Source organism: Rhizobium sp. A22-96 (assembly GCF_053521805.1).
In genome coordinates this window covers 224,567-280,595 of record NZ_JBNWDQ010000006.1, presented here as the reverse complement: position 1 = coordinate 280,595, position 56,029 = coordinate 224,567, and the positions used below count along the sequence as shown (strand labels likewise).

Sequence of the window (56,029 nt, the reverse complement as noted above, 5' to 3'; positions counted from 1 at the left end):
GATGATTTTCTGAAGCGCGCGGAGGAGACCTCGCAGATGCAGGGCCTCCAGCTACAGGAGGCACGGGTGATAAGCTCTGCGTCGCCGCCCGTACAGCCGACGTGGCCGAAACCATTGCTGCTACTGCCGGTGAGCGCCCTGCTGGGCCTGATCCTGGGATGCGGCCTTGCCATGTTGCGCGGCCCCGTCGGTCAACGGGAAAATGACCCGACAACACCCATACGCAACAGTCTGGAGGGGGTGGAGCCCCACAAGGATAGTGTGCTTGATGTGGTGCGGTCGGAGCCCGTCCCCGTCAATCTTGGAGAATATCGTTTGCCGGGCGTTGCAGGCTCGGGGGCATATTCGAGCATCCGGGCGATGCGGAGACGCTTTTTTCAAGCCGGGAACGAAGCCTTTTCGCGTGATGTTCTGCAACTCATGCGGCGCATCATTCTTCACCTGAAAGAGCACCCGAAACCCTATGTGCTGCTGGTATCCTCGCTGCACACGCCTCTTGCCGCAAGACTTGCCGGCGCCATGGTCGGCATTGGCCTTCAACAGGCCGAGCAGAGCGTGCTTGTGGTTGAATTTGGCAGCCAGCCGGGACTGGAAGCACCGAGGCGAAGCGCTAATAGTGTCTTCGTCAGCGGCGCGAGCGGCCTTCGAACAATCGTTTACAACAAGGCTGCCCAGAGAGAGCAGATGGCGGAAACTCGCCTTACCATCGATGACATATTGGCTGACGCGGGTTCCTTCGATTTCGTCCTTCTGATGGCTCCGTCACTCGTCGATAGCGACTGGCAGCCAACGCTTTTTGCCGAGGCAGACCTCATGCTTTTCGCGCTCAGCCCATCGGAGGAGATGTCCGAGGCTGCCAATATGCTTCGGCAGCGCCTCGATACCGATCAGATCGGCCGCAGTGCGACGCTGGTGATCGCGCCAACGCCGGTGGACGCCGCCGAAGGATCGGTGGTGCATCCCATTCGGCCAACCGACGACGGAAATCGGAGCGGCAGGATTGCTGCGAGACGATGAGCGTATCGACCAGGCTATCGTCGATGATGATGTCACGCCGGGGCGCTCTCACGTTGGCAGGCGGCTCCATCGTGGCGGTTCTTTCCGGTCCCGTGCGAGCTGCGAACAAACGTCCGGTGCCGTCACGCGGGTTCAATCTGCCGGGCTGGCTCGATAGCAGCGATGGTATCGCTCCGAGTGATGCGGTGCTTGAAGAGCTTCGCCGTCTCGGCTTCGAGACGATCCGCCTGCCCATCAACGGCGATCTCATCTCGACGGGCGATGCGGCAGCACTTCGCCGTATCCGCGATGGCGTGACGGCACTCGTGCGGCACGGTTTCGCTGTCATTGTCGATATGCACCCTTCGGAAAGTCTTCACACCGCCTTGCGTCTCGATTTCGATACGGGAGCAGCGAGGGTGGCGCAGGCATGGACGGCTCTCCGCACCGTCGTCGCCGACCTGCCGCCTGCTTCGGTCTACCCGGAACTGTTGAACGAGCCGCCCATGGAAAGCGAGGCGTGGCTTGGATTGCGCGACCGGCTGGCCGAAATTGTCCGATCCGGCTGTCCGCTTCACACGCTGATGTGGGGACCGTCGCCTTCGCAGGGCATTTGGGAGATCGGCGAGACGCCGCCGCTTGCCGACGACAACCAGATTGCCGCAGTTCACTTTTACGCGCCGACGGCTTTCACACATCAGTGCGAAACTTGGGATTCATCGCCGCTTGCGCGGATTTCGAATCTGCCCTTTCCGGCAACGAAGGAAACGCCGAGCGTAGTCGAGCGTATCAATGCGTTGCGCGCAGCCGGGGACGAACAGGCAGCGGCCTTGATCGAGGAGCAATTGTCGACGCCGTGGACGGATGCGGCAATCGCAGCTGAATTCGCACGGCTCAAGCATTGGTCGGAAACCTATGACTGCCCGGTGATCATGAACGAATTTGGCGTGCTGAATTTCTGCGTCGATGCTGAAAGCCGGATATCCTGGGTCCGTTCTGTGCGCCGGGCGGCGGAAGCAAACCAGGTCGGTTGGGTCTATTGGGAGCTCGATCAGGGTTTTGGCTTCATCAAGAGCCGGAGCAGCACGCAGGGTTTCGATTCCTTGATGCTCGCCGCAATGTTCGGAGGCGATGGCGGTGGCTGAGATGCGAAAGGGATCCGACCTTGCCGGACCGCAGCCGGCGTGGATTGATGGAGGCCTGCGATGAGCATCACGGGCGGCCATGCCGGCTTCAATCCGGCAGCGCAGAACTCACTGCGCTCCGATGCCGTGTTTCATCTGTTTATCGCAATTCTTTCGGTCATCGCGTCCGTTTCCGCCTTTGCAGTCTGGACACCGTTCGGGGTTGCGGCGACGTTTCTTCTGACATTGGTTCTGTCAATCGCGCTTCCGGGCTGTATTCCCACCGTTATCGCCTGCTCGTTCCTATATCAGAACCTTGTGGTCGCGTGGTTCACGCCTTTCGTTCCAGATCACAATACGTTCGATGCCCTGCGTGGGGCCAACTTCGTCATTCTGATGGCTGCCTTCGGCATGTTCTTCATCGCTTCATTCCAGTATCGCGTGCGTGCCTTGACCGAATTGCGTCCATGGCTGCTGTTCAGTTTCGCGCTGTGCGGAACGGTTTGCTTCTACTTCGCGCTTGGAGCGATTCACGGAGGCCCCAAAGACGCGGTCATCTATTTCCGCAATACGATCACGCCGATTGCCTGCTTTCACATCGCAATCCTGGCCGCGAGCCTTTATCCTGTCGACTTGCGCAAGGCGATCTTCTGGCTCTGCGTCGGCGCGATCGCCTATGGCTATCTGGAACAGATTTTCAGGATGGATTTCCTCAGCCTGTTCCATGGCGATCTCTATATCCAGCGTGGCCTCAAAGCGCAGATCGAAGCGGGTGTTTGGGAGAAGCGGCTCCGGGAAACGGGCTTCGTGCTCCGCGGCCTCGAAGATACGATGATGACGACCTTCTTCAACATCAAGCTCCTGAGCGATCTGTTTCCACCGATCTTCCGCAACGGCGGTCCGAACTTTCACCCGATCAGCTATGCCTATGGTTTGAGTATCATGGCCACCTGGCTCCTGTTCAGGGGACGTTGGCTGTTGCCGATCGCTGCGATCCCGCTGCTTCTGGTGATCGGTTCCAAGGGCGCCACATTCATGTTGATCGTCGCGCTTGGCGCGCGGGTGATGTTTCGCCCATCCAGGGCAGAGCTGACGCTCCTGGCGGTGGTCGTATTGTCCGGGGTGTGGACGGTCGCGGCTATCGCCTTTGGTGCGACGCATGGCGACTACCATGTTCTCGGCCTGATCGCCGGCGTTCGCGAATTTCTCCACAATCCCCTTGGGCAGGGATTGGGCATTGGCGGCAATCTGTCCAGCACCAGTCTCAATCTTGATTGGGACCGGGCGCAGGGGGAGGGCGTGGCTTCGGTTCCGGTCGAAAGCGCCGTCGGCGTGATGCTCTACCAGATGGGAGTGGGCAGTTTCGTTTTCTTCGGCTTTCTGATCGCGCTTGCCGCGGCGGCGCGCAAGCAGCTCATCGCGACAGGCGATCCCGATTTTCTCTTTGCCTTCGTCACCATCGTCACGATCACCTCCAATGCCGTATTGCAGGAGGAGGCATTCTTCTCGCCTCTTGCCCTCGGCTTCTGCCTTCTGCTGGTCGGTGTCTCGTTCGGTACGCGATGGCGCGCAGTCGCAATGGCGAGAGGCCTGTTCCTGCAACGAAAGGCTGCCGACATATAGTCGCGTACACGTAAACGACGGTAAGTTTAGAAGGTTCTTTTGTAAGTATTCGCAACAAATATTTGTTAATGATGATGTAGTAATGTCTTTGGAAGAATGAAACATTGACCACCATATCGGTAATATTCCGGAGTTAATCGTGGCTGTTTTAGGTGCATACCCCCCCGGACTTACTTGCCGGCCGATTGAAGACAGCGATTGGGACGGCATCATCGATTGCCTTGGCAGGAATTTTCCGACGCGCTCCCGAAGCTATTGGGAGCGGGCCATCGTCCGCATGGAGAAAAGACCTATCGTGCCGGATCTCCCGAAATACGGCTTCGTGCTGGATATGTCGGGGCGGATTGTCGGCGTCCTGCTGGCGCTTTATTTCCGCCATGAGGGACAGGAGGGCGAGGAAGAAATTCGCTGCAATCTCTCAAGCTGGTCCGTCGATCCGGAATACCGCGCCTTCGCCGGCAAAATGGTGATCGCGGTACTGAGAAAAAAGAACGTCATTTATTTCAATGTTTCGCCGGCACCCGGAACAGAGAAGGTCAACGAGGCGCTCGGTTTCCGGCGGTACTCGGAAGGCCAGCTTGCCTTCCTGCCCATTCTGAGTTCGGTACGGCATCCCTATCGCGTGCTGGGGGCCCGTTCCGATCTTCCGGAAATGTCGATGCTTTCCGAAGGCGATAGAGACATTCTTCTGAAGCATGCGGCCCTCGACTGCCGTTCACTGATCTGTGTCGGCGAGGGCAAGGCCTTCCCCTTCGTGTTCAAGACGCGTCGGATCTTCCATAGCATTGTTCCGTGCTCCCAGGTCATCTACTGCCGTTCGCTGGACGAGTTGAGCCAGTGCGCCGGTGTGCTGGGCCGCTACCTGCTACGCAAGGGCATGTTGCTCGCAATCGTAGACGCCAACGCACCGGTGCCCGGTCTGACAGGCCGATATTTCGCGGGCAGCGGCGCGAAATACTTCAGGGGCCCGAAACCGCCGCCGCTCGGAGACCTGACATTTACAGAGCTCGTCATATTCGGCTCCTGACGGTACAGCGAAACTAATCCAGGCAATCTTGCCTCTACAGCGCCGGCGATCGCGTGGTGAGTTTGGGGTGGCTACCCGCAAGGTGGTGCAGCCTTGCCGCAAGGGCGGGGCTCAGGCTTTCGATTGCATGGACCAGGCGGCGTCGAGCGAAATGGAATTGCCGGCGCATTTGCCAGCTAAAATCGGTGTTGGTCGCAAGGTTGCGGCGATGATCGGCCAGTTCCAGCGCAAGAGTATCGATGTCGAGCTTTTCAGGATCATCGTAGTAGGCCGTGATCTTTGCGCGATCGATAGAGGCTTCGCTCATCCATTGTGGAATGTAGGCCGTGCACAGACGTTCCACATCCGTCAGTAGCCGACTGACGCCAGCGCCGCTCGCCGGGCAGGAGGTCTGATAGGCGTCTCCAATCAGGACGACGCCATCCTGCCGGCAGTTCTCCGCGATGGTCATGTCGGTAAGCCAACTGTCGATGCGGCCGACAATCTCGAAATCACCGAAGACTTCGACAAGAGACGGGAAGGCGGCGGCAAGAGCGTCCTTCGGATGTTCGTGCAACGACTTCACCCAGGGATCTCGCGGACTGCGGAAGGCGAAGAGGTTAGCCCTGGTCGTGCCTGGAACGGGAAAGAGATTGAGATGATCGATGCCATCCGAAGCGGCGTGATAGGTAAGGGCGGCATGACGAAAGCTTTTTGCGCCGACAGGGCGAAGATTGAAGCCGAGTGCCAGCGACCGCTTTTCACTGATAGACCGGTGCGAGATACCAAGGTCTCGGTGCAGAATGTCACCCATCCCGGTGGCAAGAACGAGAAGCCGCGCCGTAATCTCGTCCTGGCCGAGGATCACGATGCGTTGGCTGCTTGCGCTGGTCTGTACGCGACTGACCTGGCCGACGACGAAGTTCACCGTTTCCGGCAACGTGGCCCGCATCGCCGAGACGAGCTTGTTGTAGAAAAATCCATAATGCCAGCCATAGGTCCGATCCAGCATCCGCCCCTTGTGCATGTTGATCACTTCGTCGAAGGCCGTGGCTGAAGCCGAGAGGGGGCCGAGGAGGCGAAGCCGGTGGAGTTGTTCGATCTGGTCCCCGCTTATCCTCTCCACGCGGAATTCCTGCGGGACGATGCGATGGCGATCGATCAGCGTAACGCGATAGCCGGCCCGGCCCAGTATACAGGCGGCGATGGTTCCGGACAGTCCTCCACCGACGATGGCTATGTCTGTGTCCGTTTCGACAGGGGATCGTTTGGTCGTCATTTCGAATACCTCAGGATCGCGTAGATGGCGTAGGGATTGGTTGTGAGGTACCGCCAGAAAAGCCTGCGCGGCTCCATCATTGTGCGCCAGAGCCATTCGAAGCCGGCCTTCTGAACCCAAAGCGGCGCTCGCTTGGTCTTCTTGGCCAGATGGTCGAAAAGCCCGCCCGATGTCTTTATGATGCCGACATTTCCGAGCCGTGCGGCAAAGTCGTGCACGAAGATCTGTTCGCGCGGAACGCCGAGGCCGAGCCAAAGGATGTCGGGCGCAAGCGCATTGATTTCATCAAGCTTCTTTTCCAATGCTTCTCCTGAAAGATAGCCATGGCAGTGGCCGACGATACGCAGGTTCGGGTGATTCGCCTGCGTAACAGCCACGGCCTTGTGGTTTTCCGTCTCGGTCGAGCCCAGGAGGTAAAAAGAAATGCCTTCTTTCTCGGCAAGCCCGGCCACGTCTTCATAGAGATCCGTTGTCGCCACACGCTCGGGGAGCCTCACCCTGCATAGCCACCGCGAAGCCATGACAAGCGGCTGGCCGTCGGCCAGAATCTGATCGGCTTCGTGAAAAAGCTTGGCAATCTTCGCGTCGGCATGAACGCGCGCGACAACCTCGCCATTGGCCGAGGTGAAGTAGTAGGGACGGCTATCGCGACGACGCTTTCGCGCAACCTCGATCATGAGAGATGCCGCACTGCGCCGATCGACCACGGTGATGGGCAGGCCACCTATCAGCACGCTTGGAAGGGGAGCAGCTTCCAGCGGACTGGCTGAACCATGTTCCAGTGCATCAATGAATTGCATTTGGCTTTCCGCATGGGAGGCGCCCCCGGCGGGCATAGAACTGTTTGCGGATGCTTCGCGACCGGCAAGGTAGGGCACCCCACCGCCATCGGTGATTGCGGAGGCAGTCATTGGATTATTTTGAAAGCCTGTATCAATATCGCGCACAATCATTACCCCTTGCTTGAGTAATGGTTAGCTAATATGAGCGTATAAGTTAAGTCGTTTATTAGTATTTAGTTAATGTATAAAGTTCTAACAAAATGATATACCGATATGGTGGCTTTGGCTCGCGTCGCATTAGAACGAGCCCGCAAGATAAGTGTAAATAAAAACATATGCTTGAACGCTATGGAGCTTTGAGTTTCAGACCAATAAAAATGCCGAGCCGGCTCATTGTCGGTTGGCTGCAGAATCTGCGTCGATCAAACCGACTATCAAGGCTACCGCGCAGACCGTACTAAATTTAAACAGTATGAGATATGACCGTGCCCTTGAGTGGCGGCAGGATGAGAAATCATTATCCGCCATTCCGCCTGCCGCTCGTCTGATACAACCAGAATGGCCGCCGTGCGATGGTCGACGGCTCGAGGCGGTCAATGCCTCGTCCTGGTTGATTAAGCAATTCGTTTATTTTCTGCGATGCCGCTGCGGCGGATTTGCGCCTTGACGCAGGCGGTTCAACGGCCGCATTTGTCGTTGCGCCTAGCTTTCGGCATTGTCGTGCCGCGGCGGAACGGTCCCGGCAGAAGATATGAAGACACCGAAAAGAATCGGAATTATCGAGGTCGCACGGCTGGCTGGGGTATCCGCCACAACGGTTTCGCGTGTCCTCAACGGCCAGGTCGATAGTCGCATCAGCGTGGAAACACAGGAGCGCGTCAGAGCAACGGCGAACAGCGTCGGCTATGTCGTCAACCGGCTGGCGACTTCGCTCAGAACGCACCGGACGGGCGTGTTCGGGGCGATCGTCAACAGTCTTTCGGGTCATTATCAACCGCATCTGACCAGCCGGCTACAGGCGGCGGCCCAGCGCCGAGGTGTGGAACTGCTGGTCGCGCAGGCAAAGGCCGAGGCAGGCGAGGTCGCGGGCCAGCTGCGGCTGTTCCAGGAAGACTTTTTCGACGGCGTGATCATGGTCAGTGATCTCCCCGGTCAACAGGCCCTCTGCGATCATCTCGATCGTATGGGTAAGGCGCATGTGACGCTTGGCGCGGGGTTGACGGGGCCGCTGCCGGCAGTGCTCACCGATGATCGATATGGGATGAACTTGCTGTTCGACCACCTGACTGGACTTGGGCATCGCCGCATCTCTTTCGTCTATCGCATCAGCCGCAATGCGCTGCGCGATCGCCTGGCGATCTTTGAAGAGACGATTGCCGCCAGTCAGGGTTCTATTGCTGGCGATGTCATATCCTTCGAGAGAGGTGAGAGCGATCGCAAGACATTCCTCGGCATCCTGGCCTCGCAGGAGCGACCGACGGCTCTCATCTGTGGCAGCGATGGGCTTGCCATCGAGGTCGTTGCATTCCTGCGTGACAGCGGAATTCGGATTCCTGACGATATCTCTGTTGTCGGTTACGACAATGTGCCCGACACCGCTTATTGGGCACCACCCTTGACGACAGTGGCTCAACCGACGGATCAGCTCTGCGAGGCGTCGCTTGATCTTCTGGTTGAGTTGTCGAATTTGCCATTGGAAGCGCGCGTTGCAAAGCGTCCGATACGCTTCGTGCCGCCTGAACTTGTCATACGTGCGTCATCCAGCTCCCCTAGTTTGCGGCCATTCTCCCTTGCGTAGTTGAAACGGCAGTTTTGAGCGCAAGTGGCTGTTTTTCATTTGCGCAAACGTTTGTGCAACTCATTTATTTGGAGACTGTGCCGATGTCCGATCCCTTGCTCAGCGGCCTGAATATGGCTGTTACCCGCCGCACCACGCTGCTCTTGGGAGCGGCGGCCGGCCTCTCCACTTTCGTGCCGGCGCTCTCTGCCTGGGCCGATAATGGTGAGGACAACAGGCCTGAGCTTCGCATTGCCGTTCAGCAGAATCCGATATCGCAAGAGCCGGTCGATGCAGCCAGCAACGTCGCTTTCCGCAACAATTATTCGATCCACGAGACGGTTCTCGCGCTTGACATGCGTGGCGATTTTTCGGTGAAGCCCAATCTCGGCACGTCCTGGACCTGGGTCTCGCCGACGGTTCTGGAAATGAAGCTGCGTCCGGGCGTGATCTTCCATGATGGTCGCGAAATGACAGCCGAGGATGTCGCCTTCTCGTTCGGCCCTGAGCGGCTTCTGAACAAGGATGCGCCGGGCTACCCCACCTATCGCACCAATTTCACCAGCCTCGATCATGTCGAAGTTGTGGATCCGCTGACCGTTCGCTTCGTCACCAAATTCCAGGATCCGATCTTCCTGCAGCGCCTCGCATCCTATGCCGCTGTCGTCATCAGCAAGGACGCCTGGCAGAAGAACGGCGGCAACTGGACGACCTGGCGCCAGAAGCCTGTCGGCGCCGGCCCCTATAAAGTCGAGAGCTATGCGACCAATGAAAATGTGGTTCTGGCTGCTCACGATCAGGCGTATCGCGGCAAGCCGGCTGCCAAGCGCGTGACGTTGCGCATCGTGCCGGAAGTGTCCTCGCGCATCGCCGGGCTGCTGGCGGGTGACTACGACATCGCCACAGACCTGCCGCCGGATCAGCTTGCGGTCGTCACCGCAAGCACTGGCCATGAGATTGTCGGTGGTCCGGTCCCCAACCATCGCATCCTGTTTTTCGACAAGAACAATCCAGCTCTCAAAGACCCGCGCGTTCGCCAGGCGCTCATCCTTGCCATCGACCGTCAGGCGATCGTCGATACCATCTGGAACGGCCGCACCAGGGTGCCGAACGGCCTGCAGTTCGAACTCTATGGTCCCGTCTATCTCAAGGATTATCCGGCCTACAAATATGATCCGGATCAGGCGATGCAGCTCCTGAAGGATGCAGGTTACAACGGTGAAGAAATCGAAATCCGCTCGCAGAACAATTATTACACGGCGGAAAACCCCGTCACGCAGGCGGTCGTCGCCATGTGGCAGGCCGTTGGCGTCAATGCCAAGATGAAGTTCGTCGAAAGCGGTAAGCTGTTCGAAAATTCCTCGACCCGCGCCACCGGCAATTGGTCAAGCACCGGCCAGATCCCGGACCCCTACATTTCCTTCTTCACCCAGTTCAGCTCAGCCGGGAACCTGAATTCCTTTAAGATCTGGCAGAACGCGGATTTCGATGCTCTCGGCGCGAAGATGGAGCAGGCCGTCGATCCGGCCGATCGCGCCAAGATCTTCCGCGACATGCTCAATCTGATCGAATGGCAGGATCCGGGCGTGACGGTGCTGCATCAGAACGCCGTCTTCTTCGGTATCCGCAAGGGCATCAAGTGGCAGCCGCTGCCGGCATTCCAGATGGATCTTGGCGCGGGTAGCCTTGCCTTCGAAGAGCAGAAGAGCTGAGCTTTCCTGAGATGCTTCCTCCCGTCCTTTCCGTTGACGATCTGAGTGTCACGTTTCAAACGAAGTCGGGTCGATTCCATCCGGTCAACAATGTCTCCTTCGACCTTGCCGCAGGCGAAATCCTTGGCATCGTCGGGGAGAGCGGATCGGGCAAGAGCGTCACCTGTCTTGCCCTTGCCGGCCTGCTTGGTCCGACGGCTCGGGCGACGGGATATATTTCCTTTCAGGACTCCATGTACGACGCGGGCGAGCTTGGCTCGATGGCGCGTGCAAAGCTGCCGCCCATCGGCCTGATCTTTCAGGAGCCGGTCTCCTGTCTCGATCCGGTGCGGACCATAGGCTCTCAGATCACCGAGGCGGCCGTGAGTGCCGGCCTGTCACCGGCCGAAGCTAAGGCCGAGGCGCTGCGGCTTCTGGCCGAGGTGGCCATTCCACAGCCGGAAACGCGTTACAATGCCTATCCCGCGCAATTTTCCGGCGGCATGTGCCAGCGTGTGATGATCGCCATGGCGCTTGCCATGCAGCCTCGGCTGATCATTGCCGATGAGCCGACCACCGCGCTTGACGTCACCGTTCAGGCGCAGGTCGTGGCGCTGCTAGTCAAGGCGGTACGCGAGCGCGGCATCCCGATGATCTTCATCAGCCATGATCTCGATTTCGTCTCCGAGGTCTGCGACCGTATTGCCGTGATGTATGCGGGCTCGCTGGTCGAGATCAACCGGACGGATGATCTCTACGACAATCCGCGCCATCCCTATACACGGCTGCTGCTGGAGGCGATGCCCGGGCGCGGCAGGCCGCTCGAAAAGCTCGCCGATATTCCCGGCGAACTGAAGCTGCACGGCACAGTGCCGCAGGCCTGCGCCTTCGCACCGCGCTGCCCGCGGGTCGAGACCAATTGTGCGACGACGGTGCCGCCGCTGATTGCCGGCAGGGCCTCGCTTGCCTGTTTCAATCCCTGGAGTTCCCATGACGCTTGAAAAGACCGCGCCATCGAGTGGGGAAGGGGTAGATATCGCGCTCGTCGCCCGCAATCTGCACTTTTCCTATTCGCCGGGCTTCTCCCTATGGCCCGGACGAGTTCAGGGATTTCACGCGATCAAGGATATAAGCCTGGAATTGAAACCCGGTGAAACGCTTGGACTGGTCGGGGAATCCGGTTGCGGCAAGTCCACGCTTGCCTCGCTCCTATGCGGCGATCGTGAGCCGACCTCAGGCGAGATCGCGCTATTTGGCACGTCTTTCAAGAGCCTGATGAAACCCAACCGGCGTGGGCTGGCGAAGCATTTGCAGGTGATCTCGCAGGATACGCTGGGCGCGCTTGATCCGCGCCGCAGCGTCGGCCACCAGATGCTGGAGACACTGGCGATCCACGGTATCGGTCATCCGTCGAGCCGGCTTGACCGCGCCGCCGAGACCTTCAAGGCCGTTAGCCTGCCGGTCTCCGCCCTGGAGAAATTTCCGCATCAGCTTTCCGGCGGGCAGCGGCAACGTGTGGCCATTGCCCGCGCTCTGGTCGTCGAGCCGAAGATCCTGCTCTGCGATGAGCCGGTCTCGGCACTCGACGTCTCGGTGCAGGCGCAGGTTCTCAATCTGCTGCTCGATCTTCAGCGTGCCCGCGGCCTGTCGCTGCTCTTCATCAGCCACGATGTGCGCGTCGTCCGCCACGTCTCGCATCGCGTCGCGATCATGGAGGCGGGACAGATTGTCGAAACCGGCCAGACCGAAGACGTCTTTGCAAATCCCGCTCATTCCTACACGGCAAAGCTTCTCTCCGCCGTGCCGCGCGGACGGCGCAGCAAGATGCGACAGGCAACAGCCGTGCTCGAAGCGCTCTGAAGGAACAGGCCATGCTTCAGTCCATCGCGCGCGCTCTGCTCAGGGCCCTCGTCACGCTCTTCCTGGCGATCACCTTCACCTTCATCATTCTGCGCGTCAGCGGCGATCCATTGCATTCGCTGCTGCCCGTCGAGACGCCGCCGGAAGTGGTGGCGCTGATGCGGCAACAATGGGGCCTCGATCAGCCGCTTTATATCCAGTATTTTTCCTATCTCGGCCATCTATTGCGTGGCGATTTCGGTACCTCGCTGCTGAACGGACAGGACGCCCTGACGCTGGTGCTATCCAAGGTGCCGGCGACGCTGGAATTGATGGGTGCAGCTCTTGTTCTGGCTTTCGGCGCCGGCGTGCCTCTCGGCATTCTGGCCGCGCGCAACCGGGGCGGTCTGATCGACCGTTTCGTGATGATGCTGGCGGTGCTGATGCATTCGCTACCGAATTTCCTCATCGCTATCCTCCTCATCCAGCTGTTCGCGGTGTCGTTGCGGCTGCTGCCGAGCGGTGGCGGGTCGACGGTGGCGCATCTGGTCATGCCGGTTCTGGTGATCGGTCTTTACAATGCCGGCATCATTGCTCGTTTCGTCCGTTCGAGCGTGCTTGAGGTGCTGGGGCAGCGCTATATCCTTGCCGCCCGTGCCAAGCGGATCGGCGAACGCGCCGTTCTATGGCAGCATGTCATGCCGAATGCGGCATTGCCGCTTCTGACCATGCTGGGCTTCCTCGTCGGCGGCATGATCGGCGGCGCGGCTGTGGTCGAGACCGTTTATGCATGGCCGGGCGTCGGCCGCTTCCTCGTGTCATCGGTGGCGCAACGCGACCTCAATATTGTGCAGACGATCGTGCTGCTGATCACCGCAACGATGGTCGGCGCCAACCTTCTCATCGATTGCCTCTACATTCTCGCCGATCCGCGCCTGCGGCATCGGGCTTCGGCCTGATCGGCCAATGGAAAGATCATAGCCATGACGAACATAGCGACCGACGCCGACGTGCTCTCGAAGGTCAAGCCTGAGAAAACCCCGCGCCGTCTGCGTCTCGATGTCACGACGGCGCTCTGCGCCATCGTGCTTGTCAGCTTCATTCTTGTGGCGATCTTTGCCAATGTTTTTGCACCCTACCGCTTTGCGCAGATCGATCTTCACGCTCGCAAGGTTCCGCCACTCCTATTCGGCGGCACGTTCAAGCATATCCTGGGCACCGACGAACTCGGCCGTGATATTCTGAGCCGCATCTTCTACGGGTTGCGCACCAGCCTGCTCATCGCGCTCGGCGCTTCGGCGATCAGCCTGGCGCTCGGCACGACGCTCGGGCTGCTTGCCGCCTTTCGCCGCGGCTTTGCCGACATGTTGATCCGGGTGGCGGTAGATTTCCAGGCCTCGATGCCATTCCTGATCATCGCGCTCGCCGTGCTCGCCTTCTTCGGCGACAATCTCTGGCTCTTCATGGGGCTGCTCGGCCTCTACGGCTGGGAGCGCTATGCCCGGCTGGTGCGCACCATGGCCGGCCTGGAGCTGGAGCGCGGCTACGTCGCAGCCTTGAAGCGCAATGGCGCCGGCATGCCGCGAATCGCCTTCCTGCATGTCCTGCCGAATATCCTCTCGGTCGTTCTCGTCAATCTGACCGTGATCCTGCCGGAGATCCTGCTGCAGGAATCGGCGCTGAGCTTCCTCGGGCTTGGTATCCAGCCGCCATTGGTCAGTCTCGGCAGCATGGTGGGCGCGGGGCGCGACTACATCATGACCGAATGGTGGATCTCGATGCTGCCAGGGATCGTAATCTTTCTGCTGTCGCTGTCGATCAGCCTCATCGGTGACTACCTGCGCGACGCCTTCGATCCAACGCTTCACTAGCCCCAAATATCGTTTCGACCCTCAAGGAGAATTCCAGTGCCTTTGCCTCTCAACGCGGCTCGTCATGGCCTGCTGCGCATCGCCGCCCATCGCGGTTTCAGCCGCCGCTTTCCGGAAAACACCATCCTCGCATTCGAGCATGGCGTCGCGGCCGGTGCGAACGAAAGTGAGATCGATCTGATGCTGACACGCGACGACCAGATCGTCGTCATCCATGACCGCACGCTGGAGCGGACCACCAATGGCTTCGGCTTTGTCGCCGATCATGATCTCGAGCATATTCTGACGCTCGATGCCGGCGCGAAATTCGATGGGCGTTTTGCCGGTACGCCTGTGCCGACGCTCGCCGATGTCGTCCTTTGGGCCAAGCAAAGCGATACGCGCCTGGCAATCGAGATGAAGGAGCCGGAACGGGGCGACCGCCTGATCGACATCATGGTCGGCACGTTGCGGGATCTCGATGCCTTCCAGCATGTCGCCATATCCTCCTTCGACCACATCGATCTTCGGCGCGTGAAGGAAAAAGAGCCCCGCCTGCAGACGGAAGCCATCCTGCATCACCGCCCGGTCGATATCGTGGCTTCGATGCGCTCAGGCGGGATCGACGGTGTCTCTCTGGAACTGAACCGCTTTCATCGAGCCGACGCCGAAGCGCTCCGGGAAGCGGGTATTGCCGTGCGTCTCAGCCTGCCATTGCCTGAGAAGCTGGCTCTGTTCTGGCAGAGCGGACGTGACTACCTTCCGATGATCCGGCAGTGCATTGCCGATGGGCTGATCGACGCCATCATCGGTGACGATGTCGATTTTCTCTTCATGCTATCCAAAGACAACTCCGCACGGGAGAAAGCATGATTGACCGCTGCCGCTTCTTCCTGCGAGCGGCAGCGTGAAGTTCATCTGATGTCGAGCGAGCAGCTCTGCCGCAACCCTCTCCATTGTTCTCCATGGACTCAGCTTTGCAGCCATGCCAGCAGTAGTGTTTTCTGAGTGAGGCAATGCTCGATGTCGAATGCGCCAGTAACATGCGAGGTTCGCTATCGCCTCGATCCGGACAGGATCGAGGACTTCAAAGCCTATGCGAAAATTTGGATCAAACTTATCGAGCGCCACGGTGGGACGCATCACGGCTACTTCATTCCCCGTAAGAGACCAACCGGCATTGGCATAAGCTTTCCAGGCGTGGGAGAGGACGGGGCTGACGATATTGCCATAGCCCTGTTCACCTTTCCAGATGATGAGGCGTATCTCACTTACCGCGAAAAGATCGCCAACGATCCTGACGGTATCGAAGCCAACGCACGGTTTGGAAAGCAGCCGCCGTTCCTTAGCTACGAGCGCGCGTTTCTGCAGCCGATTCCGCCAAGGGATTAGGCGTGGAAGCAAGAAAGAGATTGATGATCAGTCGGTTGAGATAGCCGCCCTGCTGGAAACTATCCAGCAATCAGCTCGCCTTCCTTGAGCTGCTGCCAGCATGACCGAGTGCGTCCATCGCAGCCGCCACGATAAAGCCGCGCCACTCCCGCTTGAGATCCGCGCGCACGGCAACCGATGCCGTGATCCCGAGACCGGTGAATGCGCTCGTGACGCGGACGATCCGTTCCTGCTCGACGGACTGCATATCAATGCCAAGTGCCGCATACATGATCATCCCGAGCTCTATCATTTCGGGATCGGCGTTCTGCCCATTCTCCGCCAAACGGTATTGAAATGCTGAAATTCCCGGCCAATCATATGCGAAGGTGACGGAAGCTTCCACGACGGCTCGATCGCGCTCGATGCCGGGAGCAAGAGCTTCCACACTGGCGCGCAATGTCTCCATGTGATCGCGGCTCGTTTCCATCGCCGCATCGTAGAGCGCCTGCTTGCTGGGATAGTGGTGCAGCAACCCGGCTTTCGAATAGTTGACGGCATCCGCGATCTGTTGGAGCGAGGTGTTGGCGAAACCGTGCTTCGCGAACAATCCTGCGGCGTGATCGAGGATCTCAGCGTCAATTTCGGCTCTGGTCGGTCTGGGCATGTTCGAGGCCTAGCATGGGCCAACCGAGGCAGTCAATTTTCAATTGAACTGGTCGGCCGCTGCATGGGCGGGATGATGGCGGAGTCAGGTTGATGACAGCTATGGCTCCATATTTCAGCGCGGGCCAGGGTTTAACAAAGCCTGCAATCCGGCAAGCTGATAGCGCCAGAAGACGGCGACTGCCTGTTGGATGGCCTGCGGATCTTGGTGCGCTTCGAGAATGTCTGCGATCATGTCGACAGTGCGGGCAAAGACCTTGTGCAATACGAATCTTGCAGACGGCGACAGTGCATCGTCGCCCTCCTTTTTCTCCGCGTATGCAGAGGCGAGGCGCTCCATCTCGTTGATCATCATAGTCCTCACCCGTTCGAAGCGCGTGCCGCGGCCGCCGCGCAGGAGGATGAGTACGGCAAGACGATGGTCGATCCAGAATGACAGAAGTGCGCGCGCAGCATCCGAGCCGCTTGCGGTGGCGCCTTCCCAATGATCCAGCCTTTCGAATTCTCTCAGACGAGCGCGCAAAAGCCGTAGCAGTTGCGCTGCAATGGGCGCGGTGACAATGGCATTGAACAGCGCCTCCTTGTCTTCGAAATATTTGTAGATGTTGCCGGTACTGATGCCGGCCCGCTCCGCAACATCGGCAAGCCTGGCTGCCGTAAAGCCCTGCTCGGCAAAGACGGTGCCTGCCGCCTCGACGATGCGATCACGCACCTCATCCTTCAGCTTTTGCGGCATGCGGTCACCTCGGGTAAAGTGGCCAGATCGCTCATCCACGGCGCGGCTTCCTCGAGCTGGAGCGCCAGTGAGAACAAGAGGTCATCCCGCTCTCTGGCGGCAGCGAAATGGCAGCCGATCGGCAGGCCGCTCGCGATACGATGAAGGGGAACCGACATTGCCGCCCAGCCGGCAAGCGATGCGACGACCGTATACCCCGCAAGCCTCGCTATGAATGCATCCGCTTCGGCAGGCGCCTGCTCTGGTCCATGCGTGCCGAGCGGAAAGGCCGGCATCGGGACAGTGGGCGAAAGGAGAATGTCTATGTCCGCGAGCGACGTATCGGCATCCCGTTCTGCGAGATGGAGCGCTGTCACCAGCCTTGCCAGGGTTTCGGGCGGCGTGCCCTCTGCCCTGCGGGCAAGATCAAGCGTATATGGCTCGAACAGATCCGGATTGAAGCTGCTCCCCAGCATCTGCCGCACCTGGTTCAGCAGCTGGCCGATACTGTAACCCGTCAGCGTGAAGAATGCCTCACCTGTGGCGCGAGTATCGATCGTTGGGCCTTGAACGTCGATGACGTCATGGCCCAGCAGACGGCAAAGCCGAATACCCGTTTCGAGCGCGGTTTGCGCATCCGAAGATGGCTGCGAGCCGAAGCAATCCAGGCGATAGGCGCCGATGCGCAATTGCTGTCGCGGCGATTTCCTCAAAGCCTCGAGTGATGGAAGCATGGTCACCCGGTCCGCTCGCTCGGTGAAGGATAGCCAATGGTAGCTGTCGCGGACCGACCGGCTGACGCAATGGTCTGCGATCAGCCGCGCCGTCGGCATTTCGGCTGGCATGCCATTGGACACGGTGCGCCCCCGGCTGGGCTTGAAGCCGAAGAGGCCTGTGAATGAAGATGGTCCGCGAATTGAGCCGCCGCCGTCAGACGCGTGGGCCACCGGCACCATGCCAGAGGCAACCGCGGCGACAGCGCCGCCCGATGAACCACCGGGCGATCGGGAGACATCCCAGGGATTGCGCGTTGCGCCATTGCTAAGTGTTTCGGTCGTGCCGAGCAGCCCGAATTCGGAGGTCGCGCTTTTGCCGAGAACGATCAGCCCGGCGGCATCCAGGGCGTCGGTATAGGGGGAGCCCGCAGGAGTCTTCTGGCCGGCAAACAGGCGTGTTCCGAATGCCGCTGCGTGACCGGGATAGGGCATGAGGTCCTTGATCAGCGTCGGCACGCCGGCGAAGGGACCGTTCGTCTCTATCTCGGCAGCGCGCTTGCGGGCGAGATCGAAATCCACCGAAGCCAAAGCGTTGATGTCGGGGTTGATGCGCTCTATTCGGGCGATGGCCGCGTCGACAAGTTCGAGCGGCGTGACCTCTCCGCGCCGAACAAGATCGGCTTGGGCAGTCGCATCCAACATGGCAAATTCATCCGATACTTGGCCCGGCGTGATGGCAGCAGCGTCGTTCACGATTGCAACTCCTAAAAACGAATAGAGAATTTATTATTTACTATTCGAAGTCAAGGCTGGTTTAGCGCTCGATCACCCGAAAGACGGATGTCTTGACATATATGCGACTGAGTAGCACTTTACGCCAAAAGGAGCCCAACCAATGAGTATCAAATCATCGATCTCCCTGACGGATCAGCAGGACGCATTCGCGCGTTCGCTTGTTGACGCTGGGCGCTATTCAAGTTTGAGCTCGGTCTTGCAGCAGGGCTTGGAGCTTCTTCGTCAAAAGACGGAGGCTGAAGCCGCCGAGACGGAAGCACTGCGCACCGTGATCCAGCGGCGGCTGGAAGGCTCGAAGATCTCGGCCACCGATATGGAAGATCGCATCGAGGATATGATCGAGCGTAAGCGGCGAGCTCTCAGTGTGGAATCTTGAATATTCGCGGGATGCTGTCCTCGATTTCGAGCTGATCTTCGATCATCTGTTCGAGGCCTACGGTGATCTGGGAGACACTTCCGACGAAGCCTGGGCGCGTGCGGCCGACCGGATTCGCCAGCTTCGCACGGATATCGATCGTTTGGTGGAGACGCCTTACATCGGAACGTTGCGGCCGGATATTCATCCGGGTATTCGCTTTCTGCGGCGCGACAAGGCCGTTGTCTGGTTTCGATCGGACGAAGAACGGCTGATGATTACCGTCGTTGCGATCTTCTTCGGCGGCCAGGATCATATCAGGCACATGCTGGCACGCATGCTGGAAAAATAGAGGGCACGACGCTTCAAGCCTGCCTTTGGGGAATGGCTTAGTTCATCACACTCGCGACGACGGTCGGCTTCTGGATGATATCAACCCAGCGCCCGGTGTCGTTGATCGCCTGCCGCTTCAGATAGTGATAGGGCGTGTGCGTCCAGTCTTTGACCTGATCGGTCAGATTGTCGAGAATGAAATCGCCGCGGTCGGTGCGCACGGTGACGACGGCGTGACCTTCTCCATCCGGAAGACGCACGACCGTGATCAGCAGATCGGCAAGCGAAATGCCTTTCTTCATCAGTTCGCGGCGCTTCTCCAGGGCATAATGCTCGCAATTGCCCATGCCGTCGTCAGGATAGTTCCAGTATTGCACGACGCCGTAGTGATCGAGATCGCTGATCGGCTTGACCCATGTGTTCACCGAGGTATTGACCTCGACAATTTCGTCCCAGACCTTTTGCGTGATCTGAAGGGGACGCAAGTCAGTCGGATGGATCGAGCATTCTTCAGGGCGTCGCTGGCAGAATTCGTAATGCCCGATCGGCTGCGATGTTATCGAGCCTGTGGGCATGATCGGGTCCGACGCTGCCGAGGCGCCTGTATTGCAGGCAAGCAGTGCGACCGCAAAAGTGAAGGCAGAGACAATAGTTTTGCCAGCAGAGAACAGGCTGGCTGGCCGGACGACGCAAAACATACAAACGCCTTTGCCCAAAGGAACAGTGTTAACGAATTGTTAAGTTTTGCGGCCCGCGAAGTCAATTTGGGTCATCGCCGAGCGGCCGCAAATCTTAATAGATGGTTAACGTAGATCTTTGGAGCAGGACGTCACGCGACAGGCCTGGGCGCCGTCACCTTTCGGATCAGCGCATGGTGTAGCCGCCGTCGCAGAAGAGCGTGCTGCCGGTCATGTTGGTGTTGTCGAGCAGGAAGAGGGCAGCGTGGGCTTGCTCTTCGACTGTGGCCGGCCTTTGGACGAGGCAGATCTTGCGCCAGTACTCGTAGGCCGGCTCCCGCACATGGTCCGGTCGGTTGCGCCACAATTCGCTATCCGTCGTGCCGGGCGAGAGGCAATTCACCCGGATCGGATTGAGTTCCAGTGCAAGGCCGCGCGCCAACCCCTCAAGTGCAGCATTGCAGGCGGCATAGGCCGGGGCGCCGACTGGCCGGGCCGAGGCGGCACCGGACATCAACACGACAGATGAATCGGCACGAAGATGCGGCAGCGCGGCATGGACGGCGCGATATTGTCCCCAGAACTTCGCCTCGAACAAGGCTTCACTGGTTTCGATGCCGCCGTCGCGGAAGGTGCCGGTCTGATAGGAGGCGGCAGGTGTGAAAAGGCCCGATAGCATCGGCGCCTCGGCAAAGAAGCCATCGAGCGAGGTGCGGTCCGTTATCTCCACGGTTCGGCCGGATGCCGCAGGGCCGAGCGCGGCCAGGGCTTTGGCGAGATTGTCCGGAGACCGGCCGCCGATCAGCAGCCGGTCTCCCCGTTTTGCAAGTGTATGAGCAAGCGCCAGACCGATGCCTGACGTGCCTCCGATGATGGCGTAGGTGCGAATATTGGTCATGAAACGAAGCTATCCGCGCCTGAAATGCTGTTAAAGCGACAAAAAATCGTTATATTACCGAACTAAATTCTTGAATAGTGACCCCATGCAGCATCAGCCGGGCGACGATATCGGAGTGTTTCTGGCGGTCTGCGAAGCGGGAAGTTTCGTTGCGGCATCGACCCGGTTAAGGCTCTCCGCCTCGGCGGTTGCCAAGGCGATCGGGCGCATCGAGAAGCGCCTGAACATCAGGCTGTTCAAGCGCACGACCCGCAGCCTATCGTTGACGGTGGAAGGCATCGCCTACCGCGATGTCTGCGAGACCGCCTGGCGGGATATTCATCGGGTCGAGACGATAATCTCCGGCCTTTCCGACGAGCCCGCGGGTACTCTCAATGTCAGCCTGCCGCCGCTTTTCGGCTCGCAAATCGTCGCGCCGGCGCTTTACGCCCTTTCGCGTAAATGGCCCCGGCTCAGTCTCGATATCAGCACCTCAATCGAGCATATCAATCTAGCCGACAGTGGCATCGATCTGGCCGTTCGCATCGGTGAATTGCCAGACACTGGCGGGCTGATCGCCCGGCGGTTAGGTGTGCAGCGCCTCGTTCTCTGCGGCTCTCGAGGTTATTTCGACAACCGCAGGCGGCCGGAGACGATCGAGGATCTCGCCGATCACGATCTGATCGGCGCCCCGAAGAACGGCCGTCCGGCGCCGTGGCAATTTCGGTTACCGAGCGGCGAGCTATCGATATGGCATCCGAGGACGCGACTGCTGCTGGAGGGCAGCCTTCTCACGCTCTCGGCGATCAGATCGGGGCAAGGGCTTGGTCTGGTGCCTCAATGGCTGGTGCGAGACGAGATTTCCGGCGGTCAGTTGATCTCTGTTCTTGAAGATCGCATTTCTGGTCATCTACCTGTTCACGCCGTCTGGCCGGCCGCAACCATTATGTTGCCGCGCCTGCGCGTGGCGATAGATGCAATCGTCGAAGCTACCGCGCTCGAACTGACCAGTGGGGCGATCGAACATCTCGCCGCAGTTTAGACGCGGCACCTATCCGATAAAGGTCTCTGCCTCGCAATTTCAAACTTCTTCCGTCGTGACAGTTCTCTGACAGGAATCGATGCCAGCTTGTCCCGATCTGTAGAGGACAGAGACGATCGGTTCCAAACCGATCGGCCATTGGGAGGAAATCCATGAACATCATGCTCGGCCGCGTCTAGCGGCAATCGTTCGTCGCCTTACGGCCATCCGCCAAATCACTCAGTCGCTGGCGGCCTTCTGTTGAAGGCCTGTCCATCCCGCTCGTCTTCAGGATGGCGTGGGCGGAAGCGACAGCGGTTTGCGATGGCAACAAATCACATCCAGCAGTCAATTGGGAGGATATTAGATGTCACTGCTTTTCAGAAAACTCAGTCTCGCGGCCGCCATAACGGTCGGCATCAATGGTGCAGCGCTTGCCGCAAGCGACGATCTGATCGCCGCTGCCAAGAAGGAAGGCGTGATCTCGATCTACGCCGCAACCGACCTGACACAGGCACAAGCCCTACTCGATGCGTTCACCAAAAAATATCCGGGTATTCGGGTTGATTACAACGATATCGGCACCAACGGCGTCTACAATCGCGTGATCTCCGAAGCGGCGGCCGGCCAGGTCGGCGGCGACCTCGTCTGGACGTCGGCGATGGACCAGACCGTCAAGCTCGCCGTCGACGGCTATCTCGTCTCCTATTCCTCGTCTGAAATCGGCGCCCTTCCAAGCTGGGCCGTCTATGACAAGACCGTCTATGCCACCACGCTCGAGCCGATCGGCATGATCTATAACAAGCTCGCTCTGCCGGAGGCCGAAGTGCCGCGTACGCGCGCAGCCCTGATCGAGTATCTCGGCAAGAAGGATGTCGCGGGTAAAGTCGCAACTTTCGATCCGGAAAAATCCGGCGTCGGCTTCATGATCCAGACCAATGATTCCAAGCAGCGCAGCGACTATTGGGATCTGGTCGGAGCATTCGGCACCGCGAAGGGCAAGACCTATTCCTCGACCGGCTCAATGCGCGAAACCGTGGTCTCCGGTGAGAACGTCATCGCCTTCAACCTGATCGGTTCCTACGCGCTCGATTGGGTCAAGAGCGCCTCCAACCTCGGCGTCGCCTTCGGTCAGGACTACACGCCGGCCTTTTCGCGCGTCGCCGCCATCATGAAGAACGCTCCGCATCCTAACTCAGCCCAGCTGTTCTTGGATTTCATGTTGTCGCAGGAAGGCCAGAACGCCATCGCCTCGAAGGGCATGCCGTCGCTGCGCACCGATGTCGACCAGGGATACAACCTCAACACCATCAATGAACTGGTCGGCGGCAACCTGAAGCCCATCGCGCTCGATGACTCGCGTCTGGAGTTCATGGATCCGATGAAGCGGCTCGAATTCCTCAAGAAGTGGCGCGGCTCGGTCAAGAGCTGACACGCGCCCAAGCCAGCCAAGAACCACAACCATCGATAAGGAGGCGAGCCGATGTCGGCACCGTCGACGCCAGTATCAACTCTGTCTCACGCCGGACGGCCTGCCGCCCATGCGAGCCAGAATTTTGCGCCAATCCCGCAGCCTGGCAACGCCCTGGGCTTCCGGCGTATCGTCATCGGCCTGCTCGCCGTCATCGTTCTCGCTCCGATCGCACTGATCATCTACCAGAGCCTGCTCGATGGACCGTTCTTTGCGCGCAGCAGCAAGCTCTCGATCGAGGCCTATCGCTATATCCTGACCGACGAAATGTTCTACGATGCGCTCTGGAACACGGTCATCATGGCGGTGGGCATGGTGGCGATCGCGGTGCCGCTCGGCGCCGCGCTCTCCTTCCTTCTGACAAGGACTGACGTCAAGTTCCGCAAGGCGCTCGAAGTCGTCATCCTCGTGCCGATGTTCATCTCGGCCATCGTGCTTGCCTTCGGCTACACCGTAGCCGTCGGCCCTTCCGGGTTCCTCACCATGCTGTCCCGCGACATCTTCGGTGCCGCGCCCTGGAATCTTTATTCATTGACCGGCATCGTCATCGTCACGGGGCTTGCGCATGTGCCGCATGTCTACCTCTATGTCGCGGCTGCCATGCGCAACCTGCCGTCCGATCTGGAGGAGGCCGCAAGGTCGATGGGTTCGCCGATCTGGCGTGTCTGCCTGGACGTGACGCTTCCCATGGTCTTGCCGGCGCTCGTCTTTGCCACCGCGCTGAACCTCCTGATCGGCTTCGAGATGTTCGGTGTTCCCTATGTGCTGGGCGATCCGAGCGGCATCGTCGTGCTCACCACCTATGTCTACAAGCTCACCACGTTGTTTGGCGTGCCGACCTACCAGCTGATGGCTGTCGTCGTCGTGCTGCTCGTGCTGCTGACGCTGCCGCTCGTCTGGTATCAGCGTCGCCTGTTGCGCCATAGCCGTCGCTATGCGGCACTTGGCGGCAAGGGCGCGCGCACGACGGTGATGCGGCTTGGAGCCACCGGCCAGATCATTGCGCTTTCCTTCATCGGCTTCTGGCTTTTCGTATCGGTGCTGTTGCCGATCGGCGGCATCGTGCTGCGCGCCTTCGTCGATGCCTGGGGGCAGGGGGTCAATCCGCTCGCGCATCTGACCGTCGCGCATTTTGCCACGCTTGTCGAAGTGCCAAGCCTGTTTCGCGGTATCGTCAACACGGTCATCCTTGCCGTCGTCGGTGGAGCGGCCGCGGTTGCTATCTATCTCGTGATCGGGCTTGCCGGGCATCGCCACAAGGGCCTGTCCAATACCGTGCTCGATTATATGGTACTCCTGCCGCGCGCCATGCCGAGCCTCATCATCGGCCTTGCCTTCTTCTGGCTGTTCCTGTTCATCCCCTTCCTCATTCCGCTCAGGACCACGCTGATCAGCTTGTTTGCAGCCTATGTCATCGTCGGGCTTTCCTATGGCCTGCGCCTGCTACAGGGCACGCTGATCCAGGTGAGCCCCGAGCTCGAGGAAGCCGCGCGCACGACGGGCGCCACCATCGGCCGAAGCTGGCGCGATATTGTCATCCCCATCATCAGGCCAGGCCTGGTGGGAGCCTGGGCGCTGATCATGATCGTGTTCCTGCGCGATTACGCCACGGGCATCTATCTCATGAGTGCCGGCACGGAGGTCATCGGATCACTGATGATGGCGCAACTCCAGTCCGGAGCGATGGACACCATCGCAGCACTCGCCTTTGTCAGCATCCTTCTTACCGGCGGCGGCCTTGCCCTCGCCCTTCGTCTGGGAGCCAAGATCCATGACTGATCTCATCGTTCAAAACGTGCATAAATATCTGGGCGGCCTGCACATCCTCCAGGGCGCCTCCTTTACCGCCAATCGCGGCTCCATCGTCTCATTGCTCGGTGCTTCCGGTAGCGGCAAGACGACGTTGCTGCGCTGCATCGCCGGGCTCGAGCAGCCCGAGATCGGCCAGGTCAAGATCGCCGGCGCGGTGGTCTTCGATGGCGAGAAACGCGTCACCGTCGCGCCCGAAAACCGCAATATCGGACTGGTGTTCCAGTCCTACGCATTGTGGCCGCACCGCACCGTGGCAGAGAATGTCGCCTATGGCCTGAAACTGCGGGGAGTGAACAAGGCTGACGCTGAAAAGCGCGTTTTGGAGACGCTCGGCAAGATCGGCCTCGGCCACCTCGCTGAGCGCTATCCGGATCAGCTCTCGGGCGGCCAGCAACAGCGCGTCGCCATCTGCCGCGCTCTCGTCTATGAGCCGAAGATCCTGCTCATGGACGAGCCGCTGTCCAATCTGGATGCGAAACTTCGTGAGGAGGCGCGCTACTGGATCCGCAAACTCGTCCTCGATCTCGGCATCTGCGGCGTTCTCGTCACGCATGATCAGGCCGAAGCGCTCGCGGCGTCCGACAATATCCTCCTTCTACGCAACGGAAAGGTCGAGCAGGAGGGCCCTCCGCAGGATATCTATTCGAAGCCGACAAGCTTCTATGTCGCCGACTTCCTAGGTGCAAACAATGTCGCCTCGGGACGCATCACGCGGGATGGAGCCGTGGCCAGCATTCGCGGCCCCAACTGGCAGCTCGATGGGGTGATGATGGGGGACGGCGCAGAGAGCGACGGCAAGGCCGTTATCCGCGTCGAGCAGATCATCGTTCACGATCAGCCGGCATCCGGCCGGATCGAAATGCAGCTGGAGGCTTGCCTCTTCCTGGGCGATCGTTGGGAATACCGCCTGTCCTACGGCGAGTTCAAGGCCAAGGCATTCGGCCCGCGGTTCGTAGCTGCCGGCACGGTCTGGGCCGAGATTCCGCGCGAAAGCGTGTGGCTCTATCCGGAAGCGGCCTAAGCACGGTGAACCGTTGCGTCCGGAGGTCATGACGGCTAGGCATTAAGGCTGATATGCGCATTCTGCTCGTTGAAGATACGCAAGACGTTGGCGAAGCCATATGTCGGCGCTTTCAGGCTATCGGCCATGTGGTCGATTGGCAGACGGACGGTCGTGCTGCAGCCGAGATCCTGGCCTTCACCGACTATGATCTCGTCATCCTCGATGTCATGCTTCCCGGACTTGACGGCTTCGAAATCCTGAAAGGATTAAGACGTGCCCGCGTGAGCACGCCCGTCATCATGCTGACGGCGCGCTCCGAAGTCGATGATCGCGTCGGCGCCCTCGATCTCGGCGCCGACGATTATCTCGTCAAGCCCTTCGACTTTCGCGAGCTGGAGGCGCGGGCGCGGGTATTGGTGCGCAGACGCAGCGGCGATGCGACCAACTTCGTCACCTGCGGCGATATCGTCCTCGACCGCGCCAGCCGTTCGGTGAAGGTCGGCAAACGCGAGGTGCAGCTGAAGCGCCGGGAGATGACACTTCTCGAAATCTTCGCGTCGCGACCGGGGCGGGTCTTCAGCAAGCACGAACTTCTCGACCAGCTCTATGGCTTCGACGAGGCTGTCAGCGCCAACGCGATCGAGCTTTATGTCGGGCGGTTGCGCAAGAAGCTGGAAGGAGCAAAGGCGCGCATCGTGACGCTTCACGGCATCGGCTACCAGTTGGTCTCCGATGACGCGTGAATATTCGCTCTTTGCCCGTCTGGCGCTGGTCATATCGGTTCTGTTGACGGCAGGGGCCGCCATACTTGTGACCGCAAGCTGGTACTCCGCGCGAACCGCGGCCGACGACGCCTATGATCGCCTGCTGGTCGGGGCCGCCTTGCAGATCGCCGATGGTCTTGCCGTTCAGGAAGGGACTCTCATTGTCGATCTCCGCGCGTCCGCCTTCGAAATGCTGGGTCTCGCTGATCGCGATCGCATCTTCTACCGCATCGTCGATCCTACGGGAAAGACGCTGACCGGCCATCGCGATCTGGAAACGAACATAGATGTTCCAGCTGTTCGTAGGGAGCCGGTCCTGAGTTCCGGTCTCTACAAGGGCGAGGCGGTGCGTATCGCGGTCGTCGGGCGTGCGCTCTCCGATCCGGCCGCGTCCGGCTGGGCTCATGTGATCCTCGCCCAAACCGTCGAGGCGCGCCGTGGATTGACGCATGAGCTGACCCTCGGCGCCGCGATCACGATCGTCATCATGTGCCTTCTGGCGCTGGTAGTGATGATCCTCTCCATTCGCCAGGCGCTGCGTCCGGTCAACCAGTTGGGAAGCGCCCTTCGCCGCCGCGATCCGCAGGATCTGACGCCGGTTTCCGTATCTGTCCCGCGCGAACTTCGCCCTTTCGTCGGCTCCATCAATCACTTCATGAGCCGCCTCAACGAACGCGTAGTCTTGCTCCAGCGCTTCATCGCCGACGCGGCACACCAGATCCGCACGCCGCTGACGGCGCTGACCGCCCAGCTCGACCTGCTCGGCAGCGACAGGCTGGATGAGGCGGGCAGGCAGCATCTCCAGCGCGTGCAACAGCGCGCCGACGAGCTGGCGCGGCTGACCAACCAGCTGTTGAGCCATGCCATGGTGATCCACCGGGCCGAATCCGTGCAGCTTGAGCCTGTCGATCTCACTGAAATCGCCAGGCGAGCGTTTCGCGTGGCGGTGCCGATCACCATCGATCCCGACATCGTGGTGTCCTTCGAGGAGGCTGATGCTAGGCTCATCGTGCCTGGCGATCCGGTCAGCTTGCGCGAGGCCATCGTCAATGTGATCGACAACGCGCTTCGGCACGGGACGCTATCCCGGCTCGAGGTTCGTACGCGCGCAGAGGGTGCGCTGGCGCTTGTCGAGGTCGAGGATGACGGCCCCGGAATTCCCGCCAGCGAGTGGCCGCGCGTCACCCAACGCTTCCAGACTTCGAAGGCCGGCGAGGGCAGTGCGGGGCTCGGGTTTGCCATCGCCTCCGAAGTCGCCGCCGCACATGATGGAGCACTGCAGTTTCGCGAGAAGGGGGAGGATACTCGCGGCTTCACGGTCATTCTGGCTCTCCCGCGCATCCACATGGAGGGCAAATGATGTCTTGGCTGATCCGCACATTGGTGCCGGCTCTCGTGGTCTCAGTACTTTCATTCTCGCCAGCTCCTGCCCTGGAAGGAAGCACGCAGTTCTTCCCGGCCGAAAATGCAGAGGCGGCACGTCTCTCGATCCATGGCGCAGCCGATCTTCATGCCATGGAGCCGCTGATCCGCGATTTTCAGAAAACCGCGCCGGACATTGCCGTCGAGTATGCTGATTATGTAACGAACGAGCTGCACCAAAAGGCGAGCGATGCTTGCGCTGAAAACGCGCCGCTCGGCGACCTGCTGTTGTCTTCGTCGCTCGACCAGCTCGTCAGCCTCGTGAATAATGGTTGCGCATCGGCGTACGATTCTCCGCAAACGGCTCGGGTGCCTAAATGGGCCAATTGGCGGGACGAGGTCTTCGGCTTTACCTTCGAGCCGGCGGTCTTCGTCTACAATGCGCGCTACGTGCCGCCGGACGATGTGCCGCGCACGCGCGCCGAGCTGGCCGACCTTTTGAGGCGACGGCTCGATTATTATGACGGGCATGTCGGTACCTTCGACATCAGGACATCAGGCGTTGGATATCTGCTGGCCTTCAGCGACGCGCGTCAGGCGACGGCCACTTATGGCCGCGTTCTCGAAAGCATGAGCCGGGCGGATGTGAAGGTCAGTTGCTGTACCGGATCGATCCTGCAGGAGATCGCCAGCGGCCGGATCTACCTCGCCTATAATATGATCGGCTCTTACGCCTATGCCGCCGCCAAGGCCAATCCGGATCTGAAAGTCGTCATCCCGCGCGATTATGCCTTGATCCTGAGCCGCGGGGTGCTGATCCCGAAGACCTCGCCGCGGCCGGATCTCGCCCGCCGCTTCCTTGATTATCTGCTATCCGAGCGGGGGCAGGAGGTGGCGCGTAGGCAGGCATTCTTCTTCGCGGAAAAGGGAGCTATCCCCGAAGGCGTCGATGGTCCCGAGAATTTGGGTGAATTGAGTTTCATTCAGCCCATCCGCATCGGGCCGGCGCTGCTTGCCGCGCAGGATGAGGCGCAACGCCGAAGGTTCATCGACGACTGGAGTCATTCGATGCTGGGCAAAGGCGGGCCATCGCCGTAGAGCGGCTCTGCTGAAATCTCAATTCAGGTAAGGGCCAATTCGCTTCACAACGGCGCCGACATCTTCGATCCGAAGGCCGGCGACATTGATTCTGCCGGAATCCGGCATGTAGATCGCATGATCGGCCCGAAGCCTCCGGACATTATCAGGTGAAATCGGCAGGAGGGAGAACATGCCTTCCTGATCACGGATATGAGCAAGGTCCGGCCGGAACCTGCCAAATGCTGCGGCAACAGCCTGACGAATCTCCGTCATGCGGATTCGCATGGCATCCAACTCGTCAGCCCAGGCTTTCCGCAAGGACGGGTTTTGCAGGATCGTTGCCACGATTGCCGCGCCATGCGCCGGCGGCATCGAATAACTCGTGCGCGCATAGCTTGCCAGATTGCCCACACCCTTGTTCAAGGATGTCCGCGATCCGCCGATGAGATAGGCCGCGCCAGTGCGCTCTCTATAGAGCGAAAACGATTTGGAGCAGGAGACTGCGACCATGGCCTCATCTGCGGCGTCGAGAACGGTCATCATCCCGGCCATGTCCTGTTGCAAGCCACGTCCGAGGCCCTGATAGGCGCTGTCGAACAGCGGCAGCAATCCATTCCTCGCAACGATGTCGGCGATATCTCGCCAGTTCTGTTGCGAGAGCGCGGCGCCGGTTGGGTTATGACAGCTCGCCTGGAAGAGAACAGCGTCGCCCGGCGCGGCTTGTTGCAAAGTCCCCAGCATCTCATCGATCAGGACTGCCTGTTTGCCGATATCGAAAAAACGATAGTTTCCGATCTGAAGGCCAACAGAGGAAAATATGGCGTGATGGTTGACCCATGTCGGCGTGCCGATCCAGATCTTTCTTTTGCGCTGCTGCGCGAGCAATTCGGCAGCTAGCCGCAAAGCGCCGGTGCCGCCCGGTGTCTGAACGCCGGCCACCTGCTTGCCGCCATGGCCCTCTCCAAACACTTCCATCGCTAATGCCTGCAGAAAGACCGGATCACCCTCGGGGCCGATATAGGATTTGGAATTCTGCGTTTCCCAAAGGTGATGTTCCGCCGATTTGACGGCTCTCATCACAGGCGTACGGCCCGTTTCATCGCGATAGACGCCGACGCCAAGATCGACTTTTCCGGATCGCGGATCGTCGGCGAATTTTGCGATCAGCTCGAGCAGAGGATCCGGCTTCTGCTCGGCAAGACCGCCGAGAAATCCAGTTCCGTCTGTCATCGCCAAGTCTCCAGAATTCGAACGAACTCGGTCAGCCAGGCATTCGTCTGGTGCCCATCAAGGGAACGATGGTCGATCGTCAGCGACACATAGGCCATCGGGCGGATCTGGATCGTATCGACGCCATCGACCTCGCGCACGACGACACGCTTCTCCAGCTTGCCGACGCCCAGAATGGCCGATTGCGGCTGGTTGATGATGATGGGCGACGCCACCAATGAACCCGAGACCCCATGGTTGGAAATCGTGAAAGTCCCGTCCTTCAGCTCCTCGCTCTTCAGGGCGTTGGATCGTGCCCGGTCTGTCAGGTCTTGAAGCCGGCTGGCAATGTCTCGGAGTGAAAGCTCCTGCGCTTGCCGGATCACCGGAACAAGCAGACCCTTGTCACCCAGGGCTATTCCGACGCCGATATTGATGTCCTCGAATATCTCGAGGCTGTCATCGTGCCACTGGCTGTTTACCTCCGGCACGAGTTTCATCGCCGCCACGGACGCCGCCACGAAATAGGCGGTGTAGGACAGGTTCACGCCTTCAGCCTTCATTCGATCCTTATGGCTGTCGCGATGACGCATGATCGCCGTGAAATCCGCCTCGAAGACAGCCGTGACCTGAGGGGCTGATGCCAGCGAATGGGCCATATGCCTTGCGATCGCAAGCCGCATGGCCGAATGCGGAACGGTTCGGGATCTCCCATCAACTGGGATGGACGAGGAGGGCAGCCCCATCGTCGCCGGCGGCGATGCGGGGGCGGATGACTGGGCCTTGCCGGCATCCAGCGCGTGATCCATATCGGCGCGCGTCACCCGGCCATCCCTGCCGCTGCCTTTGAGCGTGGCCGGATCGATCCCGTATTCCGCGGCAGCCTGGCGAACCGCGGGGGAGTAGTGGATGGCGGCTGCCGCTGCTGAAGCCGATTGCGCCTGTGAGGGAGTGGTTGGCATATCGGCCGCAATGCCGTTCGCTTCGACGCTCATTCGCCCGAGGATGTCCCCCGGCGCCGCGTCATCGCCATCCGACATGGCGATTTCGCTCAGGATGCCGTCGCAGGGTGCCGGTATCTCCTGCGTTACCTTGTCGGTTTCCAGCTCGACGAGCGCATCGCCTTCTCTAACGCGATCGCCGATCTGTTTCAGCCAGTTACGGACGACCGCCTTCGTGCCTTCCTGCTCAAGAGGTGCCGTAATCTCAATCATACTCGTCATGCTTAAAACTCCAGCAGTTCGGTGATCCGCCTGACGATCCGTTCCGTCGACGGCACGGCCCAATCGAGAAGGATGGGATTATGCGGGCTTGGAATATCCGGCATGGTCAGGCGCGAGACTGGTGCGTCGAGATCCATGAATGCTTTGTCCGCGACCACGGCCGCAATTTCGGCGCCGAAACCGCCGGTCTCGAGATCTTCATGGACGATGAGACAGCGGTGGGTCTTGGCGACTGAGGCGAGAACGGCCTCCCGATCCCACGGCATCAGCGTGCGAAGGTCGATGACGTCAGCGGAGATGCCCTCGGCCGCCTCTTCGCAGCGCTGAACCATCGCGCCCCAGGTGACGATGGTGATATCGGTGCCGGTACGCGTCAGCTTTGCCTTACCGAACGGCAAGGCGAAGTTATCGCCGGGATAGGCGCGGCGCGCCCATGCATGATCGAGCATGGCCCTGTGTTCGAAGAAGATGACCGGGTCATTGCCGCGGATTGATGTGCGCAAAAGGCCGACGGCATCCTCCGCATTCGAAGGGACTGCAACCTTCCAGCCCGGCTGGTGCACGAAAGCAACTTCATTGGTCTGACTATGCCACGGATCGCCGCATTTGAAGAAACCGCCGGGCATGCGCACGACGACCGGAGCTGCAAACCGGTTGTTGGTCCGCCAGCGGATGGTGCCGCAGTCGTTGAGCTGTTCGGTCGCCGGCTCCGCATATTTGCGGAACTGGATTTCTGGAACAGGAACCAGCCCGGCCAGCGCCATGCCCACCGCGCGGCCGATAATCCCTTCCTCGGACAAGGAGGTATCGAAGACGCGCTCGACGCCGAATTTTTCCTGCAGTCCGAGGGTCACGGCATGAACGCCGCCCTTGGGGCCGATGTCCTCGCCAAACATGACAACTCGCTCATTGATCGCCATCTCATGGTCGAGCGTGCGACGGATAGCGGTGACCATGTTGATGCGCGGGCCGGATGTATCGGGTTCCTGTGATGTTGCCGGAGAGACATAACCGCCGGGATGCTGGCCGCCCATCGTCTGCATCTGGCCATCGAAAAACACATGACGGGTCACGGAGGCGGGATCGGCGGCTGGCCTAGCCTCGGCGGCCTCCCGTGCCCTTTCGGCCAATTCACGCGCGGCATTCTCAGAGGCTTCCCATTCTTCGACCGTCATGATGGCGGGAACGAGAAATTCCTTCAGGCGCGGCAGCGGATCGCGCTCCCATTCGCGCCGGACGGTTTCCTCGCTCTTGTAGGTCTGGGTATCCTGGAAGCTGTGCCCTTGCAGGCGTGGAACCGTCAGCCTCAGAAGCGCGGGCTTGCGCTCTTCGCGGACGAAAGAGACCGCGTCCTGTACCAGATGCGCCGCTTCGGCGGGGTCGCAGCCGTCACCATCGAATATTGCAAGATTCTTCCAGCTGGCGAGGTTTGCCGCGATATTCCCGTCGGGTGTCTGAAGCGTCGAGGGAACCGAAATGCCAAAACCATTGTCCTCGATATAGAACAACATCGGCAGCTCTTGTGTCGTCGCAACTGTCAGTGCTGCCCAAAAGCCGTTGGATGCGACGGAACCGTCACCGCCGAGGACGACGCCGATATCTGTTGCGTATTCTTTTCGCCCAAGAGTGTCGGCATAATATTTCATCGCCTGTGCCCAGCCAGCCGTCGGCGTGTATTGCGCGCCAACGCCGCCGCACATGGGCAGGGCCGAAGCGCCTGACAGGTTGGGATAATTAAAGACAACGCCGATGTCCCGGCCGTCGGAATAGCCGCCGGCGCGGCCCATGGCCGAGCCGAGGGCGTCAACCGGATCGACACCGAGAGAGAGGAGAAGCGGCCGCGAGCGATAGTAGCCGCAGGTGGCATCGTGCCGGCCGGTGAGTTGCGTGCCGAGAAGCACTTGCGCCATGTCATGGCCGCGCGCTGAAAACTGATAGAGAACCTTCTTTTCCGGAACGAGGCGCTTCTCTTCCAGCTCATCGAGGGCTCTGGAGAGATGGACGAGACGGGCTATCTTGCGCCAGTCGATACGGTCGTCGGGTGCGTTGCGCTCATGCTTTCTTGCAGCCAGCTGGTCCATTTGCTCCTCCTGCATCTGGTTGCGTGATTCTAATTCAGCATGGCCGCATTATTCCTTTCAATCTCATGGCTACTAACCTAGTATTTGAAAGGTTCAGTTCACAATCGGCGGGTTTCTGAATGGAAAATTTCGACCTCGATCACGTCGACAGAGCCATACTTCGCGTGCTGCAGGAGCAGGGCGATATCAGCCAGGCGGCGCTGGCAGAGAAGGTCGGCGCATCGCCCGCCTCATGCTGGCGACGGATAAAGGCGCTGGAGAGCGAAGGTGTACTGGGCAGGACGGTTCGGCTTGTCGATCCCGACAAGATCGGAAAGGGCTTGAATGTCTTTTGTCAGGTCAAGATGAAGACCCACGATCCCGCGACGCGCCGGGATTTCGAGCAGTTCATCGCCAGCTATCGCGAAGTCCTCGAATGCTATTCCATGTCCGGGGAGTGGGATTACCTCATCCGTGCTGTCGTTGCCGATGTCAGGGAATATGAGGGGCTTTTGATGCGCGGCATCCTGACCCATGAGGCTGTGTTGAGCTCCTCGTCGCACTTCTCACTCAAATGCGTCAAATACACCACGGCATTGCCGACGAACGCGACGCGCTAGTGCTCCTCATTCGCCTTGGCCGGGCATCAGCTTGAACATTGCAAGCGTCTCGCGCTAATAAACCCCAACGATCACAGATCGGGAGTATGGTTGGATTGTCGGCAGATAACGTTAAGTCCGGGCATGAATTGAATGAGGCGGTCGCGGCGCTGCTGGTTGACCTGCCGATCAAGGCAGCCGGCTTCATCGTCACCATCTACGGCGATGTCATCGAGCCGCGCGGCGGCACTGTCTGGATCGGAAACCTCATCGAGACGTGCCGGAGTGTCGGCATTACCGAGACACTGCTGCGAACTGCAGTGTCGCGTCTGGTCAATGCCGGACGGCTCGTCGGCGAGCGAGCGGGGCGCCGCAGTTATTATCGGCTGGCCGACGCTGCGCAGACGGAGTTCGCCAAGGCCGCCGCCTTGCTCTATGGGCCCGAGCCGACAGTCAAATGGCAGTTCGTGCTGATCAATGGTCCCGCGCCGGACGAGATCATGCAAGGTCTCGAACGGGACGGCTTTGCCAGGCTGAGTCCGCGCATGGCTGTCGGAACGCATCCCGCACCGCCGCTGCCTGATCGGGTTATCATTTTCGACGCTCAACTTGCGACCGAGAATGCGGCGTTCAAGGAGTTTGCAGAGGGTTCCTGGGATTTGCCGCGCTTCGCGGCGGCCTACAACGAATTCATCAGCCGCTTCGGCGCCTTCTCGCAGCGGATCGAAAGCGCCTCAAGCCTCTCGCCGTTTGATTGCCTGATCGCGCGGCTGCTTCTAGTCCACCAATATCGCCTGATCATGCTTCGAGAGCCGCATCTTCCGAGATCCGCCTTGCCGGCCAATTGGCCCGGCGAAGATGCTCGGCGATTATTCGCCGATCTCTATTTGAAACTGTCGAAGAAGGCCGATGGTTACGTCGGCCGTCGTTTTGTCGACGAGGCGGGCAAGCTCCAAGAGGCTACCCCGGCAAGCCAACGCCGGCTCGATCACCTCAAGTCGCGCTAAAAGATCAATCCTCTCAGGAACATAGCGAAGCGTTCGCCTTGTGGCGTCTCTATGTGATTTCAAATGTCACAGAAAATACGGAAAATTCATTTGAGCTGTGACATATGGCATGCTAATACAGTGACCGTTCGGTCGGTTAATTTGTTTGCCGTCGGATCGATGTTTCGTGGAGGAGAGCGTGAAACAGGCCTATAATCCGGATGTGGTGAACGATCAGCTCCGCTGATGCGCTTCATTACGACCGCAAGGCTTGCTCATTCTCGAGCGCGTTGGACGCGCGAAGACGGAGGAATGACCATGTATGCACAGATGGTGAAAACCGACAGCGCCCGCATCCGCTCCCTCGACGAGATGGAACCCGAGGAGCGCGCCTTCCAGGAGCGCGTCGATGCCGGCCAGAAGATCGAGCCGAAGGAATGGATGCCGGAAGGCTATCGCAAGACGCTGGTGCGTCAGATCAGCCAGCACGCCCATTCCGAAATCGTCGGCCAGTTACCCGAAGGCAACTGGATCACGCGCGCGCCGACGCTGGAGCGCAAGGCGATCCTGCTCGCCAAGGTGCAGGACGAAGCCGGCCATGGTCTCTATCTCTATTGTGCTGCCGAGACACTCGGCATCAGCCGCGATGAGATGTATGAGCAACTGCATTCCGGCAAGGCCAAATATTCCTCGATCTTCAACTATCCGACGCTGACTTGGGCCGATATCGGCGCCATCGGCTGGCTGGTCGACGGTGCGGCGATCATGAACCAGGTGCCGCTGCAGCGCTGTTCGTACGGCCCTTATTCCCGGGCCATGATCCGCATCTGCAAGGAGGAAAGCTTCCATCAACGTCAGGGCTTTGATGCTTTGATGCGGATGGCGAAGGGCACTCCGGCACAGAAAGTCATGGTGCAGGATGCGCTGAACCGCTGGTGGTGGCCGTCGCTGATGATGTTCGGTCCCTCGGACGATGCGTCGGTGCATTCGGCTCAATCGATGGCGTGGAAGATCAAGCAGAATTCCAATGACGAGCTGCGCCAGAAGTTTGTCGACCAGACCGTACCACAGGCCGCATATCTCGGGCTGACCGTCCCCGACCCTGACCTCAAATGGAACGAGGCGAAGGGCGGCTACGATTTCGGCGAGCCGGACTGGGAAGAGTTCTTCAATGTCATCGCCGGCAACGGCCCTTGCAACGCCGAACGCCTCAATGCTCGCAAAAAGGCATGGAGCGATGGCGAATGGTTCCGGGACGGTCTGACGGCTCATGCCGAAAAGGCCGCCGACCGCCGCGCCGCCGCAAAGATCGCTGCCGAATAAGGCAGCCAGGACGTTTAGGGAGTGAGAAACATGTCCAATGAATGGCCGCTTTGGGAAGTCTTCATCCGTGGTCAGCATGGCCTCAACCATCGCCATGTCGGCAGCCTGCATGCGCCGGATGCCGAGATGGCGGTCAACAATGCCCGCGATGTCTATACGCGCCGCAACGAGGGCGTCAGCATCTGGGTGGTGAAGTCTTCGGACATCACCGCAAGCGCGCCATCGGAAAAAGGACCGCTCTTCGACCCGTCCAACTCCAAGGTCTATCGTCATCCGACCTTCTTCGACATTCCGGATGAAGTGGGGCACATGTGATGACGACCGCGACGCTTGAACCGGCGGTCGATCAGGCCGCACTCTTCGAATTCCTGGTTCGCATCGGCGATAACGCGCTGATCCTCGGTCATCGCGTCTCCGAATGGTGCGGCCATGCGCCGGCGCTGGAAGAGGACATCGCGCTTGCCAACACAGCGCTCGATCTCATTGGCCAGACGCAGCTATGGCTCGGGCTTGCGGGCGAGGTGGAGGGCAAGGGCCGCTCGGCGGATGATCTTGCCTATCTGCGAGACGGATTCGAGTTCCGCAATATTCTGATGGTCGAACGCCCGAATGGCGACTTCGGCAAGACGCTGATGCGCCAGTTTCTCTACGATGCCTGGCATTATCTGCTTCTCAAGGCATTGAAGGGCTCGACCGAAAAACGCATCGCCGAGATCGCGGAAAAGGCGTTCAAGGAGGTCTCCTATCATCTCGACCGCAGCCGCGACCTGATCATCCGGCTGGGCGACGGCACGCCCGAGAGCCATCGCCGCATGCAGGAAGCGCTTGATGATCTCTGGCCCTATACCGGCGAGATGTTTGTCGGCGATGGGGTAGATACAAGACTTGCCGAAGCCGGCGTCATTCCCGAGCCGCAAAGCATGAAGGCTGGCTGGGACGAGATCGTCGGCGAGACGCTTGCCGAAGCCACGTTGAAGAAGCCCGCGGACGGTTACATGCACAAGGGCGGTCGCCGTGGTGTTCACACCGAGCATCTCGGTTTCATCCTGACCGAGATGCAGTTCCTGCAGCGCGCCTATCCGGGCGCTGCCTGGTAGGAGGCCGTGATGACGACGGCGCTGCATCCCTCTGTTGCCGAGGTCTGGCACTGGCTCTCGGAGGTGCCCGACCCGGAGATCCCGGTGATTTCGCTGACCGATCTCGGCATCATCCGCGATGTCGGCTGGCAGGATGATACGCTTGTGGTGACGGTGACGCCGACCTATTCGGGCTGTCCTGCCACCACGATCATAAACCTCGATATCGAGCGGGCGCTGGCCGAGAAGGGCCTTGGTAAGGTGCGGCTGCAACGTCAGCTATCGCCTGCCTGGACCACGGACTGGATCAGCGTCGAGGGGCGCGAGAAGCTGCGCGCTTACGGGATTGCACCGCCGATCGACGGCACGGCCACTGACGGCGTGCTCATGAAACGCATCGACCGGCTTTCCGGCCATTCGAACCTGACGATTGCCTGTCCGCGCTGCGGATCGGCGAACACGGAAAAGATCAGCCAGTTCGGCTCGACGCCCTGCAAGGCGAGCTACCGCTGCACCGACTGTCTGGAACCGTTCGACTATTTCAAGTGCATCTGACCCATAGGAAGAGGGCCACACATGGCACGTTTTCATCCCCTGACCGTTACCGATGTGCGCCGCGAGACGCGTGATGCTGTCGTCGTCACGCTGCAGCCGTCCGAAGAGGACCGCGCCGTCTTCGATTTCACCCAGGGCCAGTACCTGACCTTCCGCCGCCAGTTCGAGGACGAGGAGCTGCGCCGCTCCTATTCGATCTGCGCCGGCAAGGATGAGGGCGTGCTGAAGGTCGGCATCAAGCGTGTCGACGGCGGCTGCTTCTCGACCTGGGTCAACGAAAACCTGAAGGCCGGCGACACGCTAGAAGCGATGCCGCCAATGGGTGCGTTCTTCGCGCCGATCGAACCCGATGTGGGAAAGCACTATCTCGGCTTTGCCGGCGGCAGCGGCATCACGCCGGTTCTGTCGATCATCAAGACGGTGCTTGCGCGCGAACCACGCTCCTATTTCACGCTTGTTTATGCCAACAGGCAGAGCAGCTCGATCATGTTCCGCGAGGAACTGGATGATCTGAAGAGCCTCTATCTCGGCCGTCTCTCGGTAATCCACGTTCTGGAAAGCGAGGCACAGGATATCGATCTCTTCACGGGCCGGGTCGACGGCGAGAAATGCGCCGCCCTCTTCAAGGGCTGGATCGATGTGACCTCGGTCGCCATGGCTTTCATCTGCGGACCCGAGCCGATGATGCTGGCGATCGCCGCGGCCTTGCGCGAGCACGGGCTTCGCGACGAGCAGATCAAGTTCGAGCTATTTGCCTCCTCCCAGCCGGGCCGCGCCCGTCGAAAGGTAGAAACAACAGCGAATGCAGACCACGGCGCGACCTGCGAGGCAACCGTCACGCTCGATGGGGCGACGCGCACCTTCAAGTTCCCCAAGCATGGTCAATGCCTGCTCGACGCCGCCCTTCAGAACGCGATGGACGTACCATACGCCTGCAAGGCCGGTGTCTGTTCCACCTGCCGCGCGAAGGTTCTCGAAGGCGAGGTCGAGATGGAGGTCAACCACGCCCTTGAGGATTACGAGGTGCGGCAGGGCTATGTGCTGACCTGCCAGTGCTACCCGCTCACCGACCGTATCGTCGTCAGCTACGACCAGTAAAGTTTGCGCCGCCTCGAAGGGAGGACAGCATGTCCGATACGATGCCGATCGAGCAATATCTGGAAGAGGGTGGGGTGTTGTCCTCACCTGACAACGTGCCCCCGCGCTACCGTGGCGAGCTGCTTCGCATGATGGCGAGCTTCGTCGACAGCGAGCTTGCGGGCTCCGCCGGCTTTGCCGATACGATCAACGACGCCCCCGGCATTCAGGAGCGCATTTCCGCCGCTCGTATCGTGCTTGAGAAGGCAGACCATGCCGGCCTTGTGCTGAAGATCATGGAGACTTTCGGTGTGGATGGCGCCCGCTATGCCGTACATCATCCCTGGGCGGAGCGGCTTTCCCGCGAAGCCGATATCGGCGCCGTCAGGCAAGGCGGCGACATGCGGCTCTCGGTCTTCCACTATCCGCTTGAGGGCTGGGTGGATGCGGTGGTCATGAACGTACTGATGGGCAGCGCCAGCGTCGTGCAGCTCAAGGAGCAGTCACGCGTTTCCTATCAGCCGCTCGCCGAAGTCTTCCGGGCCATTCTGCCGCGCGAGAAGCGGCATGCGGAGCTGGGCGCGGCCGGCCTCGCCCGTATCGTCGCCGATGACGAAGGCAAGGCCAGAGCGCGGGCTTCGGTGACCTACTGGTATCCCCGTGTTGCCGCAAGCTTCGGCCATTCCGGCTCGGCTCGCTTCGAGACGCTGTCGCGTTTCGGACTGCGGCACACGCCCAACGAGACCTTGCTTGCCGAATGGCAGGCGGATGTCGATGCGCAGCTCTCTGCACTTCGATTGAACTGACGGAAGGAAACACGGATGAATATCATGGCAAACAGCCCACGCCGGCTCGAAAGCTATGTCGGCGGCACTTGGGTCGCCGGCGCCAAGGAGGGCGTGCCGCTGCTCGATGCCTCGACTGGCATTCCCGTCGCGTTCATCGATTCCTCGGGCATCGATTTCAAGCAGGTGCTAGCCCATGGCCGCGACAAGGGCGGCTCGGCGTTGCGGCGCATGTCCTTCCATGATCGTGCCGCCATGCTGAAGGCAATCGGTCAGGCACTGCTCGAAAGGAAGGAAGAATTCTACGCGCTTTCGACCGCGACCGGGGCGACGCGTGCCGATGGCTGGGTTGATATCGAAGGCGGGATAGGGACCCTGCTGTCCTACGCATCCAAGGGCCGGCGCGAATTGCCGAATGCCCGCGTGCTGCTCGATGGCGATGTCGAGCAGCTGTCCAAGGACGGCAGCTTTTCCGCTCAGCATATCTTCAGCCCCCTGCAAGGCGTCGCCGTTCACATCAACGCCTTCAATTTCCCCTGCTGGGGCATGCTGGAAAAGCTGGCGCCGACATTGCTTGCCGGTGTTCCTGCCATTGTCAAACCGGCCAGCCAGACGGCTTATCTCACCGAACTCATGGTCCGCCGGATTATCGAGACCGGTTTGCTTCCCGAAGGCGCATTGCAGCTCATCTGCGGTTCGGTCGGTGACCTCCTCGATCATGTCGAAGGCCAGGACGCGGTAACCTTTACAGGTTCCGCCTCGACCGGCCAGCGCCTGAAGACGCACAGGGCGATTGTCGCCAATTCAGTCCGTTTTACCATGGAGGCGGACAGTCTGAACGCGGCCGTGCTTGGTCTTGATGCCGCGCCAGGCACGGAGGAATTCGATCTCTTCGTCAAGGAAGTCGCTCGTGAGATGACTGTCAAGGCCGGCCAGAAATGCACGGCCATCCGCCGCGTCATCGCGCCCCGCGCCTACAGCGATGCCCTCATCGAAAGCCTGCGCGCACGCCTCGGAAAGATGGCGATCGGCAACCCGGCTGATGAGACGGTTCGCATGGGTCCGCTTGCGAGCCTAGACCAGCGCGAGGAAGTGCGCGCCCGCATTCGCGAACTTGCCGTCGATGCCGAGATCGTCGGCGGTGATCCCGATAATCCGAGCATCATGTTCGGTGATGCAAGTGCCGGCGCTTTCCTCAATCCGGTCTTGCTCTATTGCGACAGACCGGGTTCTGCTCGTGCGGTGCACGATGTCGAAGCCTTCGGCCCGGTTAGCACGGTCATGCCCTATGACACGGCGGAGGAGGCTATCGAGCTCACTCGCCGCGGCAAGGGCAGCCTTGTGGCGTCCGTCTTCACCAATGATCCCTCGTTTGCCGAGGAGGTGGTTCTCGGTCTTGCGCCATTCCATGGCCGCGTGATGATCGGCAACCGGGTCAGCGCCAAGAGCTCGACCGGCCATGGTTCTCCGTTGCCGGGCCTGGTCCACGGCGGTCCCGGCCGCGCCGGCGGCGGCGAAGAGCTGGGCGGCATCCGTGGCGTCAAGCACTACATGCAGCGAACTGCAATCCAGGGTGCGCCGAGTCTGCTTTCCGCCGTTACGGGGCGCTGGATTGAGGGTGCCGAAGCCCGCAGCGGCGATGAGCATCCGTTCCGTAAATCGCTCGCCGAACTGAAAATCGGCGACCAGCTCGTCACCGCGACCCGCACCGTCACACTCGATGACATCGAGCACTTCGCCAATTTCACCGGCGATACGTTCTACGCCCATATGGATGAGGAGGCCGCCAAGGCCAATCCGTTCTTTGACGGCCGCGTGGCGCATGGCTATCTCATCGTCTCCTTCGCTGCCGGCCTCTTCGTCGATCCTGCCCCAGGTCCGGTCCTTGCAAATTATGGCGTCGACAACCTGCGCTTCCTGACACCGGTCAATCCGGGTGATACGCTTCAGGTGCAGTTGACCTGCAAGGAGATCAATCCGCGCGCCAATGCCGACCACGGCGAGGTGCGTTGGGATTGCAAGGTGACCAACCAGATAGGGGCCGCAGTCGCGCAGTATGATGTGTTGACGATGGTGGCGAAAACGAGAGAGTGAGCACATGACGACAATCGAGCAAGACCCGCATCGCCTGGAAATGACCGTGCTGATGACGCCCGACATGGCGAATTTCAGCGGCAAGGTTCATGGCGGCGCTCTTCTGAACCTGCTCGATCGCGTCGCCTTCTCCTGTGCGTCCCGTTACTCCAAGCAATATGCGGTAACGCTGTCGGTGGATCAGGTCTTGTTCAAGGAGCCGATCAACGTCGGTGAACTGGTCACCTTCCGCGCCTCGATCAACGATACCGGGCGCAGCTCCATGGAAGTGGGTATCCGGGTCGAGGCCGAGGATATCCGTTCCGGCACGCGGCGCCACACCAATTCCTGTTATTTCACCATGGTCGCCGTTGATGACGCCGGTCGTCCGGTCCGCGTGCCCGAACTGGTGCCGGTAACCGCTGTCGATATTCGGCGGCACAAGGCGGCACGGCTTCGCCGAACCCTCCGCCGCGAATTCGCCGAACGGCTGGAATCGGTGGCGGCCACAGGCCGCGACGTCGAGAGATCGGGAGACGACTAGATGGCGCAGATCTATGCCTATGACGGCGTCATCCCGGTGATCGACCCGGCCGCCTTCGTGCATCCGGCGGCCATCGTCATCGGCGACGTGATCGTCGGCCCTGCCTGTTATGTCGGGCCGGGTGCGGTGCTACGTGGCGATTTCGGCCGCATCGTGCTGGAGCGCGGCTCGAACGTGCAGGAGACCTGCGTCGTACACAGCTTCCCGAACCTCGAGGTTGTCGTCGGGGAGGAGGGGCATATCGGCCACGGCGCGGTGCTGCATGGCTGCCGGATCGGAGCCAACGCCATGGTCGGCATGAATGCCGTCATCATGGACGAGGCTGTTATCGGCGAGAATTCGATTGTGGCGGCGATGGCCTTCGTCAAGGCTGGTGCGCAGATTCCGGCCAATAGCCTCGCAGTGGGTGCGCCGGCGCGGGTGGTTCGTGAACTCACGCCGGAGGAGATTGCCTGGAAGCGCCAGGGCACCGCCATCTATCAGCGCCTTGCGCTCGAAGCGAAAGACAAGCTGCTGGCGGTTGCGCCGTTGACCGCGCCCGAGCCTGACCGGCGGCGGATCCGCGCGCCGGATTACGATCCCCTCATTCTCGAAAGGCTGAAACTCGGCGATTGAGCAGTTGCGTCAGCGGACGGCCTTGACGCCTTCGAGGATGAGCGTCGTTGCGATATCCGCATAGTCGTCGCGAGTGATCGGTCCGTTGGGCCGGAACCACATATAGACCCAGTTCATCATGCCGAAGAGCGACATGGTGACGGGCGTGAGCAACGGCTTGTCCTTGTTAAGGTCCGGATTGATCTCCTGTATGACGCTGGAGAAGCGCTTGACGAGCCTTCTTTCGATCGTCCGCAACTCGGAAAGCTGCTCTTCCGACAGGGCGTGGGTACCATTGAGCTGTACCTGATGCTCGTTGTCCGCGCCTTCGTAGTTCTTCAGCACGGCCTTGACGAGAAGACGCAAGCGCTCCTGCGGCGTCACGTCGGTGCGATCGGCCGCCTCGACGGCGCTTTCTAGTTCGGTCAGGTGGGTGTGGATGATGTCGAAGATCAGAGCGTCACGGCCCGGATAGTAATGATAGAGCAGCGCCTTTGAGACATTGCTGTGCGAAGCGATCATCGACATGGAAGCCTTTTCCATGCCCATTTCGGCGAACACCGCTGCCGCGTTCGTCAGAATCCCACGCTGCTTCTCTTCGAAATCAACTGCGCGTGTGCGTGCCATGTAATCCTGCTCTGCTTATTCCCGGCTAACTATGGTCTGGCCGCTGGGGGAGCGACCAACCCTTTCTATATACTGTCAAATGGTTGCCAGGCTATCCCAGCACCCAAAGCCAATCATTCCTTGGGGCGGTTGTCGACGACGCGTTTCGCCTTACCTTCAGAGCGCGCCACGCTGCCTGGCGGGTGCACGGTGATCTTGGTCGTCACGCCGACCACACTCTTGATGTGGTGGGTGAGTTCCTTTGCCGAACCCGTCCGCGCCATCTCGTCGGCTGCCTCCAGCGTGGATTCCACATGAACCGTCATGTTGTCCATGCGGCCGGAGCGCGTCAACTCGATCTGGAAGTGCGGGGCAAGACCGCGACATTTCAGGATTTGCTCTTCGATCTGCGTCGGGAAGACGTTGACCCCGCGCAAGATCATCATGTCGTCGGAGCGGCCGGTCACCTTCTCCATGCGGCGCATGGCGCGTGCCGTGCCCGGCAGAAGCCGCGTCAGGTCTCGCGTACGGTAGCGGATGATCGGCAGGCCTTCCTTGGTCAGCGTGGTAAAGACCAACTCGCCGAGTTCACCATCCGGAACGACTTCGCCGGTGACCGGATCGATGATTTCAGGATAGAAGTGGTCTTCCCAGATATGCAGCCCGTCCTTGGTCTCGACGCATTCGCTGGCAACACCCGGGCCCATGACTTCCGACAGGCCATAGATGTCGACGGCGTGCATGTCGAAGGAGTGCTCGATTTCCTCGCGCATGGCATTGGTCCAGGGCTCCGCGCCGAAAATGCCGACGGCAAGCGAGCTTTCGCGCGGATCGATACCCTGACGACGGAATTCGTCGAGAATCGACAGCATATAGGAAGGGGTGACCATGATGATGCGTGGCTTGAAATCCTGCATCAGTGTCACCTGGCGCTCGGTCATGCCGCCTGAAATCGGTACGACAGTGCAGCCGAGCTTTTCAGCGCCGTAGTGCGCTCCAAGGCCGCCGGTGAACAGGCCGTAGCCATAGGCGATATGCACGAGATCGCCGGCGCGGCCACCGGCCGCGCGGATCGAGCGGGCAACGACGGTCGACCAGGTGTCGATGTCCCCGGCTGTATAGCCGACGACGGTCGGTTTGCCTGTCGTGCCGGAGGAGGCATGGATGCGGGCAAGCTTTTCGCGTGGCACGGCGAACATGCCGAAGGGATAGGTATCGCGAAGGTCCTTCTTCGATGTGAAGGGGAATTTGGCGAGGTCCGCCAGGGTTTTCAGGTCGGAAGGATGCACGCCCACTTCATCGAAACGCTGGCGGTAGAAAGCCGAATTCTCATAGGCATGGTTGAGTGACCATTTCATGCGCTCGAGCTGCAGCGCGGACATCTCGTCGCGAGAGGCTGTCTCAATCGCTTCAAGTTCGCCGGCGCGCGGTGAAAGGTTTTCCATGAATATCTCCTCCAAGAATGCGAAATGCTGGTTGTGTGAAACCTAGTCGGGCAGAAGGGTGCCCTTGACCGTTCGCGAATGGCCGCGGAATTCGGCGATCTGCTCGCCTTCCTGATTGGTGATCGCGATGTCGTAGATGCCGCCACGCCCGCGCCGCGATACCTCTCGTGCCGTCGCTATCAGCCGATTGCCCTTGAAAGCCGGGGCGATGTAGGTCACCGAACAATGCTGGGCGACGGTGCGTTGGTTGTAGCTGTTGCAGGCAAAGGCGAAGGCTGAGTCGGCGAGTGCGAAGATATAGCCGCCGTGGCAGGTGCCATGGCCGTTCGTCATCGTCTCCGTCACCGCCATGGAGATTATCGCCTCGCCGGGCGCTACGGAGAGAAGCTCCATGCCGAGGTGGCGGCTGGCATTGTCGTCTTCCCACATGGCTTTTGCGCAGGCTTCTGCAAGCGCCTGCGGTGAAAGAGTGTCGGTCATGCTCATTTGCCCTTGAACTCCGGCTTGCGTTTTTCGAGGAAGGCGGTGACGCCTTCGGCATAGTCGGCGCTATGGCCGGCCTCGCGCTGCAGGTCGCGCTCGAGATCAAGCTGTTCGTCGAGGGAGTTGGTCGCGGCCGCCTGAATGGCGCGCTTTGTCATGCCGAGTCCCTTGGTCGGTCCGGCAGCAAGCCTGACGGCAAGTGCGGTCGCTTCCTCCATCAACTTGTCATCGTCGACGGCACGCCAGATCAGGCCCCAGTCCGCGGCGGTCTCCGCGCCGAGTGGTTCGGCAGTCAACGCCAGCGCCTTTGCGCGGGCTTCGCCGATCAGACGCGGGAGGCTCCAGGTGCCGCCCGAATCCGGCACGAGGCCGATCTTGGCGAAGGCCTGGATGAAGCGGGCCGAGCGTGCGGCAAGCGTGATATCGCAGGCAAAGGCGATGTTTGCGCCGGCACCGGCGGCGACGCCGTTAACCGCGCAGATCACCGGTTTTTCCAGGCTGCGGATGAGGCGCAGCAGCGGATTGTAAAAGGTTTCGATCGTGTGGCCGAGGTCGGGCGTGCCCTTACTGGGATCACGGTCGCCAAGGTCCTGGCCGGCGCAGAAGCCGCGGCCGGCGCCTGTCAGCAGGACCGCACGCACATCGGCCTCCGCATGAGCGCGCTCGAAGCCGGTACGCAGCGCAAGATGCATCTCCTCATTGAAGGCGTTGAGCTTGTCCGGGCGGTTGAGCGTGAGGCTCAGAACGCCATCGGCAAGCGCCGACAAGATGGTGTCGGAATCGGACATATTTCCTCCCTGTCGCCTTTCCCAGCGGCGACCATAAAAAAACTCTTGCATAAACCGACCGGTCAGTCAATGATAAAGACATTGCATGGGAGGAGCCAGGGATGACCACACTTTTCGAGCGCCATCGCCCGACGCTGCAGGCTGCTCTGGGCGCGGCTGCCAAGCGTGACTACTGGTCCGCCTATCCCGAAATTCCGAGCGGTAAGCTTTATGGTGAGACCGCCAAGGACGATGGCCTCGCTGCCTACAAGGCATTCCTTGGAAAGCCGTTTCGCATCGCCAACCATCCTGAAACTCGCGTGGTCGGTGCGGAAGTTTCGCCTTACGGACCACCCCTCGGCATCACCTATCCGACCGCAACCGTCGAAATGCTGGCTTCCGCTTCGCAGGCGGCTGCGCGGCAATGGGCTTCGGCATCGGTCGACGTTCGCGTCGGCATCTGCCTTGAAATCCTCTCCCGTCTCAATGCCCGCAGCTTCGAGATGGCAAATGCCGTCATGCATACGACCGGCCAATCCTTCGCCATGGCCTTTCAGGCCGGCGGTCCGCATGCGCAGGATCGCGGGCTGGAAGCCGTCGCCTATGCCTATGCCGAGATGAGCCGTACGCCTGAGAAGGCGATCTGGACGAAGCCGCAGGGCAAGGGCGAGCCGATCACGATGGAAAAGCATTGGCGGATCATGCCACGCGGCATTTCGCTTGTCATCGGCTGCAATACGTTCCCCACCTGGAACAGCTATCCGGGGCTCTTCGCCAGCCTTGCAACCGGCAACACCATCATCGTCAAGCCGCATCCGGCTGCCATCCTGCCGCTTGCCATCACCGTCGAAATCATCAGGCAGGTGCTGGTGGAGGAAGGCTTCAGTGCCGACACTGTGCTGCTTGCCGCAGACGCGCCCGGTTCGGAGATCACGAAAGACCTCGTGCAGCATCCGGCGATCGCGATCGTCGACTATACCGGTTCCAACAGTTTCGGCGCATGGGTCCGGAGCAATGCGGGCAACGCCGATGTCTACACGGAAGAGGCAGGCGTCAACTCGATCGTCATCGGCGCCACCGATAATTTTGCCGGCATGTGCAGCAACATAGCCTTCTCGCTATCGCTCTATAGCGGCCAGATGTGCACCGCGCCGCAGGATATTTTCGTGCCGCGCGACGGTATCGAGACGGATGAGGGACACAAGAGTTTCGACGAGGTTGCGGCCGGCATTGCTGCGGCCGTAGACGGTTTGTTGTTCGATCCGGCCCGTGCGGCCGGCATCTGCGGCGCGATCGCCAATCCGGCGACTCTTGCCCGTATTGCCAAGGCCCGCCCGCTCGGCCGCATCGTGCGCGACACCGCGCCGATCGAAGGTTTGGGCGATGCACGCACAGCAACCCCGCTGATCCTTTCCGTCGATGCTGTCGATGAGGCTGCCTATGCGGAGGAACGCTTCGGCCCCATCGCCTTCGTCGTCGCGGTCGATGATGCGGCTGATGGCGTTGAGTGCGCGGCTAAACTCGCCGAGCGGAAGGGCGCGATTACGGCGGCCCTCTACGAGACCGACGAGGCGCGCATTCTGGCTGCGGCCGATCGTTTCGCTGCGGCAGGCGTCAATCTTTCGGTCAACCTGACCGGCGGCATCTATGTGAACCAGAGCGCCGCCTTCAGTGATTTCCACGTGACCGGCGCCAATCCAGCAGGCAATGCCAGCCTGACGGATGCAGCCTTTGTTGCAAACCGGTTTCGCGTGGTGATGTGGCGCCGCCCAAAAGCGGCGTGAGGGGTACTGAGACTTAATCTTTGTCATCTCGTGGGAGGAGATTCGACATGAAATTTTCCATAACGACCGCACTTGCGGGAACGCTTGTATTTGCCCTGAGCTTTGCTGCCCCGGCCCTTGCCGACATCAAGATCGGTGCGACCATTTCCGAAACCGGCCCTGCCTCCTTCCTTGGTGATCCCGAGGCCAAGACGCTGAAGATGCTTGTCGAGCAGATCAACGCCGCTGGTGGCGTCAATGGCGAGAAGATCAACCTCGTCATCTATGACGACGGCGGCGACCCAAACAAGGCTCGCACCTTTGCGACCCGTCTGGTCGAGGACGATGAAGCGGTTGCCGTCATCGGCGGTACGACGACCGGCACGTCGATGGCCATTATTCCGGTCATCGAAGACGCAAAGGTGCCGTTCATTTCGCTTGCCGGCGCCATCGAGATCGTCGACCCGGTCCGACCCTTCACATTCAAGACGCCGCATACCGATCGCATGGCCTGCGCCAAGATATTCGCCGACATGAAGAAGAACGGCATCACCAAGATCGGCCTGATCTCCGGTTCTGACGGCTTTGGCGCCTCGATGCGCAAGCAGTGCCTGGCGATCATCGGTGAATACGGGATCGAAGTCCTGGCCGACGAGACCTATGGCCCCAACGACGCCGAGATGACGCCGCAGCTGACGAACATCAAGGGCAAAAAGGGCATTCAGGCCGTGCTGAACCCGGGCTTCGGCCAGGGCCCAGCGATCGTCACGCGCAACTATGCGCAGCTCGCCGTCGGCCTGCCGCTCTACCAGTCGCATGGCGTCGCTTCCGCTGGTTTCATCGAGCTTGCGGGGCCTCAGGCAGCCGAGGGCGTGCGCCTCCCGGGAACTGCACTACTCGTCGCCGGCCTGTTGCCGGAAAGCGACCCGCAGCGCCCGGTCGTCGTTGCCTACAAAGAAGCCTATGAGAAGGCGACCGGCAAACCGGTCTCTACCTTCGGCGGCTATGCCCATGATGCCCTGCGTATCCTCGTCGATGCGATCAAGCGGGCAGGCAGCACCAAACCGGCGGCGATCCGCGATGCGATAGAATCCACCTCGGGTCTCGTCGGCACCACCGGCACGGTGACGATGTCGGCAAAAGATCATCTTGGCCTCGATCTCTCGGCCTTCCGCATGCTGCAGATCGAAAAGGGCGGCTGGAAGATCGTCGATTAATCGAGAGCCCGTACCGCCGGCTGCGCCCTGAAAGCGCCGGCCGGCGGAAACCGTCGTGCGAAGCGGAGGCATCCATGCCCGAACTCCTGCAATTCTTTCTGTCCGGGATCACCGTCGGCGCCGTCTATGCGCTGGTCGCTCTCGGCTTCACCATCATCTACAACGCCTCCGATGTCGTAAATTTTGCCCAGGGCGAGTTCGTCATGCTCGGCGGCATGATCACGGTGTTTACCTACACTGCGGGGCTTCCGCTGCCGCTCGCGGCATTGATCGCGATCATCGTCACGGCGGCGATCGGCGTGGCGCTCTACAAGCTGGCGATCGAGCCGGCGCGCGGCGCGCCCGTGGTCTCGCTGATCATCATCACCATCGGCGCCTCCATCTTCATTCGCGGCGTGACGCAGCTCGTCTTCGACAAGCAGATCCACCGCTTCCCGGCCTTTTCGGGCGATCAGCCGATCCTGATCGGCGGCGCCACCATCCTGCCGCAGAGCCTGTGGGTCATCGCCGGTGCGCTCGCTGTCTTCTTCTGTCTCTGGCTGTTTTTCACGCGCACGCTGCTCGGCCGCGCGGTTCTGGCAACCGCAAACAATCGTGTTGCCGCCCGCCTCGTCGGCATCAACACCAATTATGTGATGACGCTGTCCTTCGCCATGTCGGCCGCCATCGGCGCGCTCGCGGGCGTGCTGGTGACGCCGATCACGCTGACAAGCTACGATGTCGGCCTGGCGCTCGCATTGAAGGGCTTTGCGGCGGCGATGCTCGGCGGCATGGGCAATCCCAAGGGTGCGCTCGTCGGCGGTCTGCTGCTCGGTGTTCTCGAGGCGATGACGGCCGGGTACATCAGCTCGCAATACAAGGATGCTGCCGCCTTCGTCGTTATCATCGCCGTGCTTTTTGCCATGCCGCAAGGCTTGTTTGGCCGCCAGTCGGCAGATCGGGTGTGATCATGCGGCTTCCCGGCAAAACCACCAGCCTTCTCATTCTCGCCGCGGTCATCGTCGTCGCACCGATGTTTTTCCCGTCGTCCTACTATTTCCGCGTCGGTTCGCTGATCTTCGTCAATGGTCTGGCCGCAACCGGCCTGGTCATCCTCATCGGCTATGCCGGCCAGGTGAGCCTGGGACATGCGGGCTTTGCCGGTATCGGCGCCTATGCCTGTGCGCTGGCACCCGTCCATCTCGGCCTGCATCCGGCCCTTGCTGCCTTGCTTGGCGCGCTCGTTTCGGCTGTTATCGCCTTCCTCGTCGGTCGGCCGATCCTCCGGTTGAAGGGCTACTATATCGCCGTCGCCAGCCTCGGCTTCGGGGTCCTCGTTTCCATGGTGCTGTCGAACGAGGCACGCTTCACCGGCGGGCCTGATGGCATCGCGGTACCGGAACTCGGGCTTCGCGCCAGCCTCAACACTATTGGCATCGATCTCTCCAATACCGAGTTCTGGTATGCCTTTTCCGGCCTCGTGCTGGTCATCGGGGCGTGGCTTGCATTGAACCTCTATCACAGCCCCACCGGCCGAGCGCTTCGCGCCCTGCACGGCTCCGAGATTGCGGCACGCACGGTCGGCGTCGATGTCGCGCGCTACAAGCTGCAGGCCTTCATCATCTCAGCTGTCTATGCTTCGGTCTCCGGTTCGCTGCTGGCGCTGCAGAACAAGTTCATTACGCCCGATGTCGCCGGCTTCATGCACTCGATCGAGATGGTCATCATGGCAGTTCTCGGTGGAGCCGGTTCGGTGCTTGGCGCCATCCTCGGTGCTGCGATCCTGACGATGTTGCCGCAGGTGCTCACCGTTTTCCAGGAATACGAACAGCTGATGCTCGGTCTTGTCATGATGCTCGTCATGATCTTCATGCGCGAGGGCCTGCTTCCATCGATCACGCGCCGTTTTGCGGGGAGGGGAGCATGAGCCTGCTTCAGATCGAGGGTCTCGGCATCGATTTTGGCGGCCTTCGCGCCGTCCATGACGTCAGCTTTTCCTTGAAGGCAGGCGAGATCGTCTCCGTCATCGGCCCGAACGGTGCCGGCAAGACAACGCTCTTCAACATGATCTCCGGTCTTTACACGCCGGCGCACGGTCGTGTCCTGCTCGATGGTGAGGATGTCACCCGCATGCCGCCGCATCTGCTCGCGCGTCGCGGCCTGTCGCGTACCTTCCAGAACCTGCAGATCTTCCAGGCCATGACGGTGCTCGAAAACGCAATTGCCGGGCATCACCTGCATGAGCGCGGTTCGGTGTTCGCCGATCTCCTTTCGCTGCCGGCTTCGCGTCGTCGCAGTCGGGAATCCGAGGCGAGCGCCCGTATATTGCTCGACCGGGTCGGGCTTGGCCGAGCTGCGGAACAGGAGGCGGGTTCACTCTCTTATGGTGCGCTGAAGCGTCTGGAAATCGCCCGCGCCCTGGCGCTGAAGCCGCGCGTACTGTTGCTCGACGAGCCGGCCGCCGGCTGCAATGCCGTCGAGACGGAAGAAATCGATCGTCTCATTGCCAAGGTCGCGGCCGAGGGTGTCGCGATCCTGCTGGTGGAGCACGACATGAAGATGGTCATGCGCATTTCCAACCATATCGTCGTGTTCGACCACGGCGAAAAGATCGCCGAAGGCAAACCGGCAGAAGTCGCGCGCAATCCGCGTGTCATCGAAGCCTATCTCGGTGTGCAGGCGGCGGAGGCTCAAAATGCTGACGGTTGAGGGACTGCGTTCGCGCTACGGCCGCATCGAGGTGCTGCACGGCGTCGATCTTGATGTTGCGTCGGGCGAGATTGTCACCGTGGTCGGTGCGAATGGCGCCGGCAAGACGACGTTGCTCAAATGCCTGTCCGGGATCCAACCGGTGTCGGCCGGTTCGGTACTCTTCCGCGGAGAGGCACTCACCACCGTGCCGGCGCATCGGCGTGTACAGCGCGGACTTGCCCAGTCTCCGGAAGGCCGGCAGATTTTCACCAATCTGACGGTCGAGGAGAACCTTCGGCTCGGCGCCTATCTCTTTGCCGACGACAAGGTCGACAGCGACTTGCAGGATGCTTTCGCCATGTTCCCGATCCTGAAGGAGAAGCGGAGCCTGGCGGCTGGCGGCCTCTCCGGCGGCCAGCAGCAGATGCTGGCGATCGCGCGGGCATTGATGAGCCGGCCCTCCTGCCTGCTTCTCGATGAGCCGAGCATAGGACTTGCGCCGATCCTCGTCGCGCAGATTTTCGACGTTGTCAGGAACATGAAGGCGCTCGGCGTCACCGTGCTTCTTGTCGAACAGAACGCCTTCGGTGCGCTTTCCGTTGCCGACCGGGGCTATGTCATGGAGACGGGGCGCATCACGCTCTCCGGCCCCGCCGCCGAACTGATCGCGGACGAACGCATCCGCGCAGCCTATCTGGGAATGTAAGATCATGACCGTCACCATCGCACGCGAAGGCGCAATCGCTGTCGTCACCATCGACAATCCCCCCGTCAACGCGCTCTCGCAGGCGGTGCGCCAGGCCTTGATCGAGGCGGTCGCTACGCTCGACGCGGACGAAATGGTCAAGGCGGTCGTTCTCTGCTGCGCAGGCCGTACCTTCATCGCCGGGGCCGACGTTAACGAATTCGGCAAGCCGCCGGAGCCTCCGCATCTGCCTGATGTCGTTGCGAGCATCGAGGGTGCGGGCAAGCCCTGGGTCGCGGCGATCCATGGCAGTGCGCTTGGCGGTGGCCTCGAGGTGGCGCTCGGCTGCGCCTATCGTGTGGCGGTTCGCTCCGCCAACCTCGGTCTGCCCGAGGTGAAGCTCGGACTCATTCCCGGCGCCGGCGGCACGGTTCGCCTGCCGCGTCTCATTGGCGCCCCGGCTGCAGTCGATCTGGTGACGAGCGGCAATCCCATCGATGCCCGCAAGGCGGCAGCACTCGGTCTCGTGGATTTGGTTGTCGACGGAGATCTGCGGCAAGCTGCCATAGCTTTTGTAAAGGAAGCGGTCGGTAAGCCCAGACCGCAGTCGATCTCCGGCCGCAACGTTGCGGCGGTCGAGGATGGTTTCTGGGACGACGTAGAAAAAGCCGTCGCAGCCAGCGCAAAACGTGAGATCGCACCTGTCCGCGCGACCGCGTCCGTCCGCAAGGCGAGCGAGGCGGATTTCGCGACGGCAATGGCCTTTGAGCGCGAGACGTTTCTGGAGCTGCGCGGTTCCGCTCAAGCGGCCGCGCTGCGTCATGTCTTCTTTGCCGAGCGGGCCGCACCCCGACCACCGGAACTCGCCAGTGTGGCTCCGCGCGATATTCGTTCCGCCGCGGTGATCGGTGGTGGGACCATGGGTGCGGGCATTGCCGCGGCGCTCAGGGATGCAGGACTGCCCATGATTCTCGTCGAGCGCGATGAGGCAGCAGTCGAGCGCGGGCTTGCCAATGTCCGATCGATCTTCGAAGCGTCTGCAAAACGCGGTCGTATCACGCCCGAGATTGCGGCCGAACGCATAGCCGGTGTTATCGGCACTGACGACTACGGTTCGCTTGCAGATACTGATCTTGTTGTCGAGGCAGTCTTTGAAGATCTCTCGATCAAGCGCGCGGTCTTCGCAAAACTATCGGAGGTCTGCCGCCCGGATGCGGTGCTCACCACGAACACGTCCTATCTCGATCCCGATCAGATCAGCCAGGGCCTGTCGAACCCCGAGCGCTTTCTCGGCCTGCATTTCTTCAGTCCCGCTCATATCATGAAGCTTCTGGAGATCGTGCCGACGGAGACGACGGCGCCTGAGGTGCTGGCGACTGGCTTTGCGCTTGCCCGTCTGCTCGGCAAGATCCCGGTTCGCGCCGGTATCTGTGACGGCTTCATTGGCAATCGCATCCTGAAGGTCACGCGCGCGCAGTCCGAGCGGCTGCTGCTCTCAGGCGCCACACCCTCCGTTGTCGATGCCGCCATGCGTGCTTTCGGCCTGCCGATGGGCCCGTTCGAGGCGCAGGATCTCGGCGGTCTCGACATCGCCGGCTTCCAGCGCAAGGCCGCCCGCGAACGCGGTGAGGTGCCTTTCGCGCCAGTGGGCGACCGGCTTTGCGCCATCGAGCGCTTTGGGCAGAAGTCTGGCGGCGGTTGGTACGACTATCGGCCGGGTGACCGCGCGCCGCAGCCATCTGACGCGGTGGCAGCAATCATTGCCGAAGAAGCGCACGGCAAGGTGCAGCTGGCATGGGACGAGGCTGCGATCGCCGATGCGGTCATCCTCCCAATGGTCAACGAGGCGGCACGTATTCTGGAGGAGGGTGTTGCCGTTCGCGCAGCCGATATCGACCTCGTCAAGATCCATGGCTACGGATTCCCGCGCTGGCGCGGCGGGCCAATGCATTATGCGGAAGCACGTGGCCTTGCCGAGGTCGTCGCCGTATTGGATGGACTTTCCACACAGGGCCTTGCCGATTCGCCATGCGCCCGCCTGCGCGTCGCAGCAGAGCGGGGCGGCTTTTCGGCACTTGCCGGTGGTAAGCCTGGCTGAGGAAAAGGCTTGATCCATGTATCGTTATATTTCATGAGATATAACGCTACATGGATGGGAGTTACCGGTGCTGATCAGACATCTTTCGTTCTTCGTGACTCTGGCGGAGGAAAAGCATTTCGCCAGGGCCGCCGAGGTCTGCCACATCACGCAGCCAACCCTGTCGGCGGCCATCCGCAAGCTCGAAGACGACCTTCGCGTGACGCTTATCGCGCGTGGAAATCGCTATATCGGCCTGACGCCTGATGGGGAGCGCGTTCTGGAATGGGGACGGCAGATTCTGTCCGACTATGACAGCCTGCAGAAGGATATCGCCGGCTCCAAGAAAGGCCTGTCCGGCACGTTGAGACTGGGTGTCGTGCCTGCGGCGATGGCGGCTGTCTCGTTTCTGTCCGAGCGCTTCAGCCTGGAGAACCCCGATGCGACCATCGAGATCAAGTCGATGACCTCTCGCGCCATTCAGCATGGGCTCGACACATTCGAACTCGATGGCGGCCTGACCTATCTGGAGAATGAGCCGCTGGAGAATGTGCAGCGGCTGCCGCTCTACCACGAGAGATATGTCTTTGTTTGCCGTTCCGACCATCCCTTGGCAAAGCGCCGAACGCTTCCCTGGGCAGAGGCGGTCTCGCAATCGCTGTGCCTCTTGAGCGAGGACATGCAGAACAGGCGCATCCTCAATGGCATAGCCGCATCCGCCGGGCTGACACTGAAGCCATCCGTCGTCAGCAATTCCTTCCTGGCCGTTTGCTCGCATATCCGCAACGGCCTGTGGTGCAGCATCGTGCCGCATACTTTCTTCTATATTCTCGGCGACAAGACCGATCTCGTTTCCATCGAACTGATCGAACCGCATCACCGGCAAGCACTGGGATTGGTCATTTCAAACCGGTCGCCGCAGTCGCCCATGACCAACGCATTGGCAAGGGCCTTGCAGGGCGCGGATTTTGATACCGATTTCGAACGGCATGCTGCCGTGCCGCCGCCACCATCGATATCGTCTATCGCGCGGTAAAAACCTTTCATTTGCCGGCGACTCCCCGGCGTGAAAACATCGCCTTGTTGAAACGAGGTTCCGATTGCACGGAACACGGCTTTAGGAAACACCAGCGACTGACCCTCAAAAGCGCAAGCTGATGGCGGCCAATTTCTGACAGAACCGATATCTGGGACCGGCGCGTGCGCTCACGCGTTTCCGGGGTGTTT

At 60.6% G+C, this 56,029-nt stretch carries 54 protein-coding genes (1 of these 54 only partly in view); 40 read left to right on the top strand and 14 right to left on the bottom strand.

Annotated features, from left to right (window positions below; genetic code table 11):
* From ACQZ6F_RS26080 to ACQZ6F_RS26065, 4 genes are all read left to right on the top strand, one after another.
* Positions 1-1,017: the 3' end of a GumC family protein gene (locus ACQZ6F_RS26080; protein WP_449094629.1), read on the top strand. Its footprint begins 1,146 nt before the window's first position; 1,017 of the gene's 2,163 nt are visible here — the last part of the coding sequence; its start codon lies beyond the left edge, outside the window; it ends in the stop codon at positions 1,015-1,017.
* Positions 1,014-2,141 (top strand): glycoside hydrolase family 5 protein, encoded by a 1,128-nt coding sequence (locus ACQZ6F_RS26075; protein WP_449094628.1) that lies wholly within the window; start codon positions 1,014-1,016, stop codon positions 2,139-2,141. Before ACQZ6F_RS26080 ends, ACQZ6F_RS26075 begins: the two co-directional genes overlap by 4 nt.
* A 60-nt stretch (positions 2,142-2,201) precedes the next feature.
* Positions 2,202-3,743, top strand: coding sequence for a hypothetical protein (locus ACQZ6F_RS26070; protein ID WP_449094627.1), 1,542 nt, complete (start codon positions 2,202-2,204; stop codon positions 3,741-3,743).
* Between the two features lie 277 nt (positions 3,744-4,020).
* Positions 4,021-4,770 carry a hypothetical protein gene (locus tag ACQZ6F_RS26065; RefSeq protein WP_449094626.1) on the top strand — a complete coding sequence of 250 codons (750 nt, stop codon included), beginning with the start codon at positions 4,021-4,023 and terminating at the stop codon, positions 4,768-4,770.
* A gap of 34 nt (positions 4,771-4,804) precedes the next feature.
* Here the strand turns inward: ACQZ6F_RS26065 and ACQZ6F_RS26060 are convergent, their stop codons facing one another.
* Together ACQZ6F_RS26060 and ACQZ6F_RS26055 are read right to left on the bottom strand one after the other, a co-directional pair.
* A complete protein-coding gene (locus ACQZ6F_RS26060; protein WP_449094625.1) occupies positions 4,805-6,028 on the bottom strand; it encodes an FAD-dependent oxidoreductase in 1,224 nt (407 codons plus the stop codon).
* Positions 6,025-6,828: a WecB/TagA/CpsF family glycosyltransferase gene (locus ACQZ6F_RS26055; protein WP_449094624.1), complete on the bottom strand. Its 804-nt coding sequence runs from the start codon at positions 6,826-6,828 to the stop codon at positions 6,025-6,027. Before ACQZ6F_RS26055 ends, ACQZ6F_RS26060 begins: the two co-directional genes overlap by 4 nt.
* 733 nt (positions 6,829-7,561) lie before the next feature.
* Between ACQZ6F_RS26055 and ACQZ6F_RS26050 the strand changes: the two genes are divergently transcribed.
* The 8 genes from ACQZ6F_RS26050 to ACQZ6F_RS26015 all read left to right on the top strand — a co-directional run bounded on the left by ACQZ6F_RS26050 (position 7,562) and on the right by ACQZ6F_RS26015 (position 15,359).
* Positions 7,562-8,608, top strand: coding sequence for a LacI family DNA-binding transcriptional regulator (locus ACQZ6F_RS26050; protein WP_449094623.1), 1,047 nt, complete (start codon positions 7,562-7,564; stop codon positions 8,606-8,608).
* An 83-nt stretch (positions 8,609-8,691) separates the two neighbouring features.
* Positions 8,692-10,299, top strand: a complete 1,608-nt coding sequence (locus ACQZ6F_RS26045; protein WP_449094622.1) for an ABC transporter substrate-binding protein — start codon at positions 8,692-8,694, stop codon at positions 10,297-10,299.
* 11 nt (positions 10,300-10,310) lie between these two features.
* Positions 10,311-11,279 (top strand): ABC transporter ATP-binding protein, encoded by a 969-nt coding sequence (locus ACQZ6F_RS26040; protein WP_449094621.1) that lies wholly within the window; start codon positions 10,311-10,313, stop codon positions 11,277-11,279.
* Positions 11,269-12,138 (top strand): ABC transporter ATP-binding protein, encoded by an 870-nt coding sequence (locus ACQZ6F_RS26035; RefSeq protein ID WP_449094620.1) that lies wholly within the window; start codon positions 11,269-11,271, stop codon positions 12,136-12,138. Before ACQZ6F_RS26040 ends, ACQZ6F_RS26035 begins: the two co-directional genes overlap by 11 nt.
* Positions 12,139-12,149: 11 nt before the next feature.
* Positions 12,150-13,076 carry an ABC transporter permease gene (locus ACQZ6F_RS26030; RefSeq protein WP_449094619.1) on the top strand — a complete coding sequence of 309 codons (927 nt, stop codon included), beginning with the start codon at positions 12,150-12,152 and terminating at the stop codon, positions 13,074-13,076.
* 24 nt (positions 13,077-13,100) lie between these two features.
* Positions 13,101-13,988 carry an ABC transporter permease gene (locus tag ACQZ6F_RS26025; RefSeq protein ID WP_449094618.1) on the top strand — a complete coding sequence of 296 codons (888 nt, stop codon included), beginning with the start codon at positions 13,101-13,103 and terminating at the stop codon, positions 13,986-13,988.
* A gap of 36 nt (positions 13,989-14,024) precedes the next feature.
* On the top strand, positions 14,025-14,840 hold the full coding sequence (locus ACQZ6F_RS26020; protein ID WP_449094617.1) for a glycerophosphodiester phosphodiesterase: 816 nt from the start codon (positions 14,025-14,027) through the stop codon (positions 14,838-14,840).
* 150 nt (positions 14,841-14,990) lie between these two features.
* Positions 14,991-15,359 (top strand): NIPSNAP family protein, encoded by a 369-nt coding sequence (locus ACQZ6F_RS26015; RefSeq protein ID WP_449094616.1) that lies wholly within the window; start codon positions 14,991-14,993, stop codon positions 15,357-15,359.
* Between the two features lie 70 nt (positions 15,360-15,429).
* Here ACQZ6F_RS26015 and ACQZ6F_RS26010 read toward each other — a convergent pair whose 3' ends face one another.
* The 3 genes from ACQZ6F_RS26010 to ACQZ6F_RS26000 form a co-directional block, all read right to left on the bottom strand.
* A complete protein-coding gene (locus ACQZ6F_RS26010; protein ID WP_174073510.1) occupies positions 15,430-16,005 on the bottom strand; it encodes a TetR/AcrR family transcriptional regulator in 576 nt (191 codons plus the stop codon).
* A gap of 114 nt (positions 16,006-16,119) precedes the next feature.
* Positions 16,120-16,740, bottom strand: a complete 621-nt coding sequence (locus tag ACQZ6F_RS26005; RefSeq protein WP_449094615.1) for a TetR/AcrR family transcriptional regulator — start codon at positions 16,738-16,740, stop codon at positions 16,120-16,122.
* Positions 16,725-18,188, bottom strand: a complete 1,464-nt coding sequence (locus tag ACQZ6F_RS26000) for an amidase (protein ID WP_449094614.1) — start codon at positions 18,186-18,188, stop codon at positions 16,725-16,727. The genes ACQZ6F_RS26005 and ACQZ6F_RS26000 overlap by 16 nt, the downstream gene beginning before the upstream one ends.
* A 142-nt stretch (positions 18,189-18,330) precedes the next feature.
* Between ACQZ6F_RS26000 and ACQZ6F_RS25995 the strand changes: the two genes are divergently transcribed.
* Entirely contained in the window at positions 18,331-18,606 is a 276-nt protein-coding gene (locus ACQZ6F_RS25995; RefSeq protein WP_449094613.1) for a type II toxin-antitoxin system ParD family antitoxin, read from the top strand.
* Positions 18,593-18,937: a type II toxin-antitoxin system RelE/ParE family toxin gene (locus ACQZ6F_RS25990; protein WP_449094612.1), complete on the top strand. Its 345-nt coding sequence runs from the start codon at positions 18,593-18,595 to the stop codon at positions 18,935-18,937. The genes ACQZ6F_RS25995 and ACQZ6F_RS25990 overlap by 14 nt, the downstream gene beginning before the upstream one ends.
* A gap of 37 nt (positions 18,938-18,974) precedes the next feature.
* Here ACQZ6F_RS25990 and ACQZ6F_RS25985 read toward each other — a convergent pair whose 3' ends face one another.
* Positions 18,975-19,616, bottom strand: a complete 642-nt coding sequence (locus ACQZ6F_RS25985) for a transglutaminase-like cysteine peptidase (protein ID WP_077467458.1) — start codon at positions 19,614-19,616, stop codon at positions 18,975-18,977.
* 166 nt (positions 19,617-19,782) lie between these two features.
* On the bottom strand, positions 19,783-20,493 hold the full coding sequence (locus ACQZ6F_RS25980) for an SDR family oxidoreductase (protein WP_449094611.1): 711 nt from the start codon (positions 20,491-20,493) through the stop codon (positions 19,783-19,785).
* Between the two features lie 85 nt (positions 20,494-20,578).
* Here ACQZ6F_RS25980 and ACQZ6F_RS25975 point away from each other — a divergent pair, with 85 nt between their 5' ends.
* The 7 genes from ACQZ6F_RS25975 (at position 20,579) to ACQZ6F_RS25945 (ending at position 29,003) form a co-directional block, all read left to right on the top strand.
* Positions 20,579-21,514, top strand: coding sequence for a LysR family transcriptional regulator (locus tag ACQZ6F_RS25975; RefSeq protein ID WP_449094610.1), 936 nt, complete (start codon positions 20,579-20,581; stop codon positions 21,512-21,514).
* A 346-nt stretch (positions 21,515-21,860) separates the two neighbouring features.
* On the top strand, positions 21,861-22,925 hold the full coding sequence (locus ACQZ6F_RS25970) for an ABC transporter substrate-binding protein (protein ID WP_077467455.1): 1,065 nt from the start codon (positions 21,861-21,863) through the stop codon (positions 22,923-22,925).
* A 51-nt stretch (positions 22,926-22,976) separates the two neighbouring features.
* Entirely contained in the window at positions 22,977-24,743 is a 1,767-nt protein-coding gene (locus tag ACQZ6F_RS25965; protein ID WP_449094609.1) for an ABC transporter permease, read from the top strand.
* On the top strand, positions 24,736-25,797 hold the full coding sequence (locus ACQZ6F_RS25960; protein ID WP_449094608.1) for an ABC transporter ATP-binding protein: 1,062 nt from the start codon (positions 24,736-24,738) through the stop codon (positions 25,795-25,797). Before ACQZ6F_RS25965 ends, ACQZ6F_RS25960 begins: the two co-directional genes overlap by 8 nt.
* 53 nt (positions 25,798-25,850) lie before the next feature.
* On the top strand, positions 25,851-26,522 hold the full coding sequence (locus ACQZ6F_RS25955; protein WP_077467452.1) for a response regulator transcription factor: 672 nt from the start codon (positions 25,851-25,853) through the stop codon (positions 26,520-26,522).
* The gene (locus tag ACQZ6F_RS25950) at positions 26,512-27,903 is read left to right on the top strand and encodes a sensor histidine kinase (RefSeq protein ID WP_449094607.1); all 1,392 of its coding nucleotides are present in this window, start codon (positions 26,512-26,514) and stop codon (positions 27,901-27,903) included. Before ACQZ6F_RS25955 ends, ACQZ6F_RS25950 begins: the two co-directional genes overlap by 11 nt.
* Complete coding sequence (locus ACQZ6F_RS25945; protein ID WP_449094606.1) at positions 27,900-29,003, top strand: ABC transporter substrate-binding protein; 1,104 nt, start codon at positions 27,900-27,902, stop codon at positions 29,001-29,003. The genes ACQZ6F_RS25950 and ACQZ6F_RS25945 overlap by 4 nt, the downstream gene beginning before the upstream one ends.
* Positions 29,004-29,021: 18 nt before the next feature.
* Here ACQZ6F_RS25945 and ACQZ6F_RS25940 read toward each other — a convergent pair whose 3' ends face one another.
* From ACQZ6F_RS25940 to ACQZ6F_RS25930, 3 genes are read right to left on the bottom strand one after another with little or no spacing between them, the layout of a single operon-like run.
* Positions 29,022-30,215 (bottom strand): aromatic amino acid transaminase, encoded by a 1,194-nt coding sequence (locus ACQZ6F_RS25940; RefSeq protein ID WP_449094605.1) that lies wholly within the window; start codon positions 30,213-30,215, stop codon positions 29,022-29,024.
* Positions 30,212-31,417, bottom strand: coding sequence for a dihydrolipoamide acetyltransferase family protein (locus ACQZ6F_RS25935; RefSeq protein ID WP_449094604.1), 1,206 nt, complete (start codon positions 31,415-31,417; stop codon positions 30,212-30,214). Before ACQZ6F_RS25935 ends, ACQZ6F_RS25940 begins: the two co-directional genes overlap by 4 nt.
* A gap of 2 nt (positions 31,418-31,419) precedes the next feature.
* On the bottom strand, positions 31,420-33,498 hold the full coding sequence (locus tag ACQZ6F_RS25930; RefSeq protein ID WP_449094603.1) for a transketolase C-terminal domain-containing protein: 2,079 nt from the start codon (positions 33,496-33,498) through the stop codon (positions 31,420-31,422).
* A gap of 119 nt (positions 33,499-33,617) precedes the next feature.
* Here ACQZ6F_RS25930 and ACQZ6F_RS25925 point away from each other — a divergent pair, with 119 nt between their 5' ends.
* The 11 genes from ACQZ6F_RS25925 (at position 33,618) to ACQZ6F_RS25875 (ending at position 43,110) form a co-directional block, all read left to right on the top strand.
* Entirely contained in the window at positions 33,618-34,097 is a 480-nt protein-coding gene (locus ACQZ6F_RS25925; RefSeq protein WP_034482790.1) for an Lrp/AsnC family transcriptional regulator, read from the top strand.
* Positions 34,098-34,192: 95 nt separating this feature from the next.
* Complete coding sequence (locus ACQZ6F_RS25920) at positions 34,193-35,083, top strand: PaaX family transcriptional regulator C-terminal domain-containing protein (protein WP_136687395.1); 891 nt, start codon at positions 34,193-34,195, stop codon at positions 35,081-35,083.
* A 297-nt stretch (positions 35,084-35,380) separates the two neighbouring features.
* Positions 35,381-36,385, top strand: a complete 1,005-nt coding sequence (gene paaA, locus ACQZ6F_RS25915) for a 1,2-phenylacetyl-CoA epoxidase subunit PaaA (protein ID WP_449094799.1) — start codon at positions 35,381-35,383, stop codon at positions 36,383-36,385.
* Positions 36,386-36,415: 30 nt separating this feature from the next.
* Positions 36,416-36,700: a 1,2-phenylacetyl-CoA epoxidase subunit PaaB gene (paaB, locus tag ACQZ6F_RS25910; RefSeq protein WP_174073525.1), complete on the top strand. Its 285-nt coding sequence runs from the start codon at positions 36,416-36,418 to the stop codon at positions 36,698-36,700.
* The gene (gene paaC / locus ACQZ6F_RS25905) at positions 36,700-37,482 is read left to right on the top strand and encodes a 1,2-phenylacetyl-CoA epoxidase subunit PaaC (RefSeq protein WP_449094602.1); all 783 of its coding nucleotides are present in this window, start codon (positions 36,700-36,702) and stop codon (positions 37,480-37,482) included. Before paaB ends, paaC begins: the two co-directional genes overlap by 1 nt.
* Before the next feature lie 9 nt (positions 37,483-37,491).
* A complete protein-coding gene (paaD, locus tag ACQZ6F_RS25900; protein WP_449094601.1) occupies positions 37,492-38,016 on the top strand; it encodes a 1,2-phenylacetyl-CoA epoxidase subunit PaaD in 525 nt (174 codons plus the stop codon).
* Positions 38,017-38,037: 21 nt separating this feature from the next.
* Positions 38,038-39,114 carry a 1,2-phenylacetyl-CoA epoxidase subunit PaaE gene (gene paaE, locus ACQZ6F_RS25895; RefSeq protein ID WP_449094600.1) on the top strand — a complete coding sequence of 359 codons (1,077 nt, stop codon included), beginning with the start codon at positions 38,038-38,040 and terminating at the stop codon, positions 39,112-39,114.
* Between the two features lie 29 nt (positions 39,115-39,143).
* A complete protein-coding gene (locus ACQZ6F_RS25890) occupies positions 39,144-39,899 on the top strand; it encodes a Phenylacetic acid catabolic protein (protein WP_449094599.1) in 756 nt (251 codons plus the stop codon).
* Positions 39,900-39,914: 15 nt separating this feature from the next.
* Complete coding sequence (paaZ, locus tag ACQZ6F_RS25885; protein ID WP_449094598.1) at positions 39,915-41,972, top strand: phenylacetic acid degradation bifunctional protein PaaZ; 2,058 nt, start codon at positions 39,915-39,917, stop codon at positions 41,970-41,972.
* 4 nt (positions 41,973-41,976) lie between these two features.
* The gene (locus ACQZ6F_RS25880; RefSeq protein ID WP_068399322.1) at positions 41,977-42,495 is read left to right on the top strand and encodes an acyl-CoA thioesterase; all 519 of its coding nucleotides are present in this window, start codon (positions 41,977-41,979) and stop codon (positions 42,493-42,495) included.
* A complete protein-coding gene (locus tag ACQZ6F_RS25875; RefSeq protein WP_449094597.1) occupies positions 42,496-43,110 on the top strand; it encodes a phenylacetic acid degradation protein PaaY in 615 nt (204 codons plus the stop codon). It begins immediately after the preceding gene.
* A gap of 9 nt (positions 43,111-43,119) precedes the next feature.
* On the opposite strand, the gene ACQZ6F_RS25870 is transcribed toward ACQZ6F_RS25875, so the two are convergent.
* The 4 genes from ACQZ6F_RS25870 to paaG form a co-directional block, all read right to left on the bottom strand.
* Complete coding sequence (locus ACQZ6F_RS25870; protein ID WP_068399327.1) at positions 43,120-43,716, bottom strand: TetR/AcrR family transcriptional regulator; 597 nt, start codon at positions 43,714-43,716, stop codon at positions 43,120-43,122.
* A gap of 113 nt (positions 43,717-43,829) precedes the next feature.
* Complete coding sequence (gene paaK, locus ACQZ6F_RS25865; RefSeq protein WP_449094596.1) at positions 43,830-45,140, bottom strand: phenylacetate--CoA ligase PaaK; 1,311 nt, start codon at positions 45,138-45,140, stop codon at positions 43,830-43,832.
* Positions 45,141-45,182: 42 nt separating this feature from the next.
* Positions 45,183-45,620 (bottom strand): hydroxyphenylacetyl-CoA thioesterase PaaI, encoded by a 438-nt coding sequence (gene paaI / locus ACQZ6F_RS25860; RefSeq protein ID WP_449094595.1) that lies wholly within the window; start codon positions 45,618-45,620, stop codon positions 45,183-45,185.
* A 2-nt stretch (positions 45,621-45,622) separates the two neighbouring features.
* A complete protein-coding gene (gene paaG / locus ACQZ6F_RS25855) occupies positions 45,623-46,411 on the bottom strand; it encodes a 2-(1,2-epoxy-1,2-dihydrophenyl)acetyl-CoA isomerase PaaG (RefSeq protein ID WP_449094594.1) in 789 nt (262 codons plus the stop codon).
* A gap of 101 nt (positions 46,412-46,512) precedes the next feature.
* On the opposite strand from paaG, the gene paaN reads away from it, so the two are divergent.
* The 8 genes from paaN (at position 46,513) to ACQZ6F_RS25815 (ending at position 55,838) form a co-directional block, all read left to right on the top strand.
* Positions 46,513-48,174 (top strand): phenylacetic acid degradation protein PaaN, encoded by a 1,662-nt coding sequence (gene paaN, locus ACQZ6F_RS25850; protein WP_449094593.1) that lies wholly within the window; start codon positions 46,513-46,515, stop codon positions 48,172-48,174.
* A gap of 47 nt (positions 48,175-48,221) precedes the next feature.
* Positions 48,222-49,370 carry an ABC transporter substrate-binding protein gene (locus tag ACQZ6F_RS25845; protein ID WP_449094592.1) on the top strand — a complete coding sequence of 383 codons (1,149 nt, stop codon included), beginning with the start codon at positions 48,222-48,224 and terminating at the stop codon, positions 49,368-49,370.
* A gap of 74 nt (positions 49,371-49,444) precedes the next feature.
* The gene (locus ACQZ6F_RS25840; protein ID WP_449094591.1) at positions 49,445-50,317 is read left to right on the top strand and encodes a branched-chain amino acid ABC transporter permease; all 873 of its coding nucleotides are present in this window, start codon (positions 49,445-49,447) and stop codon (positions 50,315-50,317) included.
* 2 nt (positions 50,318-50,319) lie between these two features.
* A complete protein-coding gene (locus ACQZ6F_RS25835) occupies positions 50,320-51,276 on the top strand; it encodes a branched-chain amino acid ABC transporter permease (protein ID WP_449094590.1) in 957 nt (318 codons plus the stop codon).
* Positions 51,273-52,058: an ABC transporter ATP-binding protein gene (locus tag ACQZ6F_RS25830; protein WP_077467433.1), complete on the top strand. Its 786-nt coding sequence runs from the start codon at positions 51,273-51,275 to the stop codon at positions 52,056-52,058. The genes ACQZ6F_RS25835 and ACQZ6F_RS25830 overlap by 4 nt, the downstream gene beginning before the upstream one ends.
* Entirely contained in the window at positions 52,045-52,746 is a 702-nt protein-coding gene (locus ACQZ6F_RS25825) for an ABC transporter ATP-binding protein (protein WP_449094589.1), read from the top strand. Before ACQZ6F_RS25830 ends, ACQZ6F_RS25825 begins: the two co-directional genes overlap by 14 nt.
* A gap of 4 nt (positions 52,747-52,750) precedes the next feature.
* Positions 52,751-54,823, top strand: coding sequence for a 3-hydroxyacyl-CoA dehydrogenase NAD-binding domain-containing protein (locus ACQZ6F_RS25820; protein ID WP_449094588.1), 2,073 nt, complete (start codon positions 52,751-52,753; stop codon positions 54,821-54,823).
* Between the two features lie 67 nt (positions 54,824-54,890).
* Positions 54,891-55,838, top strand: coding sequence for a LysR family transcriptional regulator (locus tag ACQZ6F_RS25815; RefSeq protein ID WP_449094587.1), 948 nt, complete (start codon positions 54,891-54,893; stop codon positions 55,836-55,838).
* The last annotated feature ends 191 nt before the right edge of the window (positions 55,839-56,029 follow it).

Bases quoted from the DNA above. Each gene is read 5' to 3' on its own strand.
- ACQZ6F_RS25845 (WP_449094592.1), top strand. From the start codon at position 48,222: ATGAAATTTTCCATAACGACCGCACTTGCGGGAACGCTTGTATTTGCC.
- paaC (WP_449094602.1), top strand. From the start codon at position 36,700: ATGACGACCGCGACGCTTGAACCGGCGGTCGATCAGGCCGCACTCTTC.
- ACQZ6F_RS26035 (WP_449094620.1), top strand. From the start codon at position 11,269: ATGACGCTTGAAAAGACCGCGCCATCGAGTGGGGAAGGGGTAGATATC.
- ACQZ6F_RS25960 (WP_449094608.1), top strand. From the start codon at position 24,736: ATGACTGATCTCATCGTTCAAAACGTGCATAAATATCTGGGCGGCCTG.
- ACQZ6F_RS25890 (WP_449094599.1), top strand. From the start codon at position 39,144: ATGTCCGATACGATGCCGATCGAGCAATATCTGGAAGAGGGTGGGGTG.
- ACQZ6F_RS25875 (WP_449094597.1), top strand. From the start codon at position 42,496: ATGGCGCAGATCTATGCCTATGACGGCGTCATCCCGGTGATCGACCCG.
- paaG (WP_449094594.1), bottom strand. From the start codon at position 46,411: ATGTCCGATTCCGACACCATCTTGTCGGCGCTTGCCGATGGCGTTCTG.
- ACQZ6F_RS26045 (WP_449094622.1), top strand. From the start codon at position 8,692: ATGTCCGATCCCTTGCTCAGCGGCCTGAATATGGCTGTTACCCGCCGC.
- ACQZ6F_RS25970 (WP_077467455.1), top strand. From the start codon at position 21,861: ATGTCACTGCTTTTCAGAAAACTCAGTCTCGCGGCCGCCATAACGGTC.
- ACQZ6F_RS26060 (WP_449094625.1), bottom strand. From the start codon at position 6,028: ATGACGACCAAACGATCCCCTGTCGAAACGGACACAGACATAGCCATC.
- ACQZ6F_RS25940 (WP_449094605.1), bottom strand. From the start codon at position 30,215: ATGACAGACGGAACTGGATTTCTCGGCGGTCTTGCCGAGCAGAAGCCG.
- ACQZ6F_RS25880 (WP_068399322.1), top strand. From the start codon at position 41,977: ATGACGACAATCGAGCAAGACCCGCATCGCCTGGAAATGACCGTGCTG.
- ACQZ6F_RS25825 (WP_449094589.1), top strand. From the start codon at position 52,045: ATGCTGACGGTTGAGGGACTGCGTTCGCGCTACGGCCGCATCGAGGTG.
- ACQZ6F_RS26065 (WP_449094626.1), top strand. From the start codon at position 4,021: ATGGAGAAAAGACCTATCGTGCCGGATCTCCCGAAATACGGCTTCGTG.
- ACQZ6F_RS25935 (WP_449094604.1), bottom strand. From the start codon at position 31,417: ATGACGAGTATGATTGAGATTACGGCACCTCTTGAGCAGGAAGGCACG.
- ACQZ6F_RS26075 (WP_449094628.1), top strand. From the start codon at position 1,014: ATGAGCGTATCGACCAGGCTATCGTCGATGATGATGTCACGCCGGGGC.
- ACQZ6F_RS26030 (WP_449094619.1), top strand. From the start codon at position 12,150: ATGCTTCAGTCCATCGCGCGCGCTCTGCTCAGGGCCCTCGTCACGCTC.
- paaZ (WP_449094598.1), top strand. From the start codon at position 39,915: ATGAATATCATGGCAAACAGCCCACGCCGGCTCGAAAGCTATGTCGGC.
- paaA (WP_449094799.1), top strand. From the start codon at position 35,381: ATGTATGCACAGATGGTGAAAACCGACAGCGCCCGCATCCGCTCCCTC.
- ACQZ6F_RS25820 (WP_449094588.1), top strand. From the start codon at position 52,751: ATGACCGTCACCATCGCACGCGAAGGCGCAATCGCTGTCGTCACCATC.
- ACQZ6F_RS26050 (WP_449094623.1), top strand. From the start codon at position 7,562: ATGAAGACACCGAAAAGAATCGGAATTATCGAGGTCGCACGGCTGGCT.
- ACQZ6F_RS26005 (WP_449094615.1), bottom strand. From the start codon at position 16,740: ATGCCGCAAAAGCTGAAGGATGAGGTGCGTGATCGCATCGTCGAGGCG.
- ACQZ6F_RS25980 (WP_449094611.1), bottom strand. From the start codon at position 20,493: ATGACCAATATTCGCACCTACGCCATCATCGGAGGCACGTCAGGCATC.
- ACQZ6F_RS25840 (WP_449094591.1), top strand. From the start codon at position 49,445: ATGCCCGAACTCCTGCAATTCTTTCTGTCCGGGATCACCGTCGGCGCC.
- ACQZ6F_RS25835 (WP_449094590.1), top strand. From the start codon at position 50,320: ATGCGGCTTCCCGGCAAAACCACCAGCCTTCTCATTCTCGCCGCGGTC.
- ACQZ6F_RS25830 (WP_077467433.1), top strand. From the start codon at position 51,273: ATGAGCCTGCTTCAGATCGAGGGTCTCGGCATCGATTTTGGCGGCCTT.
- ACQZ6F_RS26010 (WP_174073510.1), bottom strand. From the start codon at position 16,005: ATGCCCAGACCGACCAGAGCCGAAATTGACGCTGAGATCCTCGATCAC.
- ACQZ6F_RS25950 (WP_449094607.1), top strand. From the start codon at position 26,512: ATGACGCGTGAATATTCGCTCTTTGCCCGTCTGGCGCTGGTCATATCG.
- ACQZ6F_RS25945 (WP_449094606.1), top strand. From the start codon at position 27,900: ATGATGTCTTGGCTGATCCGCACATTGGTGCCGGCTCTCGTGGTCTCA.
- paaE (WP_449094600.1), top strand. From the start codon at position 38,038: ATGGCACGTTTTCATCCCCTGACCGTTACCGATGTGCGCCGCGAGACG.
- ACQZ6F_RS25975 (WP_449094610.1), top strand. From the start codon at position 20,579: ATGCAGCATCAGCCGGGCGACGATATCGGAGTGTTTCTGGCGGTCTGC.
- ACQZ6F_RS25930 (WP_449094603.1), bottom strand. From the start codon at position 33,498: ATGGACCAGCTGGCTGCAAGAAAGCATGAGCGCAACGCACCCGACGAC.
- ACQZ6F_RS26070 (WP_449094627.1), top strand. From the start codon at position 2,202: ATGAGCATCACGGGCGGCCATGCCGGCTTCAATCCGGCAGCGCAGAAC.
- ACQZ6F_RS26025 (WP_449094618.1), top strand. From the start codon at position 13,101: ATGACGAACATAGCGACCGACGCCGACGTGCTCTCGAAGGTCAAGCCT.
- paaI (WP_449094595.1), bottom strand. From the start codon at position 45,620: ATGACCGACACTCTTTCACCGCAGGCGCTTGCAGAAGCCTGCGCAAAA.
- ACQZ6F_RS25985 (WP_077467458.1), bottom strand. From the start codon at position 19,616: ATGTTTTGCGTCGTCCGGCCAGCCAGCCTGTTCTCTGCTGGCAAAACT.
- paaD (WP_449094601.1), top strand. From the start codon at position 37,492: ATGACGACGGCGCTGCATCCCTCTGTTGCCGAGGTCTGGCACTGGCTC.
- ACQZ6F_RS25870 (WP_068399327.1), bottom strand. From the start codon at position 43,716: ATGGCACGCACACGCGCAGTTGATTTCGAAGAGAAGCAGCGTGGGATT.
- ACQZ6F_RS26040 (WP_449094621.1), top strand. From the start codon at position 10,311: ATGCTTCCTCCCGTCCTTTCCGTTGACGATCTGAGTGTCACGTTTCAA.
- ACQZ6F_RS25995 (WP_449094613.1), top strand. From the start codon at position 18,331: ATGAGTATCAAATCATCGATCTCCCTGACGGATCAGCAGGACGCATTC.
- ACQZ6F_RS26015 (WP_449094616.1), top strand. From the start codon at position 14,991: ATGTCGAATGCGCCAGTAACATGCGAGGTTCGCTATCGCCTCGATCCG.
- ACQZ6F_RS25925 (WP_034482790.1), top strand. From the start codon at position 33,618: ATGGAAAATTTCGACCTCGATCACGTCGACAGAGCCATACTTCGCGTG.
- ACQZ6F_RS25955 (WP_077467452.1), top strand. From the start codon at position 25,851: ATGCGCATTCTGCTCGTTGAAGATACGCAAGACGTTGGCGAAGCCATA.
- paaK (WP_449094596.1), bottom strand. From the start codon at position 45,140: ATGGAAAACCTTTCACCGCGCGCCGGCGAACTTGAAGCGATTGAGACA.
- ACQZ6F_RS26055 (WP_449094624.1), bottom strand. From the start codon at position 6,828: ATGCAATTCATTGATGCACTGGAACATGGTTCAGCCAGTCCGCTGGAA.
- paaB (WP_174073525.1), top strand. From the start codon at position 36,416: ATGTCCAATGAATGGCCGCTTTGGGAAGTCTTCATCCGTGGTCAGCAT.
- paaN (WP_449094593.1), top strand. From the start codon at position 46,513: ATGACCACACTTTTCGAGCGCCATCGCCCGACGCTGCAGGCTGCTCTG.
- ACQZ6F_RS25965 (WP_449094609.1), top strand. From the start codon at position 22,977: ATGTCGGCACCGTCGACGCCAGTATCAACTCTGTCTCACGCCGGACGG.